53 protein-coding genes (2 of these 53 only partly in view) are annotated in these 56216 nt (G+C 62.6%); 22 read left to right on the top strand and 31 right to left on the bottom strand.

The window, feature by feature from the left end; genetic code table 11:
• Positions 1-1466, top strand: partial view of an allantoate amidohydrolase gene (locus tag FHS03_RS11875; RefSeq protein ID WP_183441171.1) — the 3' portion only. Its footprint begins 295 nt before the window's first position; the window shows 1466 of its 1761 coding nt (coding positions 296-1761); its start codon lies off the left edge, out of view; the stop codon is at positions 1464-1466.
• Between the two features lie 2 nt (positions 1467-1468).
• On the opposite strand, the gene FHS03_RS11870 is transcribed toward FHS03_RS11875, so the two are convergent.
• The 4 genes from FHS03_RS11870 to FHS03_RS11855 form a co-directional block, all read right to left on the bottom strand.
• Positions 1469-1759 carry a hypothetical protein gene (locus tag FHS03_RS11870; RefSeq protein WP_183441170.1) on the bottom strand — a complete coding sequence of 97 codons (291 nt, stop codon included), beginning with the start codon at positions 1757-1759 and terminating at the stop codon, positions 1469-1471.
• Entirely contained in the window at positions 1759-2184 is a 426-nt protein-coding gene (locus tag FHS03_RS11865) for a hypothetical protein (RefSeq protein ID WP_183441169.1), read from the bottom strand. The genes FHS03_RS11870 and FHS03_RS11865 overlap by 1 nt, the downstream gene beginning before the upstream one ends.
• Positions 2185-2280: 96 nt before the next feature.
• Positions 2281-3378 carry a TolB-like translocation protein gene (locus tag FHS03_RS11860; RefSeq protein ID WP_183441168.1) on the bottom strand — a complete coding sequence of 366 codons (1098 nt, stop codon included), beginning with the start codon at positions 3376-3378 and terminating at the stop codon, positions 2281-2283.
• Positions 3379-3448: 70 nt separating this feature from the next.
• Complete coding sequence (locus FHS03_RS11855; RefSeq protein ID WP_183441167.1) at positions 3449-4177, bottom strand: sulfite exporter TauE/SafE family protein; 729 nt, start codon at positions 4175-4177, stop codon at positions 3449-3451.
• A gap of 87 nt (positions 4178-4264) precedes the next feature.
• Here FHS03_RS11855 and FHS03_RS11850 point away from each other — a divergent pair, with 87 nt between their 5' ends.
• Positions 4265-5161, top strand: a complete 897-nt coding sequence (locus FHS03_RS11850; RefSeq protein ID WP_183441166.1) for a LysR family transcriptional regulator — start codon at positions 4265-4267, stop codon at positions 5159-5161.
• Between the two features lie 7 nt (positions 5162-5168).
• Here the strand turns inward: FHS03_RS11850 and FHS03_RS11845 are convergent, their stop codons facing one another.
• From FHS03_RS11845 to aptA, 11 genes are all read right to left on the bottom strand, one after another.
• Positions 5169-5573, bottom strand: a complete 405-nt coding sequence (locus FHS03_RS11845) for a type II toxin-antitoxin system VapC family toxin (protein ID WP_183441165.1) — start codon at positions 5571-5573, stop codon at positions 5169-5171.
• On the bottom strand, positions 5570-5824 hold the full coding sequence (locus FHS03_RS11840) for an antitoxin (protein WP_183441164.1): 255 nt from the start codon (positions 5822-5824) through the stop codon (positions 5570-5572). The genes FHS03_RS11845 and FHS03_RS11840 overlap by 4 nt, the downstream gene beginning before the upstream one ends.
• A 67-nt stretch (positions 5825-5891) precedes the next feature.
• On the bottom strand, positions 5892-7052 hold the full coding sequence (locus FHS03_RS11835; RefSeq protein ID WP_183441163.1) for a zinc-dependent alcohol dehydrogenase: 1161 nt from the start codon (positions 7050-7052) through the stop codon (positions 5892-5894).
• Positions 7053-7163: 111 nt separating this feature from the next.
• Positions 7164-8399 carry a Zn-dependent hydrolase gene (locus tag FHS03_RS11830; RefSeq protein ID WP_183441162.1) on the bottom strand — a complete coding sequence of 412 codons (1236 nt, stop codon included), beginning with the start codon at positions 8397-8399 and terminating at the stop codon, positions 7164-7166.
• A gap of 11 nt (positions 8400-8410) precedes the next feature.
• Entirely contained in the window at positions 8411-9805 is a 1395-nt protein-coding gene (gene hydA, locus FHS03_RS11825; RefSeq protein ID WP_183441161.1) for a dihydropyrimidinase, read from the bottom strand.
• Between the two features lie 17 nt (positions 9806-9822).
• Complete coding sequence (locus FHS03_RS11820) at positions 9823-11307, bottom strand: NCS1 family nucleobase:cation symporter-1 (RefSeq protein ID WP_183441160.1); 1485 nt, start codon at positions 11305-11307, stop codon at positions 9823-9825.
• Between the two features lie 16 nt (positions 11308-11323).
• The gene (gene preA / locus FHS03_RS11815; protein WP_183441159.1) at positions 11324-12619 is read right to left on the bottom strand and encodes an NAD-dependent dihydropyrimidine dehydrogenase subunit PreA; all 1296 of its coding nucleotides are present in this window, start codon (positions 12617-12619) and stop codon (positions 11324-11326) included.
• Positions 12612-13985, bottom strand: a complete 1374-nt coding sequence (locus tag FHS03_RS11810) for an NAD(P)-dependent oxidoreductase (RefSeq protein WP_183441158.1) — start codon at positions 13983-13985, stop codon at positions 12612-12614. The genes preA and FHS03_RS11810 overlap by 8 nt, the downstream gene beginning before the upstream one ends.
• 81 nt (positions 13986-14066) lie before the next feature.
• Positions 14067-15581 carry a CoA-acylating methylmalonate-semialdehyde dehydrogenase gene (locus tag FHS03_RS11805; protein WP_307729538.1) on the bottom strand — a complete coding sequence of 505 codons (1515 nt, stop codon included), beginning with the start codon at positions 15579-15581 and terminating at the stop codon, positions 14067-14069.
• A 20-nt stretch (positions 15582-15601) separates the two neighbouring features.
• The gene (gene ald / locus FHS03_RS11800; RefSeq protein WP_183441157.1) at positions 15602-16717 is read right to left on the bottom strand and encodes an alanine dehydrogenase; all 1116 of its coding nucleotides are present in this window, start codon (positions 16715-16717) and stop codon (positions 15602-15604) included.
• Positions 16718-16739: 22 nt separating this feature from the next.
• On the bottom strand, positions 16740-18056 hold the full coding sequence (gene aptA / locus FHS03_RS11795; protein WP_183441156.1) for an omega-aminotransferase AptA: 1317 nt from the start codon (positions 18054-18056) through the stop codon (positions 16740-16742).
• Positions 18057-18228: 172 nt separating this feature from the next.
• On the opposite strand from aptA, the gene FHS03_RS11790 reads away from it, so the two are divergent.
• Both FHS03_RS11790 and FHS03_RS11785 read left to right on the top strand, forming a co-directional pair.
• Positions 18229-19701, top strand: a complete 1473-nt coding sequence (locus tag FHS03_RS11790; RefSeq protein WP_183441155.1) for an aminotransferase-like domain-containing protein — start codon at positions 18229-18231, stop codon at positions 19699-19701.
• Positions 19688-20344 carry a TetR/AcrR family transcriptional regulator gene (locus FHS03_RS11785; protein WP_183441154.1) on the top strand — a complete coding sequence of 219 codons (657 nt, stop codon included), beginning with the start codon at positions 19688-19690 and terminating at the stop codon, positions 20342-20344. The genes FHS03_RS11790 and FHS03_RS11785 overlap by 14 nt, the downstream gene beginning before the upstream one ends.
• Here the strand turns inward: FHS03_RS11785 and FHS03_RS11780 are convergent.
• The 3 genes from FHS03_RS11780 to FHS03_RS11770 all read right to left on the bottom strand — a co-directional run bounded on the left by FHS03_RS11780 (position 20307) and on the right by FHS03_RS11770 (position 22358).
• Positions 20307-21236, bottom strand: a complete 930-nt coding sequence (locus tag FHS03_RS11780; RefSeq protein WP_183441153.1) for a choice-of-anchor A family protein — start codon at positions 21234-21236, stop codon at positions 20307-20309. The genes FHS03_RS11785 and FHS03_RS11780 overlap by 38 nt on opposite strands.
• A 220-nt stretch (positions 21237-21456) precedes the next feature.
• Positions 21457-21852 (bottom strand): VOC family protein, encoded by a 396-nt coding sequence (locus FHS03_RS11775; protein ID WP_183441152.1) that lies wholly within the window; start codon positions 21850-21852, stop codon positions 21457-21459.
• A gap of 92 nt (positions 21853-21944) precedes the next feature.
• Positions 21945-22358, bottom strand: coding sequence for a hypothetical protein (locus FHS03_RS11770; RefSeq protein ID WP_221208113.1), 414 nt, complete (start codon positions 22356-22358; stop codon positions 21945-21947).
• Between the two features lie 155 nt (positions 22359-22513).
• Here FHS03_RS11770 and FHS03_RS11765 point away from each other — a divergent pair, with 155 nt between their 5' ends.
• From FHS03_RS11765 to FHS03_RS11750, 4 genes are all read left to right on the top strand, one after another.
• The gene (locus tag FHS03_RS11765) at positions 22514-22792 is read left to right on the top strand and encodes a hypothetical protein (protein WP_183441151.1); all 279 of its coding nucleotides are present in this window, start codon (positions 22514-22516) and stop codon (positions 22790-22792) included.
• Positions 22793-22794: 2 nt separating this feature from the next.
• On the top strand, positions 22795-23700 hold the full coding sequence (locus FHS03_RS11760) for a sensor histidine kinase (protein ID WP_183441150.1): 906 nt from the start codon (positions 22795-22797) through the stop codon (positions 23698-23700).
• Positions 23697-24461 carry a LytR/AlgR family response regulator transcription factor gene (locus tag FHS03_RS11755; RefSeq protein WP_183441149.1) on the top strand — a complete coding sequence of 255 codons (765 nt, stop codon included), beginning with the start codon at positions 23697-23699 and terminating at the stop codon, positions 24459-24461. The genes FHS03_RS11760 and FHS03_RS11755 overlap by 4 nt, the downstream gene beginning before the upstream one ends.
• Before the next feature lie 121 nt (positions 24462-24582).
• Positions 24583-25011 (top strand): VOC family protein, encoded by a 429-nt coding sequence (locus FHS03_RS11750; protein ID WP_183441148.1) that lies wholly within the window; start codon positions 24583-24585, stop codon positions 25009-25011.
• 3 nt (positions 25012-25014) lie between these two features.
• Here FHS03_RS11750 and FHS03_RS11745 read toward each other — a convergent pair whose 3' ends face one another.
• The 7 genes from FHS03_RS11745 to xapA all read right to left on the bottom strand — a co-directional run bounded on the left by FHS03_RS11745 (position 25015) and on the right by xapA (position 33544).
• A complete protein-coding gene (locus FHS03_RS11745; RefSeq protein ID WP_183441147.1) occupies positions 25015-26229 on the bottom strand; it encodes a nucleoside deaminase in 1215 nt (404 codons plus the stop codon).
• A complete protein-coding gene (locus FHS03_RS11740; RefSeq protein WP_183441146.1) occupies positions 26226-26633 on the bottom strand; it encodes a cytidine deaminase in 408 nt (135 codons plus the stop codon). Before FHS03_RS11740 ends, FHS03_RS11745 begins: the two co-directional genes overlap by 4 nt.
• Positions 26634-26641: 8 nt before the next feature.
• On the bottom strand, positions 26642-27964 hold the full coding sequence (deoA, locus tag FHS03_RS11735) for a thymidine phosphorylase (RefSeq protein ID WP_183441145.1): 1323 nt from the start codon (positions 27962-27964) through the stop codon (positions 26642-26644).
• Positions 27965-28050: 86 nt separating this feature from the next.
• A complete protein-coding gene (locus tag FHS03_RS11730; RefSeq protein WP_371871654.1) occupies positions 28051-30435 on the bottom strand; it encodes an aldehyde dehydrogenase family protein in 2385 nt (794 codons plus the stop codon).
• 15 nt (positions 30436-30450) lie between these two features.
• Complete coding sequence (deoC, locus tag FHS03_RS11725; protein ID WP_183441144.1) at positions 30451-31413, bottom strand: deoxyribose-phosphate aldolase; 963 nt, start codon at positions 31411-31413, stop codon at positions 30451-30453.
• Positions 31410-32603 (bottom strand): phosphopentomutase, encoded by a 1194-nt coding sequence (locus FHS03_RS11720; RefSeq protein ID WP_183441143.1) that lies wholly within the window; start codon positions 32601-32603, stop codon positions 31410-31412. The genes deoC and FHS03_RS11720 overlap by 4 nt, the downstream gene beginning before the upstream one ends.
• A 95-nt stretch (positions 32604-32698) precedes the next feature.
• On the bottom strand, positions 32699-33544 hold the full coding sequence (gene xapA, locus FHS03_RS11715; protein ID WP_183441142.1) for a xanthosine phosphorylase: 846 nt from the start codon (positions 33542-33544) through the stop codon (positions 32699-32701).
• A gap of 257 nt (positions 33545-33801) precedes the next feature.
• Between xapA and FHS03_RS11710 the strand changes: the two genes are divergently transcribed.
• The 3 genes from FHS03_RS11710 to FHS03_RS11700 are packed head-to-tail and all read left to right on the top strand — an operon-like array spanning position 33802 to position 36772.
• Entirely contained in the window at positions 33802-34911 is a 1110-nt protein-coding gene (locus FHS03_RS11710) for a carbohydrate kinase (RefSeq protein ID WP_183441141.1), read from the top strand.
• Between the two features lie 13 nt (positions 34912-34924).
• On the top strand, positions 34925-35845 hold the full coding sequence (locus tag FHS03_RS11705; protein ID WP_183441140.1) for a pseudouridine-5'-phosphate glycosidase: 921 nt from the start codon (positions 34925-34927) through the stop codon (positions 35843-35845).
• Between the two features lie 21 nt (positions 35846-35866).
• Positions 35867-36772: a LysR family transcriptional regulator gene (locus FHS03_RS11700; RefSeq protein WP_183441139.1), complete on the top strand. Its 906-nt coding sequence runs from the start codon at positions 35867-35869 to the stop codon at positions 36770-36772.
• Positions 36773-36958: 186 nt separating this feature from the next.
• On the opposite strand, the gene FHS03_RS11695 is transcribed toward FHS03_RS11700, so the two are convergent.
• Positions 36959-39238 (bottom strand): TonB-dependent receptor, encoded by a 2280-nt coding sequence (locus tag FHS03_RS11695; protein WP_229426166.1) that lies wholly within the window; start codon positions 39236-39238, stop codon positions 36959-36961.
• 602 nt (positions 39239-39840) lie between these two features.
• On the opposite strand from FHS03_RS11695, the gene FHS03_RS11690 reads away from it, so the two are divergent.
• From FHS03_RS11690 to FHS03_RS11665, 6 genes are all read left to right on the top strand, one after another.
• Positions 39841-40836 (top strand): BMP family lipoprotein, encoded by a 996-nt coding sequence (locus tag FHS03_RS11690; protein WP_183441138.1) that lies wholly within the window; start codon positions 39841-39843, stop codon positions 40834-40836.
• A 78-nt stretch (positions 40837-40914) separates the two neighbouring features.
• On the top strand, positions 40915-42444 hold the full coding sequence (locus FHS03_RS11685) for an ABC transporter ATP-binding protein (RefSeq protein WP_183441137.1): 1530 nt from the start codon (positions 40915-40917) through the stop codon (positions 42442-42444).
• Entirely contained in the window at positions 42441-43523 is a 1083-nt protein-coding gene (locus tag FHS03_RS11680) for an ABC transporter permease (RefSeq protein ID WP_183441136.1), read from the top strand. Before FHS03_RS11685 ends, FHS03_RS11680 begins: the two co-directional genes overlap by 4 nt.
• A gap of 4 nt (positions 43524-43527) precedes the next feature.
• Positions 43528-44499: an ABC transporter permease gene (locus FHS03_RS11675; protein WP_183441135.1), complete on the top strand. Its 972-nt coding sequence runs from the start codon at positions 43528-43530 to the stop codon at positions 44497-44499.
• Positions 44500-44618: 119 nt separating this feature from the next.
• Positions 44619-44828 carry a FitA-like ribbon-helix-helix domain-containing protein gene (locus FHS03_RS11670; protein WP_183441134.1) on the top strand — a complete coding sequence of 70 codons (210 nt, stop codon included), beginning with the start codon at positions 44619-44621 and terminating at the stop codon, positions 44826-44828.
• 6 nt (positions 44829-44834) lie between these two features.
• Positions 44835-45311 carry a type II toxin-antitoxin system VapC family toxin gene (locus FHS03_RS11665; RefSeq protein WP_183441133.1) on the top strand — a complete coding sequence of 159 codons (477 nt, stop codon included), beginning with the start codon at positions 44835-44837 and terminating at the stop codon, positions 45309-45311.
• Between the two features lie 44 nt (positions 45312-45355).
• On the opposite strand, the gene FHS03_RS11660 is transcribed toward FHS03_RS11665, so the two are convergent.
• Positions 45356-47437, bottom strand: coding sequence for a TonB-dependent receptor domain-containing protein (locus FHS03_RS11660; RefSeq protein WP_229426165.1), 2082 nt, complete (start codon positions 47435-47437; stop codon positions 45356-45358).
• Positions 47438-47533: 96 nt separating this feature from the next.
• Here FHS03_RS11660 and FHS03_RS11655 point away from each other — a divergent pair, with 96 nt between their 5' ends.
• From FHS03_RS11655 to FHS03_RS11635, 5 genes are all read left to right on the top strand, one after another.
• Positions 47534-48295 (top strand): response regulator transcription factor, encoded by a 762-nt coding sequence (locus tag FHS03_RS11655; RefSeq protein ID WP_183441132.1) that lies wholly within the window; start codon positions 47534-47536, stop codon positions 48293-48295.
• 63 nt (positions 48296-48358) lie between these two features.
• A complete protein-coding gene (locus FHS03_RS11650) occupies positions 48359-49114 on the top strand; it encodes a DeoR/GlpR family DNA-binding transcription regulator (RefSeq protein ID WP_183441131.1) in 756 nt (251 codons plus the stop codon).
• A gap of 42 nt (positions 49115-49156) precedes the next feature.
• Positions 49157-50092, top strand: a complete 936-nt coding sequence (locus tag FHS03_RS11645) for a transporter substrate-binding domain-containing protein (protein WP_229426164.1) — start codon at positions 49157-49159, stop codon at positions 50090-50092.
• A gap of 177 nt (positions 50093-50269) precedes the next feature.
• On the top strand, positions 50270-50911 hold the full coding sequence (locus tag FHS03_RS11640) for a hypothetical protein (RefSeq protein WP_183441130.1): 642 nt from the start codon (positions 50270-50272) through the stop codon (positions 50909-50911).
• A 64-nt stretch (positions 50912-50975) separates the two neighbouring features.
• Entirely contained in the window at positions 50976-51452 is a 477-nt protein-coding gene (locus tag FHS03_RS11635; protein WP_183441129.1) for a hypothetical protein, read from the top strand.
• A 2-nt stretch (positions 51453-51454) separates the two neighbouring features.
• Here FHS03_RS11635 and FHS03_RS11630 read toward each other — a convergent pair whose 3' ends face one another.
• From FHS03_RS11630 to FHS03_RS11615, 4 genes are all read right to left on the bottom strand, one after another.
• Positions 51455-52522 (bottom strand): S1/P1 nuclease, encoded by a 1068-nt coding sequence (locus tag FHS03_RS11630; RefSeq protein ID WP_183441128.1) that lies wholly within the window; start codon positions 52520-52522, stop codon positions 51455-51457.
• On the bottom strand, positions 52519-53739 hold the full coding sequence (locus FHS03_RS11625; RefSeq protein ID WP_183441127.1) for a phospholipase D-like domain-containing protein: 1221 nt from the start codon (positions 53737-53739) through the stop codon (positions 52519-52521). Before FHS03_RS11625 ends, FHS03_RS11630 begins: the two co-directional genes overlap by 4 nt.
• Before the next feature lie 15 nt (positions 53740-53754).
• Positions 53755-55449, bottom strand: coding sequence for a bifunctional metallophosphatase/5'-nucleotidase (locus FHS03_RS11620; protein WP_183441126.1), 1695 nt, complete (start codon positions 55447-55449; stop codon positions 53755-53757).
• Positions 55450-55605: 156 nt separating this feature from the next.
• Positions 55606-56216, bottom strand: the end of a protein-coding gene (locus tag FHS03_RS11615; protein WP_183441125.1) for a TonB-dependent receptor. The gene runs 2833 nt beyond the window's last position; 611 of the gene's 3444 nt are visible here — the last part of the coding sequence; the start codon falls outside the window, past its right edge; it ends in the stop codon at positions 55606-55608.

Here is a 56216-nt window from a genome sequence, read left to right as displayed (position 1 = left end):
GCGCCGAGGAATTCGCCGCGCTGCAAAAGCTGAATGCCGACTACAACGCCAAATTCGGTTTCCCCTTCATCCTTGCAGTGAAAGGTGCGGATGGAAAGGGACTGACGCGCCAGACCGTCATCGCCACCTTCAACCGCCGCCTGAAAAACCAGCGCGCCGACGAGATGGCGGAGTGCCTGCGCCAGATTCATCGCATCGCAGAAATGCGCATCAACGACCTGCTGGGCGTGCAACTGGAATTCGGACCTACGGTAATGGCCTGGTCCGAAGTGCTGGCGCAATGGAGCGATGACGAGGACGGCCTGACCTGCGCCTACATGACCGAGGCCCACCGCAAGACCGCAGCCCAGTTGTCGGACTGGATGCGCGCGGCGGGCATGGAAGTCCAAATCGACGCCGTCGGCAATGTGGTGGGGCGCTATCTGTCCGACGCGCCCGGCGCCAAGACCCTGATCACCGGCTCCCATTACGACACGGTACGCAACGGCGGAAAATACGACGGCCGCCTCGGCATCCTGCTACCGATCTCCATCATCAACCACCTGCACAAACAAGGCGAGAAACTGCCCTTCCATGTCGAAGTCGTCGGCTTTGCGGAAGAAGAAGGCGTGCGTTTCCGCAGCACCTTCCTCGGCTCTAACGCCATCACGGGCCGCTTCGATACGAAGCTGCTCGATGCACTCGACGCCAACGACATCAGCATGCGCTCGGCGCTGGAAGCGGCAGGCCACGATATTGCCGCCATTCCCGCCATAGCGCGCAAGGCGGAAAACGTGCTGGCCTTTGTCGAAGTTCATATCGAACAAGGGCCGGTGCTGCTGGAACGCGGCCTGCCGCTGGGCGTGGTAACGGCGATTGCGGGCAGCTCGCGTTATCTGGTCGAGCTGCGCGGCCTCGCCAGCCACGCCGGGACCACACCTATGTCGATGCGCAAGGATGCGGCAGCGGCGGCGGCGGAAATCGTGCTGCTGGTCGAGCAGCGCTGCGGACAGGCCGAAGCACTGGTCGGCACTGTCGGCCAGTTGCAAGTGCCGGGCGGTTCGGTGAATGTGATTCCGGGCGCCTGCAAATTATCGCTGGACATTCGTGCCGCCGACGACAGCGTGCGCCAGGCCGCCGTCCAGGATGTCCTCGACGGCATCGCCGCCATCTGCGCGCGTCGCCAGATCGAATTCAGCCTGGAGAAAATGGTGGAAGCCTCCGCAGCGCCCTGCGCGCCATGGTTGATGCAGCAGTTCGGCGACGCCGTGCAACGCAGCGGCTTGCAGCGCTTCGACCTGCTCTCCGGCGCGGGCCACGATGCCATGGCGATGACCGCGCTCACCGATGTTGCCATGCTGTTCACGCGCTGCGGCAACGGCGGCATCAGCCACAACCCGCTGGAAACCATGACAGCCGACGATGCCGACCTGGCGGCGCAGGTACTGCTCGATTTCCTGCGCCGCTTCCAGGCCAAGCCACGCTGACCTTATTCGAACAAAGGCCAGCCGATTACCTTCAGTGGGTGATACCTGGAACCAGCATGCAAAGGCTCCCACTCGGCCAGGCTTGCCGCCGCCACTTCGGGTTCCACCTGGCCCGCTGTATGCACCGCCGCCCGGATCTGCTTGGTGTCATACACCAGATTGACGCTGGCCAGCGCGCCTGCAGCGCCGGAGTTGAAGCTGAACTGCCCTGGTCGATGAGCATATTGCCACACTTTCAGATGGCTCCATTCGCTATCGCGCGCATCGAGCTTAAAGTCGAAATTCGCATCCATCACACGCAATAGATATTGATGTTCGTCCCCAGCACGCCCACATTGCTGTTCGCCAGTGCATGCACCGTGCCGCCGGAGTTATAGACATTGGCCGAGGAATTGTCGGTGACGATCACGGTTGCGCCAGGTGCCTGCACGACATTGAGCTTGCCTGATCCCTGGTTGGTATTGCCCATCCATATGCCGTTACTGCTGGCGCCGTAGACCGTGATGCCGCTGCCGAAGGCGCCGAAGTTGTTATTGTTGCCGCCCCGGATAACGCCATCGTACTGGTAAATATTGGCCCGCGTATCGTCCAGCAGCGTGACTGTGCCGCCATTCGCATGCACAATGTTGATGTCATAGTCCGATGCGGAGGAGGAGTTGCCACCGATGTTCAGGGCCGCGCCGCCGCCAGCCGTGACCGACAGGCCCGCTCCATGCAAGGTGGCGCTGGCGCCGGCCTCGCAACAATATTTAACTGCAAGTTATCAACAAAATGTTCTGGATAGCTTGGAGCGGGAGCCAGCCGCGGCTTCGCTTCAACGCAACCGGATGGGAAGGGCTATGCCGTCGCGCCAGGATGGAAAATCAAATGCACGCCACTGCCCGCTGGTAGTATCCAGCTGGCCGATTGCGCGCCCATTCATTCCAAGCTCGCTGGCAAACATATAGATAAAAAAAATCTTGCTGCCGTCCGGCGCCGCCGTCGCCGAGAGTGTCGCTGTTGCGGGCAGGTTGGCCGGCCACGGCCATTGCGCCGTGCCGCCATCGGGTGCGCGACGCACGGCACTGATGCCTGGTAGTTCGGCGGTCAGGAACCAGTTTCCCTTGGCATCGGCGGTGGCGTGCGAGGCACGCGGCAGGGCTGCCAGTTGCGGGTGAATCGCTCCGCGCTGGCCGCGCGCGATCCGGTACACCTGGCTGGTGCCATAGCGTTTTTCGTAGGCTTGGCGCGATTCGAAACTCTCGGACGCGGTGCTGAATTCGGCGTCCTTGCTGGGATAAGAAGCATTGAACAGCAACGTGCCGCCATCCAGATACTGCGTCTGGCCCACGCCAAAGAAGCCGTACTCGCCGGCAAACGGATGCTCTTCCCGCCCGTTCAAATTCGCTTCCCGCAATTCATGCTGGTGGACGACCGTTTTGCTACCCTGCGGCCGCGGTGCACCGCGCCAGAAAGCCAGCTTGCTATTGTCTGGAGAAATCACTGGCGTCAGCTTATACCCCCGCGCCAGAGGCAGAACATGGAAATCACTGCCATCCGCCTCCATCACCGCGATCTCGATAGCCTCATAGGCTTGCGCCAACGCGTCCTCATCAAGCGTGGCTCCCATAGCAGTTTGCGGCATGCGCGTCATGACGATGTAGTGGCCGCTCGGCGCATAGGCGGCATGGCGGTAGTAGTAGCCCCCCGGCAGTTGGTAGCGCCCCAAAACGCCGCTGGCAACGTCGTAATGCAGAATGAAGCAGTCATCCTTATCCGGTGCTGTGCGGGCACATTCGCTCACCAGCCATTCCTGTCCATTGGGGTGGATGCTAATACGTTCAAACTGGCGTCCTGCGGCCGGATCGGCAGCGGCGGCTTGACCAACGGCCAAGCACGAGAAAACGAGGACGCTATCCAGTCGAATTTTCATGCGCTTGCTCCTTAGTGGGAATGGCATTTTTTACATCAAATTACCACAATAGCGGAGCACAGGCGCTGGACTACGCGCGCCCCAGGCAAAGATAGACGCCAAGCAACAGCAGCCCGACCATCAGACAGCGGCGGAAAGCCTCTTGCGGCATGCGGTTGCGCAACTTCTGGCCAAGCAGCATGCCGGCCATGGCGGGCAGTTGCGCCAGGAAGGACGCTCCCGCTACCGCCGGCTCCCAGGCGCCGCGCGCCGCCAGCGCCACGGCCAGCGCCAGGGTGGATACGGTGAAGGCCAGACCCATGGCCTGCACCAGTTCATCCCTACCCATCTTCAGCGACTGTAAATACGGTACTGCTGGCAGCACGAAAACACCTGCCGCCGCAGTGAATACGCCGGTCAGCGCGCCGGCCAGCGGCGACATCCACTCTTCCTTTTCACGCGCCACCTGCCAGCGCAGGGAGGATAGACCCACGGCGGCATAGGCCGTCAACGCCAGTCCCAGCATGATGGTGGCTGCCGCATTCTGCCGCATCACCACACTGCCGATCAGGGTGCCGCCGCAAATCCCCACCGTCATCGGCCATAGGCGCTGCCACATCGCATATAGCGGCGGGCCGGAAAGCAGTTGCCAGAGATTCGTCAAAAGCGAAGGCACAACCAGCAGTCCCGCCGCTTCGATCGGCGTCATGACAAGGCTGAGCAGAGCCATAGCCACGGTGGGAAGGCCCATGCCAGTTACGCCTTTTACAGCGCCGGCAAGGGTAAATACAGCAAGCACGAAGACGATATTGTTTTCCATGCTTGCCAGTCTGCCATCGCCTGCGGATGGTGAAAATGTGGAATATACTGTCTCAGCCTTCGTCAAATCCGAAGGCTGGAGACCATCGTGCGCTTTGACCTGACCGACCTGAAACTCTTCCTGCGCGTGGCCGAAAGCGGCAGCATTACCGCTGGCGCCGAAACAGTGCACCTGGCACTGGCCTCGGCCAGTGCGCGCATCCGCGGCATGGAGGAGATGCTAGGCGTGCCTCTGCTCAAGCGCAACCGGCGCGGCGTGGAGCCGACCGATGCGGGGCGCACCTTACTGCACCATGCGCGCGCCATCACGCAGCAGATGGAAAAGATGCGCGCCGATATGGGCGAGTATGCGAGCGGCTTGAAAGGCCATATTCACCTGCTGTGCAATACCTCGGCCCTGACCGAATTCCTGCCCGACATCCTGGCCGAGTTCATGGCCAGCCATCCGCAAGTCAACGTCGATCTGGAAGAGCGGCCCAGCCATGAGATCGTGCAAGCGATCCGCGATCAGCTGGGCGATATCGGCATCGTCACCGATGCGGTGGATAGCAGCGGCCTGGAAACGCGCCTGTTCCGCGAAGACCGGCTGGTGCTGGCGCTCTCGCCGCTGCATCCGCTGGCGCGCAGCCTGAAACGACGCAGCGTGGTGCCTTTTGCCGAAGTGCTGGAGAACGACTTTATCGGACTGGCCGGCGACAGCGCGCTGCAACAGTACATCAGCGAACATGCCTCGCGCCTCGGTCAGCGTCTGCACTACCGCGTGCTGGTGCGCAGCTTCGACGCCATCTGCCGCATGGTGGCCAGCGGCGCGGGCATTGCCGTCGTACCCGAATCGGCTGTGCTGCGCTCGCGCGACGCCAGCACCATCCGCCACATTCACCTGAGCGACGCCTGGTCGCGCCGCAAGCTGCTGCTCTGCATGCGCCGCTACGCCAACCTCCCAGGCTACGCCCGCGAGCTGGCCGATGCATTGGTGAACAGCTAGCCAGATCTCAGCAAGTCCAGTCTTCGACCGCAGGAAACCCGGGCAGTAGGCCAAAGGTGCGGTCACGGGTGACGAGAGCGAGGCCTGCAGCCCTGGAATGCGCGGCAATCAGCATATCCATCGTTCCCAGAGAAAGACCGGCCCGCTCGCGAATTACCCGAAGCTCTGCGTAAGCTGCCGCTTCCTGTCTGGTCCATGGCAGGACAGTTACCCGCTTAAGGAAAGCATGGACGCGCAGCGACAGCCCCGCTGGAGCGCCTCGCTTTTCCAGACCATATAGCAGTTCGGCCTCGGTAATAACTGAAATCGCAATATCCTGGGGCGGGATGCCTGCCAACTTCTGCGTCAGCTGAAGCAAGTCACCTTTGATAATGTGACTGGCGATATTGGTATCCAACAGATAACGCGTCATTTTTCCGCAAACGGATCGCGTTCATCCAAACTTTGACGGCGCTCTTCCTCGCATAGAAAATCAGCCGGAACCTCAGTGCTCCGATAGAGGGCGAATAATCCATCCCAAGTATTGGGTTTGCTGGACAGGATAACGTCACCGGATTTTGGGTCGCGACGAATATACACTTCGCTTCCTTCAAAACGATATTCAGCTGGCAGGCGCACTGCCTGGCTGCGCCCAGTCATAAAGATTTTGGCGATGTCCATCATTTGCGTCAGAAGGGTGGCTCTTGAAGTCAATATAGGCCATCATCAGTACATATCAAGGTAGATATCATCAGGGTCGCAGTACCACCTTGCGGCACGCTTCTTCCTTCCTATCGAACAGGTAGTAAGCACGCTCGGCTTCGTTCAGCGGTAGGCGGTGGGTGATGATCGCTTCAGGGTGCAGCTTGCCTTCGCCGATAAACTGGAGCAGTTCGGGCATGAAACGCTGGACGTGGGTCTGGCCGGTTTTGAAGCCGAGACCTTTTTCGAAGACGTCGCCGAACAGGAAGCCATGAATGAAGCCGGAATACACGCCGGGCACGCTGATGATGCCGCCGCGGCGGCAGGCGGCGATGCATTGGCGCAGCGCCTGGCCGCTGCTGCCTTCCAGCTTCATGGCCGTCATCACCGTTTCCAGGGCGCTGCCCTTGGCTTCGAAGCCGACTGCATCGATCACCGCATCCACGCCGCGCCCTGCGGTGCTTTCGAGGATGGCTTCAGCGGCATCGGTGTCATCGAAATTAATAGGGATGACGTCATATTGGCTGCGCGCGAAATCGAGCCGATAGGCGTGGTGATCGACCATGAAAATGCGCTCCACGCCACGCATGCGGGCGCAGGCCGCCGCCATCAGTCCGACCGGGCCGGCGCCGAAAATGGCCAGGCTATCGCCGTCGCCGACTTCGGCGTTCAGCACGGCCTGATAGCCGGTGGGCAGGATATCGCTGAGGAAGAGCACCTGCTCGTCCGGCAGCACATCGGGAATCTTGATCGGGCCGACGTTCGCTTTCGGCACGCGCACATATTCGGCCTGGCCGCCTGGCATGCCGCCATACAGATGGGTGTAGCCGAACAAGGCCGCGCCGGAACGCAGACTTTTCTTGTTCATGATGGCGCCACGGTCGGGATTCGTGGTTTCGCAACTGGCGTAAAGCTTTTGATCGCAAAAGAAGCAGTTACCGCAGGCGATAACAAATGGTATGACAACGCGGTCGCCCTTGCGCACGCTGGTCACGCCGGGACCGGCCTCCGCCACCACGCCCATGAATTCGTGACCGAGAATATCGCCGGCCTTCAAGCCGGGCACCTTGCCCCGGTACAGGTGCAGGTCCGAGCCGCAGATGGCGGTCGCGGTGATCTGCAGAATGATGTCGTCCTCTTCCAGCAGAAGAGGATCTGGAACGGTCTCGACGCTCACTTCACGGGCCGAGTGGTAAACGAGTGCGCGCATGGCTACCTCCTGGTGGGATGGAAAGTCCAGTCTAGGCAGCCCATGCGCGCACGGCGATAGGCCGTGGCGCTGGTGTGGCGTAGGACTCGGCCCACGCGCGGTTATGCTGAGTCAGACGACGCGGGCGCGCTCCAGCATGGCGTGTAACAGTACATTGCAGCCAGCCTCCAGATGCTCGGCCTTGGCGTCTTCGATTTCGTTGTGGCTGATGCCATCCTTGCAGGGGACGAAAATCATGCCGGCCGGCGCCACGCGCGCGGCGTAAATGGCGTCATGGCCGGCGCCGGACACCACATCCATGGTCGAGTAGCCGAGTTTTTCGGTGGCCTTGCGCACCGCGCCCACGCAGTCGGGGTGGAAGGGACAGGGAGGGAAGTAGGACACACGCTCGATCTTGATGTCCAGCCCCGTTTCACCGGCGGTGCGGTCGACGAAGGCCAGCATTTCCTCGTGCATGGTGTTGAGCAGCTCATCGCTGACATTGCGCAGGTCGATGCTGAACTTGACCTGCCCGGGAATCACATTGCGGCTATTGGGAAAGACTTGCATCATGCCGACCGTGCCGCGTCCATAGGGCGGATAACGGTTGGCGATAGCGACCACTTCCTGGATGATGCGGGTCGATACCTGCATCGCGTCGCGCCGCAGATGCATGGGCGTGGGGCCGGCATGCGCTTCCATGCCCGTCACCGTGCAGTCGTACCAGGAGAGGCCCATCACCGCAGGCACCACGCCAATCACCTTGTCGGCATCTTCCAGCACCGGGCCTTGTTCGATATGCGCCTCAAAATAAGCACCGATAGGATGCTGGCCCGGCACCTGCTCGCCCTTGTAGCCGATGCGCTCCAGTTCCTCGCCTACGGTCTTGCCTTCAGTGTCCTTGGCGGCATATGCATGTTCCAGCGTAAACGCGCCGCAGAAGACGCCGGAACCCATCATTACCGGCACGAAGCGCGAGCCTTCCTCATTGGTCCAGAAGGCGACTTCGATCGGCGCCTCGGTGCGAATGCCGCGATCGTTCAGCGTGCGCACCACTTCCAGCCCGGCCAGCACGCCGTAGTTGCCGTCGAATTTGCCGCCGGTGGGCTGGGTGTCGATATGGCTGCCGGTCATAATGGGCGGCAGCGCGTTGTTGACGCCATCGCGGCGCATGAAGACATTGCCGATCTGGTCCACCGTAATGCTCAGGCCCGCATCTCTGGCCCAGCCGGTGACCAGATCGCGGCCCTGCTTATCCAGATCGGTCAGGGTCAGGCGTTTGACGCCACCTTTCTCGGTGGTGCCGATTTTGGCCAGCTCCATCAGCGAGTCCCACAGTCGCCCGCCATTGATTTTCAGCTCGTTCATGCCTGCTCCTTTCAGCGCGCCGATACCGGCGTGAATGCGGGTCGGTCGACGTGGCGGCCCGCGCCCTCTTTCGCCATCAGTTCACCTTTGTGGAAGGCCAGCTTGCCCGCAGCCAGCGTGGCGCTCGGGATGCCGCGCACGGTGCGGCCTTCGAAGACATTGAAGCCGCCTTTAGCAAACTGGGTCTTGGCCGAGATGGTGCGGCTGGCTTCCGGATCCCACACCACGATGTCGGCGTCGGAACCGACGGCGATCACGCCCTTGCGCGGGTAGATATTGAAAATCTGCGCCGCATTGGCCGAGGTGACGCGCACGAACTCCGATGGCGTCAGGCGGCCGCTGTTCACGCCCGCATCCCAGATCACGGCCATGCGGTCTTCCACCCCACCGCAGCCGTTCGGTATCTTGCTGAAATCGTTGCGGCCCGCCGCCTTCTGCTCGGCGCAGAAGGTGCAGTGGTCAGTCGCCGTCGTATGCAGATTGCCGCCTTGCAGACCGTGCCACAAGGCCGTCTGGTGTTCCTTGCCGCGGAAGGGAGGACTCATCACATGGCCCGCCGCGAAATCGAAATCGGGGTTCTGGTACACGCTGTCGTCGATGATCAGATGCCCTGCCAGCGCCTCGCCATACACGCGCTGGCCGCCGGCGCGGGCGCGGGTGATCGCGTCCAGCGATTCCTTGCACGAGACGTGGACGATATACAGCGGCGTATTGAGTACATTGGCAATCGCAATCGCGCGGTTGGCCGCTTCCGCTTCCACGGCTGGCGGACGCGACAAAGGATGCGAACTGGGGCCGGTCAGCCCCTGCTTGAGCAAATCCTGCTGCAGCTGATAGACCAGTTCCCCGTTCTCCGCATGCACGGTGGGAATCGCGCCCAGCTCCAGCGAGCGGCGGAAGCTTTTCACCAGGGTTTCGTCATCGGCCATGATGGCGTTCTTGTAGGCCATGAAGTGCTTGAAGCTGTTCACGCCATGATTGCGCACCAGGGTGCCCATTTCCTCGTGCACGCTGTCGGCCCACCATGTGATCGCAACGTGGAAGCTGTAGTCGCCCGCCGCCTTCTGCGCCCAGCCGCGCCAGGTGCGATAAGCCTCCAGCAGCGATTGCTGCGGACTCGGAATCACAAAATCGATGATCGTGGTGGTGCCGCCCGCTAGCCCCGCCGCCGTACCGGTAAAGAAGTCATCGGCCGTCACCGTGCCCATGAAAGGCAGATTCATATGCGTGTGCGGATCGATCCCGCCCGGCATCACGTACTGGCCGCCGGCGTCGATCACGGTGGCCGACGCCGGCGCGTCCAGGTTGGTGCCGACGGCGACGATCTTGTCGCCATAGCAGAGCACATCGGCGCGGAAGGCGCGGTCCGCATTCACCACTGTGCCGCCGCGAATAATGGTCGTCATTTGTTCGTCTCCGCTTTTCACGATTGGGCTGCTGCATTCAAGGATGGCACGGCTTTCCCCTTCATCATCACGCCATACACCAGGGCCGAAATGGCGATGCCGACAAACCAGGCATAGGTATAAATCGTTTTGAAGCCATCGGCCACGCCGGGGAAGGAAGCCGGGAAGGCCGCGTTCAAGAAGCCGGGAATATTCGGCAGCACGCCCAGCACGAAAGCCACCAGGGCCGCGCTGTTCCAACCGTTGCCATAGGAATAGCGGCCATTCTCGCGGTACAGGTCTTCCACATGCAGCTCGGTCTTGCGCACGAAGTAGTAGTCGATAATCAGCACGCCGGCGATGGGGCCGAGCAAGGCCGAATAGCCGATCAGCCAGGTGAAGATATAGCCTTGCGTGGATTCGAGCAGCTTCCACGGCATCATCACGATGGCGATGGACGCGGTCAGGTAGCCGCCCGCCCGGTACGAGATCAGGCGCGGCGCCAGGGCGGAAAAGTCGTAGGCCGGCCCCACCAGATTGGCAGCCAGGTTGACGCTGACGGTATCGATCAACAGGATGATGAGCGCGATCAGCACGGCGGCGCCGGTCATGCGGCTGGCTAAGTCGACCGGATCCCAGATCGCTTTGCCGTACAGGACAATGGTGGCCGAAGTGACGATGACGGCCAGCGCCGCCAATAAGCCCATGGGTACGGGCAGGCCTACCGACTGGCCGACCAGCTGATCGCGCTGGCTGTGCGCGAAGCGGGTGAAGTCGGGAATATTCAAGGCCAGCGTGGCCCAGAAACCGACCATGGCCGTCAGCGAAGGCCAGAAGGTGGGCCAGAACTGTCCCGCCTTTTTGCCACCTTCCACGAATTGCGATGGCTGGTCCAGCAGCGGCCCGAAGCCGCCCGCCTTTTCATAGACCCAGTACAGCAGCACGAAGCAGATCAGGATTTTCAGCGGTGCGGTATAGGTTTCCAGTTTGCGGATGGCGTCCATGCCGTGCACGATGTACCAGAACTGGATGGCCCAGAACGCAAGAAAGCAAAGCAGCTGCGCGCCGTTGATCCCCAGTCCCCCAATCTTGGCGCCACCGATCTCGCCGCCCATCAGCACACCGAGCAAGGTGTAGATCATCTGGCCGCCGAACCAGGTCTGGATGCCATACCAGCCGCAGGCCACGATGGCGCGCATCAGCGCTGGCAGACGGGCGCCGGTGGTGCCGAAGGAAGCGCGTGCCAGCACCGCATACGGAATACCGTACTTGGTACCGGCGTGGCCGATGGCCAGCATGGGCAGCAGCACAATGGCATTGGCGAGGAAGACCGTCAGCACCGCCTGATAAGCCGACATGCCGCCTTCGATCAGGCTGGCCGACAAGGTGTAGGCCGGTATGCACATGACCATGCCCACCCACAGCGCCGCAAAGTGATACCAGCGCCACGTTCGCTGCGCGGCGCTGGTGGGGGCAAGGTCTTCATTCCACAACTGGGTGCTGCCAGACAGGTCATTGCTCACCGGGTTCCCCTTATTTTTATACTGCGGTGCTTTCCTCTTTCACTTCCGCGCGCGGATTGCGCGGGTCCTGCGTCCAGTTCATATAGGGTTTGCCGGTGACCTGGGGCACCATGGTGATGCAGTTCTGCACGGGGCAGGTGATTTCGCACAGATTGCAACCTACGCATTCCTGGTCGATCACCTCGTAGCGGCGCGCGCCGCTGGCCTGGTCGATAATCTGGGCGATGGCCTGATGCGAAGTGTCCTCGCAGGCCACATGACATCGGCCGCATTGAATACATTCGTTCTGGTCGATGTGGGCGATCACCTGATAATTCATATCCAGGTATTTCCAGTCCGTGGTGTTCGGCACCGCCTTGCCGGAAAAATCGGCCAGCGTGCGGTAGCCCTTGCTGTCCATCCAGCGCGACAGGCCATCCTTCATTTCCTCGACAATGCGGAAGCCATGCAGCATGGCCGCCGTGCAGACCTGCACGCAACCCGCGCCAAGGGCAATGAACTCGGCCGCGTCGCGCCAGTTGGCGATGCCGCCGATGCCGGAAATCGGCAAGCCCCTCGTTTCCGGATCGCGCGCAATCTCGGCCACCATATTCAGCGCAATCGGCTTGACCGCCGCGCCGCAATAGCCGCCGTGGGTGCTGGCCGTGCCGACGATGGGCAGCGCTACCATGCGGTCAAGGTCGATCGAGGTGATGGAGTTGATGGTATTGATCAGCGAAACCGCGTCCGCCCCGCCTTCTTTCGCGGCGCGTGCCGGTTTGCGGATGTCGGTGATATTCGGCGTCAGCTTGACGATGACGGGCAGTTTCGAATGCTTCTTGCACCATGCCGTCACCATCTGCACATACTCCGGCACCTGGCCGACGGCGGCGCCCATGCCGCGTTCCGGCATACCGTGCGGGCAACCGAAATTCAGCTCGATGCCATCCGCACCGGTGGCCTCCACCTTGGGCAGGATGTCGGCCCAGTAATGCTCCTCGCAAGGCAGCATCAGCGAGACGACGATGGCGCGATCCGGCCAGGCCTTCTTCACTTCCGCGATCTCCTGCAGGTTCTGCTCCAGGCTGCGGTCGGTAATCAGCTCGATATTATTGAAGCCGATAACTTCGCGGTTCTTGCCATAGATAGCGGAATAGCGCGAGGACACGTTTACGGCGGGCGGGTCTTCGCCCAGCGTCTTCCACACCACGCCGCCCCACCCGGCTTCGAAGGCGCGTATGACGTTGTAGGCTTTGTCGGTTGGCGGCGCGGAGGCGAGCCAGAAGGGATTCGGCGATTTGATGCCGCAGAATTCAATGCTCAGATCAGCCATTTTCAGCCTCCCGCTTCGCTTGGATATCGTTATGGATGGCGTGCGCGGCCAGCTTGCCATGCTGGACTGCCTGCACCGTCAGATCCTGCCCTGGCGCCACGCAATCGCCGCCCGCGTAAATCCCCGGCAGCACGGTGCGGAACTGGGCGTCGACATGAATCTTGTCGCCATCGCGCTGCAGCAGTTGCGCCAACGGATCGTTCAGGACGTCCTCTTCCAGCTTCTGGCCGATGGCCTTGAACACGGCGTCGGCGGCGATTTCGAAGGTGATGCCGGTGCTGATCAGCCGATTGGCCTGCAATAAGGTTTTCTCGAAACGCATGCCGCGCACGCGGCCCTGCTCGTCCAGCAGCACTTGCTGCGGCTGCGCCCAGGTCAGCATGCGCACCTGGTTGGCCTTCGCGATTTCCTGCTCGTGATGGGTGGCGCTCATGGCGTCGAAGCCACGCCGGTAAACTAGCGTCACCTCCTCTGCGCCGAGGCGCTGAATCTGCACCGCCATATCGATGGCCGTATTGCCCGCGCCGATGACGATGGCGCGCTGCGGCACCGGCAGGGAACTCAAGTCTTCGGCCTGGCGCAAGGCGGCGATGTAATCGACGGCGGCCAGCAGGCCGGGAGCGTCCTCGCCGGTCAAGCCAAGCTGGCGGCTGGCCCCCAGGCCCAGGCCGAGGAAGACTGCGTCGTATTCGGCGTGCAGGTCTTTCAGGTGCACGTTCTCGCCCAGCTTCTGGCCGCAGCGGATTTCGATGCCGCCTATGCCGATCAGGAATTCGACTTCCTTCTGCGCGAAGTTATCGGTCAGCTTGTATTTGGCGATGCCGTATTCGTTCAAGCCGCCCGCCTTGTCCAGCGCCTCGTAAATCACCACGTCGTTGCCCAGCATGGACAGACGGTGGGCGCAGGACAGTCCAGCCGGTCCCGCCCCCACCACGGCAATGCGCTTGCCGGTGGCGGCGGCGCGGCGGAAGGGGTGGCCCTCGAAACGCATATGGTCCAGTGCAAAACGCTGCAGCAGCGCGATCTTGACCGGCTGCCCTTCGGCGTCGTGGTTGCGCACGCAGACGTCTTCGCACAGTATCTCGGTGGGACAGACGCGGGCGCAGCTGCCGCCCAGGATATTCTGTTTGAGGATGCCGGCCGCCGCGCCATTCACATTGCGGTCGTTGATATTGCGGATAAAGCTGGCGACATCGATCTCGGAAGGACAGATGCGCGAACAGGGCGCATCGTAGCAGTAGAGGCAGCGCGCGCTTTCTATCGCTGCCTGGCGCACAGTGAGTGCCGGCGCCAGATCGGTGAAATGCCCGGCCAGTTCTTCCTTGCTGGACTGGGCATGCCGCATATGTTTGAGTGAATCGATCATCTTTCCATCCCGTTTGGTAGGTCGAACTGCTCGAATCTGCCGCGCTGCTGCCTGCTACATATTGTTTACTGACCGCGCCCCCTACTTCATCTGAGGGAATGCAAATTCCGCGCCAGCGCTTGCCGTATTCGGCCAGCGCTGCATCACGGCCTTGTGGCGCGTGTAGAAACGCACGCCTTCGGGGCCGTAAGCGTGGTGGTCGCCGAACAGGCTGCGCTTCCAGCCGCCGAAGCTGTTGAAAGCCATCGGCACCGGCAGCGGAACGTTCACGCCCACCATGCCGACCTGGATCTGGCGCACGAATTCGCGCGCCACACCGCCGTCGCGCGTGAACACTGCCACGCCGTTGCCATACTCGTTCTTGTTGATCAGCTCCACCGCATGGACAATGTCGGCCATGCGCACCACGCACAGCACGGGTCCGAAAATCTCTTCCTTATAAATCGTCATATCCGGCGTCACATGGTCGAACAGCGTGCCGCCGACGAAGAAGCCATTCGGGCGATCCACCACCTTGTAGTCTCGGCCATCGACCACCAGCTTGGCGCCCTGCTCCACGCCCTCGCCGATCAGCCGTTCCACGCGCTGCTTGGCGGCGGCCGTGACCAGCGGACCCATTTCGGCGTCGCGCTCCATGCCATCGCGCACTTTCAGTGCGGCGGTGCGCTTTTCCAGTGCGGCCACCAGTTTGTCGCCCGCATCGCCCACGGCCACCACCACGGAAATCGCCATGCAACGCTCACCGGCCGAACCATAGGCTGCGCCCATCAGCGCATCGACCGCCATGTCCATATCGGCGTCGGGCATGACCACCATATGGTTCTTGGCGCCGCCCAGCGCCTGCACGCGCTTGCCGGCCGCACTGCCGCGCGAGTAAATGTATTCGGCAATCGGGGTAGAGCCGACGAAGCTCACGGCCTGCACTTCGGGATGGTCGAGCAGCGCATCGACCGCCACCTTATCGCCCTGCACCACATTGAATACGCCGTCCGGCAAGCCCGCCTCTTTCAGCAGGCGCGCATGCAGCAGCGAGGGCGATGGATCGCGTTCGGATGGTTTCAGCACGAAGGTATTGCCGCAGGCGATGGCGATCGGGAACATCCACATCGGCACCATCACCGGGAAGTTGAACGGCGTGATGCCCGCCACCACGCCCAGCGGCTGGCGCATGGACCAGGCATCGATGCCGCGCGCAATCTGGTCGGTGAATTCGCCCTTCAGCATCTGCGGGATGCCGACGGCGAATTCCACCATCTCGATACCGCGCCCCACCTCACCCTGCGCGTCGGAAAAAGTCTTGCCATGTTCGCGCGTCAGCATGGCCGCGAATTCGTCGGTATGCTGCTGGCACAGTTGCAGATACTTGAACAGCACCCGCGCCCGCGTCAGCGGCGGCGTGGCCGACCAGGATGGGAAAGCGGCGGCGGCGGCCTGCACCGCCGCATCCACCTCCTCCGTGGTGGCCAGCGCCACGCGTGCGACCGGTTCGCCCAGGGCGGGATTGAAAACGTCGCCGTAGCGACCGCCCAAGGTGTCGACCTTGCTGCCGTTGATGAAGTGGGTAATGGTGTCCAACCGGGTATCGAGATTGCTCATTGTCTGCTCTACTTGATTAATCAGGCCAACAGATTGTCGGCCGGTACATAGGGATAACCCAGGCCATGGGCCACAGCTTCATACGTGACCTTGCCCTGGCATACATTCAATCCATTTTTCAAATGGGGATTGGCCTTCATCGCCTTGCTCCAGCCCTTGTCGGCCAGCGCCAGCGCATGGCCGATGGTGGCGTTGTTCAGCGCGAAGGTGGAGGTGCGCGCCACCGCGCCTGGCATATTCGCCACGCAGTAGTGCACCACCTGGCCGACCAGGAAAGTCGGCTGTTCATGCGTGGTAGCGCGCGAGGTTTCGAAGCAACCGCCCTGGTCGATGGCCACGTCCACCACCACCGCGCCCGCCTTCATGCGCGAGATCAGGTCGTGGCTCACCAGCTTGGGCGCGGCCGCGCCGGGCACCAGCACGCCGCCGATCACCAGGTCGGCATCGAGCACCGCTTCCTCGATGGTATGGGCGTTGGAGAACATGGTCTGCACGCGGTTGCCGAAGATCAGGTCGAGCTGGCGCAAACGGTCCACATTCTTGTCCAGAATCGTGACGCGGGCGCCCATGCCCACCGCCATCTGCAAGGCATTGGTGCCGACCACGCCCGCGCCGATGATGACCACATGGCCCGGCGCCACGCCCGGCACGCCACCCAGCAGCAAGCCCATGCCGCCCTTGGATTTCTCCAGATGGGCAGCGCCGGCCTGGATCGCCATGCGCCCCGCCACCTCGCTCATCGGCGCCAGCAATGGCAAGCCGCCGTTCGCCCCGGTGATGGTTTCGTAAGCGACGCAGACGGCGCCCGACTGCACCAGGGCGCGCGTCTGTTCCGGGTCCGGTGCCAGATGCAGGTAGGTGTAGAGGATCTGGTTCTCGCGCAGCATGGCGCATTCTTCCGGCTGCGGTTCCTTCACCTTCACGATCATCTCGGCGCGCTTGAAAATCTCCTGCGCCGTATCGACGATGGTGGCACCCGATCCTTCATACATGGAATCGGCGAGGCCAATCGCCACGCCGGCATTGCGTTGTACCAGCACCTGATGTCCGCGCAGTACAAGTTCCTTCACGCTGGCCGGGGTAAGGCCAACGCGCGATTCCTGATTCTTGATCTCCTTCGGTACGCCTACCAGCATGGCTGTCTCCTCTTTTATGGTTTTAGTCTAGTCCACGTAACACCTTTTCCAGCTTGCCAAACAATTCGTCGATATGCTGCTTCTCCAACGTCAACGGCGGCGACAGCGCGATGATGTCGCCGGTCACGCGCGTCAGCACGCCGTCGGCAAACATCTTCTTGAATGCATCGTAGGCGCGCGCGCCCGGTTTGCCCGCGACCGGTTCCAGCTCGATGCCCGCCACCAGGCCGATGCTGCGCAGGTCGATCACATGCGGCAGCCCCTTGAGCGAATGGATCGCATCCTCCCAATACGGTTGCATGCTCTTTGCGTGGTCGAGGATTTTCTGTTCCTCGAACACTTCCAGCGTCGCCAGCGCAGCGGCGCAGGCCAGCGGATGGCCGGAATAGGTATAGCCGTGGAATAGCTCGATGCCGGCCGGAGCCTGCATGAAGGTGTCGTGGATGAACTGCTTGGAGAACACCGCCCCCATCGGCACCGTGCCATTGGTCAGGCCTTTGGCGGTGGTCATCATGTCCGGCTCGATGTCGAAGTAGTCGGCGGCGAAAGGCGTGGTGAGTCGGCCAAAGCCGGTGATCACTTCATCGAAGATCAGCAGGATGCCGTGCTTGGTGCACAGCTCGCGCAGCCGTTTCAGATAGCCCTTGGGCGGAATCAGCACGCCGGTGGAACCGGCCACCGGCTCCACGATCACGGCGGCGATCGTCGACGCGTCATGCAGGGCGACGATGCGTTCCAGCTCATCGGCCAGGTGGGCGCCGTATTCCGGTTCGCCGCGCGTGAAGGCATTCTTTTCCAGATTATGCGTATGCGGCAGATGGTCGACGCCCGGCAGCAGCGGCCCGTAATGCTTGCGGTTACCGCCGATGCCGCCCACCGACATGCCGCCAAAGCCCACGCCGTGGTAGGCGCGTTCGCGGCCGATCAGGCGGGTGCGCGTGCCTTCGCCGCGCGCGCGGTGGTAGGCCAGCGCGATCTTCAGCGCCGTGTCCACGGCTTCCGAACCGGAGTTGGTGTAGAAAACGTGGCCGAAGCGGCCATTGGTATAGGCCATCAGCTTGTCGGCCAAGTCGAAGGCCGAAGGGTGGCCCATCTGGAAAGTGGGCGCGAAATCGAGCTGGCCCACCATCTCGCGCACGGCGGCGACGATCTTGGGCTGGGCGTGGCCGCAAGGCACGCACCACAGGCCGGCCGTGCCGTCGAGGATGGCGCGGCCTTCCACGTCCTTGTAATACATGCCTTCGGCGGACACCAGCAAACGCGGGCTGGCCTTGAAATCACGGTTGTTCGTGAAGGGCATCCAGAAGGACGCGAGCGACTCTGGTCTGGTCTGATTCATGCATATCTCCTGTTTGTCGCCTCGTAAAAATTCTTTACCAGTTGGCAAAATGATGATGCAATAATAGACAGCAGTTCAACTATGGCACATATACACAATTCGCAAAACCATCCAACCGTACAGGTCACAAAAACACTACACTTTTGTGCAGTGAAGCATATGGAGACAAAAGATGGATGAAAGCGCGAGCGCAGCGCGGCAGACCGATGGCCCACAATGGCCGCTGCTGTCCATAGAGCGCTCGAAGAAAGGCAGCCTGGTGGAGCAGATCGTCGCCGCCGTGTCGGAGATGGTGGCGCGGCGCGAGCTGCGCGCCGGCACCAAGATGCCCTCGGTGCGCCAGTTCGCCAAGTGTAATGGCATCAGCACGTTCACCGTGGTGGAATCCTACGACCGCCTGGTGACGCTGGGTCTGCTCTCCTCGCGGCGCGGCTCCGGCTACTTCGTGACGCGCCAGGACGCGCCCGCCCTGCCCACCACGCCCGCGCCCTTCCACCCCGGCCCCGCCGCCGTCGACGCGCTCACGCCGGAACTGTATTCCGGCATGTCGGACGCGCTGCCCATCGGCGCCGGCTGGCTGCCGCCCGAATGGTATGGCGAGGACACCATCCTCGACGCCGTGCGCCAGGCCATCCGCATTCCCGCCAACCGCCTGCGCGGCTACGGCCATCCGCTCGGCTTTCCCGGTCTGCGCCAATACCTGGCCAGCACCCTGAGCGAAGAACTGTTCGCGCTGGAGCCGGAGCAGATCTTGCTCACGCACGGCGCCACGCATGCCTTCGACCTGATCCTGCGCACCCTGACCAAGCCGGGCGACACGGTGCTGGTGGAAGATCCCGGCTACAGCAATCTGCTCTCGCTGATCCGCCACCACGGCTGCCAGGTGATCGGCATTCCGCGCGGCGCCAACGGCCTCGATCTGGACTTCCTGGCCGAACAGGCGCGCGCCACGCAGCCCAAGCTCATGTTCGTCAACACCGTGCTGCAAAATCCGCTCGGCACCTCGCTCAGCCAGGCCCAGGCCCACCGCCTGCTCGCGCTGGCCGAGCAGTTCGACTTCTGGCTGGTGGAAGACGATATCTACCGCGAGCTGACGCCGCGCGGCGAAGCCTCGCTGGCGGCGATGGACGGCTTGCGCCGCGTGATCCGCATCGGCAGCTTCTCCAAGACCCTGTCGCCGGTGCTGCGCGTCGGCACCATCTGCGCCTCGCAATCGCTGCTGCCGGAATTGGTGCGCATCAAGATGCTGACCGGCCTCACCACATCCGAGGTGAACGAGCGCGCCGTGTACCACGCGATCACGGCGCGGCCCTACAAGCGCATGGTGGAAAAACTGATAGGCCAGCTGGAGGAAGGCCGCGAGCGCAGCATCGAATCGCTGGCCGAAGCGGGCATGAAGCCGGTGGCGCGGCCGCGCGGCGGCATGTTCGTCAGCGCCGGCTGGGACGAGGCGCCCACGCCGGAATGGAACGGCAAGCTGATTGCCGACCTGGCGCTGAAGGCCGGCATCCTGCTTGCGCCGAGCGACTTCTTCATGCTGGGCGACAGCGAAAGCATCTGGTTCCGCTTCAACGTGGCCTACGCCGACCACCCTGCCCTGCGCAACTTCCTGCTCGCGCTAAGGAAAGAACATGGCCGCCGATAGACCCAATCGCCGCCTGCAGAACCGCGACCGGCTGGAAGCGGAAATCGCCGCCGAAGCGGTGCGCGTCTTCGCCGAATGCGGCTACGAAGGCGCCTCGGTGGCGGCGATTGCCGACAACGCCGGCCTGTCCAAGCAGAACCTGATGTACTACTTCCCCACCAAGCAGGCGCTCTACCAGCGCGTGCTGGACGATGTGCTGGACGACTGGCTGGAACGCATGGAGCGCCTGGCCGATCCCGACCAGCAGCCGCAGGACGTGCTGCGCGCCTACATCCAGGCCAAGCTGAAATTTTCGCGCGAGCAGCCCTGGGCTTCACGCGTGTATGCGATGGAAGTGATCGGCGGCGCCCAGATGTACGGCAAGCAGATCCAGGAACGCGTCGTGCCGCTGCTGCGGCGCGATATCGAAGTCTTCGAGAGATGGAGTGTGGAGGGCAGAATCGGCGCGGTGAACGCCACCCACCTGCTGTTCGCCATCTGGGCAATGACGCAATCCTATGCGGATTTTTCAGCCCAGATGGCCCTTGTGCTGAACCGCAAACAGCTCAGCCGCAAGGATTACGAGGATGCCGAACAGACCATCGTGCAGATGGTTCTGGCGGCGGTCAGCCTGCCTGTTGCGAACGACGGCGGCGCGCGATAAAACCCACCACGCCCAGGCCGGCCAGCAGCATGGCGTAGGTCTGCGCTTCCGGCACCGGCGCAATGCCGTAGCCGGTCACATTGGCGGCGCTGAAGTAGTGGTTGGCGTTGACCTGCACATTCGACAGCCAGTTGCCGACGATGACATTGCCGTTGATCTGGCCACCATTACCGGTCACGGTCGCCAATGGCGCCAGGATGCTGCCGTACACGCCCACGTTCTGGATATTCAGCTTCTGCGATTCGTAGAAGTTGTAGACCACGTTGTAGTCCTTGAAGCCATCCAGGCCCACGCCGTTCTGGTTGAAACCGATGGCGTTCTTGCCGCTGACGTTGAAGACCAGGGTCGAACCCTTGGTCAGATTGCTGAATTTGAAGTTGTTCACGCTCGACAGGTCGCTGCCGGTCAGGTTGAACACTTCCACTGATTTGCCGGTGCCTTTCAGGGTCATGCCGCCATACTGGATATTGCTGCTGCCGGTCGCCGCCACTTTCGATAGCGAGGACGAGGTGTTCTTCACGCTGCTGCTCAGCTTATTGAAGTCCACCGGATTGCTGCTGCTCTTGGTCGCGCTTTGCAGGCCCACCGAGGTCATGGCGCTGGCGCCGGCCACGTAGTAGTTGCCGTGCTTGATCGAACCGGAGGTGTAGTTCAGCGAGCCGCCCACTACCAGCGAATAGCTGCCGTAAGCGTCCTTGTTCTTGTCGTTGACCGAATAGTTCGACGCCGTCATGCTGCCCGCCACCAGGACCGCGCCTTCGACGTCGGAACCCTGGGCGCTGAAGCTGCCAAGGCTGAACAGGTTGGCATTATTGATGCCGAGATCGAGAACGCCAGCGTGGGCGGAACCCACGGCGGCCAGGGACAGGAACAATGCTGCTGGTTTCAACATATAGGCCTTTCAGATATCTTTTTAACAAGTGACTGCAATTCAAGCCACGCCGGGAAGGAACGACGGATTCGCCGTTGAAAGAGGGCGTGGGCTCGGGCCTCTTGCAAAACAATTATCATAAGCAACAATTGTTACTCTCAGGATATCACAAAAGTCCGCGACAGGTTCGCCCGCATCGTTGAACGGTCGATTTTTCCCGCGTGGCCGCCACACACACAGCTCAAGCCTGGGGCGCGACCCAGACCAGGTTCCAAAGGTGGCCATCGATATCCTCGAAACCCTGGTCATACATGAAGCCGTGGTCCTCGGGCGGATGCGGCGTGCGGCCGCCGGCGGCAACGGCCTTGGCGATCAGGCTGTCGACCTCTTCCCGGCTCTCGCAACTCAGGCAGATGATGACCTCGTTGGCCTCCTTCGCCTGCGCCAGGGGCTTGTCGATCAGCGACTTGAAGAAGCTTTCCGTCAACAGCATGGCATGGATGCCGTCGACGATGTTCATGAATACCGAGTGCTCGCCGCTGAATTGCGGATTGAAGCTGAAGCCGAGCGCGGCAAAAAAGGCCTTGGATTTATCCAGATCCTTGACCGCCAGGTTGAAGATAATCTCTTTTTTCATGGCATCTCCATGCTAAAGGTGAATGGGCAACGGGGTGCTTCAACCTCACGACGGGCGACGATGCCTGAATTCGACATGCATGCGAGAAAAAATCACTCCCACTCAAGCCAGGCGGGCGCCTCGCCAAGGTTCACATAAAAGTACGTAATGGCCTGGTAGCACTGCTCAACCTCTATGCACCAGGATAATGGATACTCATCCACCTGCCCGTTCGCCAGCCTGAATTTGCACACCTCGTCGCCTTGGTACTTGCCAACCGAACGCACCGAATCGTCTTCATTCTTCTGATACATCAGCCACGCATGCCGCGCGTTCCGCAGCATGCACAGCATGGGGCCGGACTCGATCGATATCCACAATTCAAATTCCGGCACGGCGTCAAAGCCGCTTAACGCTTCCTTCAGTTGTTCAAGAGATGTGATCGAAACGGTGCTGCCGTTGAAGAAAATTTCTGTCATTGCAAATTTTGTCGAAAAGAGGCTATGCGTGGAATTATAGGCGATCATAATTGCATTACAATCAACAATCCAGTGGACTTCCCGTCCCACTCATCGCCCGCCGCAACCAGTCATCCTCAAAAAGCCGCCATTCATCGGATAGCCATACCGACGCGGGATGGCGCTTGATACAGTAGCGCCATCAACATTCTGTGGAGCACATTATGAAAACGATTAACAAGACCTTCGGCGAATCCATGCGCGAAATCGGCGATGCCTTCAGTGGCTTCGCCCGCCACTGCCAGCGCGCGCTGGCGCGCATGTCCTGGCCTAGCCTGCTGGGCATGTGCATCGTGATGGCTCTGCTGATCACCATCCTGCCGCTGGCCCTGATGCTGTTCGCCTGCTTCCTGCTGCTCAAGCTGCTGGTCGGAAAAAATCCGCCGCCGACGCGCCACTTCCCGCGTCAGCCCCAGCAGCAGCCGCATGAGGGGAGCAACTAAACATGGCTTTGCAGCGCGCCAAAGGAGCACTCAGCTTCGTCCGGGAAGTGGGAGAAACCGCCAGCACCCTGTGGTGGGATTTCTTCGACTGGCTGGCCCAGGTTCCCCTGCGCCAGCTGGTCGTGACCTGGGTGCTGGCTTTTCTGCTGGCGTGCACACCGGTGCTGCATCCGGAACAGGCGGCCGCCTTCGTGCTGATTTCCTGCGGCTTGAAGGTGCTGGCGGGCGGCAAGCGCAAGGCGGAAATCGAGGCGCGCGCCGCTTCGGCCCAGGCCGGTACGGAAAGCATGGAGCGGCGCCTGGTCGAAGCCCAGATGGCCGCCCTGCAAGCCCAGGTCGAACCGCATTTCCTGTTCAATACCCTGGCCCTGATCGGCCAGCTGATCGAGACCGACCCGCCACAGGCCGCCAAAATCCACACCCACCTGATCGAATACCTGCGTTCCACCTTGCCGCAGATGAAGGCGCGCGGCAACGGCACGCTGCAAAAGCAGATCGTGCTGTCGCGTTCCTATTTGGCCATCATGCAGGCGCGCATGAAGGCGCGGCTGGCCGTGTCCATCGACGTGCCGCCTGAGCTGGAAAGCGCCACCTTCCCGCCCATGATGCTGCAGATCCTGATCGAGAATTCGATCAAGCATGGACTGGAGCCGAAGATCGAAGGCGGCCGCATCGATATCCGCGCCAGCGTCAACGGCAATATGCTGCAAGTCGACGTGCAGGATGACGGCGTCGGCTTCAATCTGCATGCGGCCGACGGCGTGGGCCTGACCAATGTGCGCGAACGCCTGCGCCTGGTGTACGGTAACCGCGCCGAGCTGGTGATCGAAACCCCGCTCGAAGGCGGCTGCCGCGCCTCGATCCGCGTGCCCTTCGCCCCCGATATTTTTGCCGAGTCCAAACCATGAGCCATCCCCGCGCCACCGCCCTGATTGCCGACGATGAAGAACCCATGCGCGACCTGCTGCGCAGCCGCCTGCGCGAAGCCTGGCCCGAGCTGGAGATCGTGGCCGAGGCAGGCAACGGCATCGAAGCCATTGCGCTGGCCGGCCAGCACCAGCCCGACATCGTCTTCCTCGATATCCGCATGCCCGGCCTGTCCGGCATCGAAGCGGCGCGCATGCTGTTCAACCGCTGCCATATCGTCTTCATCACCGCTTACGACCAGTACGCGATCGAAGCCTTCGAACAGGGCGCGCTCGACTACCTGCTGAAACCGGCCGGCGGCGAGCGCCTGAAAACCACCTGCGCGCGCCTGCAGGCTAGGCTGGGACAGCAGCCGAATGATATCGAACGCCAGCTCAGCCAGCTGCTGCAGAAAAATCAGCCCGCCAAGGCGGCCGACTACCTGCACTGGATCCAGGCCCAGGTCGGCAACAGCCTGCGCATGATCAGCACGCGCGAAATCCTGTTCTTCCGCGCCGACGAAAAGTACACACGGGTGCAGACGGCGCAGGGCGAAGTCCTGATCCGCAAGACGCTGAAAGAACTGGAAGAGGAACTCGATCCCGATGAATTCTGGCGCATCCACCGCTCAACCCTGGTGCGCGTGGACGCCATCAGCGAAGTCACCCGCGACTTGCGCGGGCGGCAGATGGTGCGCGTGAAGAACTTCCCGGAGGAACTCGAAGTCAGCCGCGGCAACACCCATTTATTCCAGCAAATGTAGCGCTTTGCCGCGTTGCGTGCGCGCCGCTTGCCCCCTCCTCCCCACTGGGCTATATTGCCTGAACCCCGCCCGCCATACCCCCGCAATGCCGCCGCCAACCACATTGATCTGGGAGAGAAGCATGTCGAACATTCCGAAAGAAACGCGCGCCACCATCTTGCCCTGCATGCGCTACCGCGACGCGCCCGGCGCCATCGACTGGCTATGCAGCACCTTGGGTTTTGAAGCCGCGCTGGTCGTGCCGAACGAAGATGGCTCCATCGCCCATGCCCAGCTTTCCTACGGCAATGGCATGGTGATGCTCGGTTCCATTTTCGACACCGAATACGGCAGGCTGATGAAACAGCCCGGCGAGATCGGCATGGCGGTCACCCAGAGCGCTTACCTGGTGGTCAACAATGCCGACGAAGTCTATGAACGCGCCCTGAGGGCGGGTGCGCCGATTCTGATGGAATTAAAGGACGAGGACTACGGCGGCCGCGGCTTCACCCTGCGCGACCCCGAAGGCCATGTGTGGAGTATCGGAACCTACGATCCCTGGAAGCAGTAAGGGTCAGGACAGCGCCGCCACCAGCGCCGCATCCGCCACCTGCTGCGGCCGGATGCGGATCAGATTGCGGTACAGCGGCGGCAGACGGCCGCACAGCGCATGCAATTCTTCCTCCGGCATGCCCGGCAGGACATATTGGAATTGCGCCGGATTCGACTCCGGCAGCGCGCCCTCCATGGTCGAACCGTAAGCGCCCAGGTTCATGAAACTGAGCGCGCTTTCGTCCGGCCCAAGCGCAAAGACAAAAGTGCCATCCTTGGGGTGGCCCAGATACTGGCGCACCTCGGTCTGGGTCGCCGCGTCGGCCCCTTCCATCAACTTGTAGCGCAACTGGGCGTAGGCGCGCGTTGCCTCCATGAAGGCGGTGCGGATGCCGGAAGCGTTCTGCCGGCCGTGCGTGCACAGCAGCAGATTGCCGAAAGCGTCGAGCAGGGCCACGGCATCACCCTTGCCGCCCTGCGCTTTGTCGCGCGCCATCGCCTGCTGCAGATACGGCGCCAGGCCGGCATCCGGCCGCTGCGGCGTGCCGCGATAGGTCAGCGCGTCGGGACAGGCGCGCTTCAAGGCGCGCACGATGGCATGGTCGGCCGGCAGCGTGGCCGGGTCTTTCAGCGCGCTGCCGGGCGGATCGATATTGAACAAGTCCATCACCCCGGCCGACGTGGCCTCGAATACCAGCGAGCACAGGGCCTGGGTCGGCTCGGCGATGGTCTTGCCGATGAAAAAAGGCTTGGGCGCGGCGCCCGCGCCGCGCCGCGCATAGGACGAGCTGCCCAGCACAGCGGGATAGGAAAACGTCGCTTCCGCCTGCCGCTGCAAGGGCTGCGGCAGCGAGGGGAAGAAGGCGCTGCCGTTGTAATTGATGCCGGCCTTGGTGTCCGGCGCGGCCGCCACCATACTGAAACCGGCTGCAAGAATCGCGCCGGTGCACATGGCGCAAGGGTCGAGCGAGGTGACGATGGTGATCTCGTGCGGCGGCGGCAGCTCCCTGCCCTTGGCGCGCTCGGCGTAATACCAGTCGATCAACTGGCGCTCGCCGTGCGCGGTCGGGTCGAAAATCAGGCCATGGCGGATGACGTTGTTATGCAGCGACTTCAGCACGGTGCCGAACTGGTCGAGCATGACGCCCCCGACACCGAAAGTGCCTTGGGTTTTCGCTGCAATGGCTTCGGACGCCGCAACGGCGACCGCAGCCTGAACGTCGATGGTCTTTTTCACTTTTTCTTCAGGTCGGCGCCGCCGAAAGCGTTCGGCAGCTGGGCCGCCGCCGTGGTTTCGAACACATCGCCCTTCAGGTTGCTGAGCACCACCGGCAGCTCGTTGCCGCCCAGTTCCAGGATCACCTGGCGGCAGGCGCCGCAAGGAGCGATCGGACCATCGGTCTCGCCGACCACGGCCAGCTTGTCGAAATCGCCCTGCTTGTAGCCTTGGGCGAAAGCGCTGAAGAAGGCGGTGCGCTCGGCGCAGTTGCACAGGCCATAGGAGGCGTTTTCCACATTACAGCCGTGGAAGATCCTGCCGTCGCTGCACAACAGGGCCGCGCCCACCTTGAAGTTGGAGTAAGGAGTGTAAGCCTTCAGGCGCGCGGCCTTGGCTTCTTCGATCAGTGTCTCGTTATTCATGTTTTGCCTCAAGGACGGATGGTGCGGTAGACGATAGGGTTGACGGCCGGCGCGGCGTCGGCGATCTCGTACGCTGCCTGCACTTCGCGCACTGCCTGTTCGGCGGCGGCTTGAGTGCGGGCGTGCACGGTGGCCATGGGCTGGCCGGCTTGCAGCGGCTGGCCCAGTTCCACCAGGTCGGTCAGGCCGACGGCAAAGTCGATGGCGTCGCTCGGACGGCGGCGGCCGCCGCCCAGCGCAACCACGGCCAGGCCCAGGCCACGGCAGTCGGTCTTGGCGGCGAAGCCGGCGCGCGGCGCGGGCACCGGCAGGATGATCGGCGCTTTTTCCAGGTGCTTGTCCATGTTTTCCAGCAGGTCGGCCGGGCCGCCCAGGGCCGTCACCATGCGCGCGAAACGCTCGGCGGCGGCACCGGAATCGAGAGCCGCCTGCAGCTTGGCGCGCGCGTCGGCTTCATTGGCGGCCAGCTTGCCCATCACCAGCATCTCGGCGCACAGGGCCATGGTGACTTCGTGCAGGCGGGCCGGGCGGAATTTGCCGGTCAGGTAGTCGATCGCGCCGCGCACTTCAACGGCGTTGCCGGCCCATGGCGACAGCGATTCGTTCATATCGGTCAGCAGGGCCGAGGTCAGGGTGCCGGCGCCATTGCCGACCTTGACGATGCTCTCCGCCAGTTCCACCGATTTTTCATAGCTCGGCATGAAGGCGCCGCTGCCCGCTTTCACGTCCATGGCCAGCACGTCCAGGCCCGCCGCCAGCTTCTTCGACAGGATGGAGCCGGTGATCATGGCCACCGATTCCACGGTCGCGGTAACGTCGCGGATCGAGTAGAAGCGCTTGTCGGACGGCGCCAGCGATGCGGTCTGGCCGATGATGGCCACGCCCACGTCCTGCACCACTTTGCGGAACAGGGTGTTGTCCGGCACCGTGCAATAGCCGGGGATGGAATCGAATTTATCCAGGGTGCCGCCGGTGTGGCCCAGGCCACGGCCGGAGATCATCGGCACGAAGCCGCCGCAAGCCGCGATCATCGGGCCAAGCATCAGGGACACCACGTCGCCCACGCCGCCGGTGGAGTGCTTGTCCATCACGGGACCTGGCAGGTTCAGCGATTTCCAGTCCAGCACTTCGCCGGAGTCGCGCATGGCCAGGGTGAAAGCCACGCGTTCATCCATGCTCATATCGTTGAAGAAGACCGCCATCGCCAGCGCGGCGATCTGCCCTTCGCTGACGCTGCCGTCGGTAATGCCGCGCACGAAAAATTGAATCTCTTCAGCGCTCATTACGCCGCCATCGCGCTTCTTGCGGATAATTTCCTGGGTCAGAAACATATTTACTCTCTTGTGTTGAAAGGTACTTGGGCCGCAGCCCGGTTTCCCGGACTGCGGCCCCTTGGATCAGCGTATTTGCTTAAGACTTATACGCCGTATGGAATCCAGATATTTTTCACTTGCGACGCATGCGCCAGCACGGCACGGCCACCCGCTTGCGCGGTGCTGTACCAGTCGCGGCCTTTGGCGCCGCCGGTCCAGGTGCGCTTCAGCGAAGCGGCCGACAGGCGTTCCACTTCGGCGCAGCCTTCGGCCGAACCGTCGTGGCGCCATACCGCGTCGATATCGGCGTGCGTAGCCAGGGTGCGCGCCAGCTCGTCGGCGCTGCCGGTGACGATGTTCACCACGCCGCCCGGCAGGTCCGACGTATCGAACACCTGGTACAGATCGGTGGCCGACAGCGGATGCGCTTCCGACGGCACGACCACCACGCGGTTGCCCACGGCGATGGCGGGAGCGACCAGGGAGATCAGGCCGAGCAGCGGATTCTCGTTCGGGCAGACCACGCCGATCACGCCAATGGCTTCGTTCAGAGCCACGGTGATGCCATGCATAGGCGGCTGATGCGCCAGACCGTCATATTTATCGGCCCAAGCGGCCCAGTAGAACAGGCGCTCGATCGAAGCCTGCACTTCCTTCTCGGGATTCTTGGCGCCGGTCATGGCGCCGATGCGGGCCGCGAATTCCTCGCCGCGCGCGGCCAGGTTTTCGGCGATGTAGTACAGCACCTGGGCGCGGTTATGCGCGGTGGCCTTGGTCCAGCCGGCGGCTTTGTGCGCGGCTTCCACGGCGTTGCGGATGTCCTTGCGGTTGCCCTCGCCCACTTCGGCGATGAACTTGCCGTCGGCGCCATGCACGGCGCGGCTGTAGGCGCCGTCAGGGCGGGCCTGCTTGCCGCCGATGTACAGCTTGGCGGTGCGGTCGATGGCGAATGGATCGGCGGAAGCGGCAGGAGCGGCTTTGGCCTTGGACTTCTCCACCACCGGCGCGGCGGGGCGCGCGTCTTCCGACACCGGCACCAGGTATTCGTACATGCCTTCGCGGCCGCCCTCGCGGCCATAGCCGGATTCGCGGTAGCCGCCGAAGCCGCAAGCGGCGTCGAACTGGTTGGCGGTATTGATCCACACCACGCCGGCCTTGATCTGCGGCGCCACGTCCAGCGCCAGCGAGATGTTCTCGGTCCACACGCAGGAAGCCAGGCCGTACACGGTGTTGTTCGCCAGTTGCACCGCTTCGGCCGGGGTGCGGAAGCTCATCGCCACCAGCACCGGGCCAAAGATTTCGGCTTGCGACACGGCGGCGGCGGTCGAGGCGCCGGTGATCAGGGTCGGCGGGAACCAGGAACCGTCGGCCGGGATTTCGCAGCCGGCCGGCTGGTACACGGTGCAGCCTTCGGCGCGGGCCGAGTCCACCAGGCCGGCGATGCGCTGGCGCTGTACCGGATCGACCAGGGCGCCGATGTCCATCGATTTATCCAGCGGCGAGCCCAGGCGCAGATTGTCCATGCGGGCGCGCAGCTTGGCCAGGAAGCGCTGTTCCACCGATTCCTGCACCAGCAGGCGCGAACCGGCGCAGCAGACCTGGCCCTGGTTGAACCAGATCGAATCGACCAGACCTTCGACGGCGGCGTCCAGGTCGGCGTCTTCGAACACGATGAAGGGCGATTTGCCGCCCAGTTCCAGCGACAGTTTCTTGCCGCTGCCGGCGGTGGCTTCGCGGATCAGGCGGCCCACTTCGGTGGAGCCGGTGAAGGCCAGCTTGTCGATGCCTTCATGCTTGACGATGGCTTCGCCCACGCGGCCGTCGCCGGTGACGATGTTGACCACGCCGGCCGGCACGCCAGCCTGCACGCAGATTTCGGCGAACAGCATGGCGGTCAGCGAGGTGAATTCGGCCGGTTTGAAGACCACGGTGTTGCCGGCGGCCAGTGCGGGGGCGATCTTCCACGCCAGCATCAGCAGCGGGAAGTTCCATGGCACGATCTGGCCGACGACGCCCACCGGACGGTGGCCGGCGAATTCCTCATCCTGCAATTGCGCCCAGCCGGCGTGGTAGTAGAAGTGGCGCGCCACCAGCGGCAGGTCGGCGTCGCGGGTTTCGCGGATGGTCTTGCCGTTGTCCAGGGTTTCCAGCACGGCGAACAGGCGCGCATGCTTTTGCATCAGGCGCGCGATGGCGTACAGGATGCGCGCGCGGCCATGGCCGCCCAGGCCTTGCCAGCCCGGCTGGGCGCGGCGCGCGGCCTGCACGGCGCGTTCCACGTCGTCGGTGGTGGCTTGGGTCAGCTCGGCCAGCTGCTTGCCGTCGGCCGGGTTGGTGGAGGCGAACAGTTCGCCCGGCTCGCTCCAGGTATTGTCGATGAACAGGCCGAATGTGCGGGAACGCTGTTCCAGCCAGGCTTGCGCTTCTTTCGTGCCTTCGGGTGCTGGGCCGTAGTCCATGGTCTTGAGAATCTCGTTAATAGTTGGCATGACGAATCCGTATTCTTAGGGTTGCGCGTGGCGATGGGCGGCCGAGTAATTGCCGGTGACGTAGTGTTCGAGCTGGCGCTCGATATCGGTCAGCAGGCTCGATGCGCCGATGCGGAACAGATGCGGTTCCAGCCATTCATTGCCCAGCTCTTCCTTCATCACGGTCAGGTATTGCAGCGCCGATTTGGCGGTGCTCACGCCACCGGCCGGCTTGTAGCCGACCATGAAGCCGGTCTGCTCGTAGTATTCGCGGATGGCGCGCACCATCACCAGCGACACCGGAATGGTGGCGTTCACGCCCTCCTTGCCGGTCGAGGTCTTGATGAAATCGGCGCCGGCCATCATGCAGACCCACGATGCCTTCGCCACGTTTTCCAGGGTCACCAGATCGCCGGTCGCCAGGATCGCCTTCACATGCGCTTCGCCGCAAGCCTTGCGGTAAGCCAGCATCTCGTCGTACAGGGCTTGCCAGTTGCCGGTCAGGACGTGCTGGCGGGTAATCACGATGTCGATCTCGGAGGCGCCGGCGGCCACGCTCAATTCGATCTCGCGCAACTTGGTTTCCATGCTGCTCAAGCCGGCCGGGAAGGCGGTGGAGACAGCGGCGATCGGCAGGCGGCCTTGCAGCACCGGCACCGCGTGCTGGATCATCTCGTGATAGACGCAGACCGCGCCCGTGGTCAGATTCAGATCCTGCACGCCCAGCGCTTCCACCAGGTCGGCGCGCAGCGGACGCATGGCCTTGCGGCACAGGCGTTCGACGCGGCCCGGCGTGTCGTCGCCGGCCAGGGTGGTGAGGTCGATCACGCTGATGGCTTTCAGCAGCCAGGCGGCCTGGTATTCCTTCTTGACGCTGCGGCGGTTGGCCAGGCTGGCGGCGCGGCGGTCGGCGGCGGCCTTGTTGACGTGGATGTGGTTCAGCCAGCCGAGATCGAGGCCGACTGCCTCGTTACGCTTGAAGTCGGGGGAGATGCTCATAAGAGGTTGGTTCCGTTTGCAAGTGGTTTCACGCCGAGGTGGTGGGCGATAGTCTGGCCGATGTCGGAGAAGGTCTCGGAGATGCCGAGCGAGCGTTCCTTGACGCCGGGGCCGAAGAAGATCATCGGGATATGTTCGCGGGTATGGTCGGAGCCGGGCGAGGTCGGATCGCAGCCATGGTCGGCGGTGATCACGCACAGATCGCCCGCTTTCAGCTTGGCGATGAATTCCGGCAGGCGCGCATCCATTTCATGCAGAGCGTTCGAGTAGCCCGCCACGTCGCGGCGATGGCCGAAAGCCTGGTCGAAGTCGACGAAGTTGACGAAGGTCAGGGACTTGTCGCCCGCCTCGTCCTGCACTTTCAGCAGCGCGTCGAACAGGGCCATATTGTCCGGGCCTTTGACCACGCGGCTCACGCCTTGCGCAGCGTAGATATCGCTGATCTTGCCGAGGGCGATCACCTCGCCGCCCGCGTCCTTGACGTGGTCGAGCAGGGTCGGCGCCGGCGGCGGCACGGCGTAGTCGTGGCGGTTGGAGGTGCGCTTGTAATTGCTGTCGGCGCCGACGAAGGGACGCGCGATCACGCGGCCGATGTTGTAAGGCTTGACCAGCTCATAGGCCTTCTCGCACATCTCGTACAGGCGCTCCAGGCCGAAGTGTTCTTCGTGGGCGGCGATCTGCAGGACCGAGTCGGCCGAGGTGTAGAGAATCGGCTTGCCGGAAGCGACATGCTCGTCGCCCAGGCGGTTGATGATTTCGGTGCCGGAGGCGTGGCAGTTGCCGAGGAAGCCCGGCACGCCGGTCAGCGTCTGCAACTGGTCGGTCAGTTCGGCCGGGAAGGATGGCACGGTCTTGGGGAAGTAGCCCCAGTCGAACAGCACCGGCACGCCGGCGATTTCCCAGTGACCGCTTTGCGTGTCCTTGCCGGTGGATTGTTCGCGCGCCGCGCCGTAAGCGCCGGTAAAGCTGTCGCGCTGGTCGAAGCCGGCGGCCCATTCGCCGCAGGCGGTGTGGGCGGCGGCAGCCAGGCCCAGTTTTTCCATGGTCGGCAGTTGCATCGGCTGGCCGATCTTGGCGGCCCAGGCGGCGATATGGCCAAAGGTATTGGTTGCGCTGTCGCCGTATTTGTCGGCGTCCGGCGTCGCGCCGAGGCCGAAGGAGTCAAGCAAGAGGATAAAGGCGCGTGACATGATAAGTCTCGATGAGGAAGAAATTCTTGGGTACAGGCCGCACCGGCCTGCTCTGCACTGCCGGGGCGGTCCGCACCGCCCCACCGGACGGACGCTTAGGCTTTGGGGGCCGGCGTTTTCGCGACGTTTTCGAGGAAGGCCAGAATCAGCTTGATCAGGCTTTCGGCGCCGATGGCGGCGTATTTCAGCGTCTGCTCGTGCGACAGCGGGAAAGGCGACAGGCCTTCGGCCAGGTTGGTGATGACCGACACGCCCACCACTTTCAAGCCGCAGTGACGGGCCGGCACCACTTCCGGCACCACCGACATGCCGACCACGTCGGCGCCCAGGCGGCCGAAGGCGCGGATCTCGGCCGGGGTTTCGAAGTTCGGGCCTGGATAGGCGATGTACACGCCTTCATGCAGGGTGATGCTCTTGTCGGCGGCGGTGGCTTGCAGCAGCTTGCGCAGCTCGGCGTCGTAGGCATTGGCCATGCTGAAGAAGCGCGGGCCGAAACGCTCGTCGTTCGGGCCGATCATCGGGGTGCCCGGCAGGAAGTTGATATGGTCGTTCAGCACCACCAGGGAACCGGCATCGACTTCGGTGCGCAGGGAACCGGCGGCATTGGTCACGAACAGCATTTCCACGCCCAGCAGCTTCAGGGTGCGCACGGCGGACGTCATCACGCCCATGCCGTAGCCTTCGTAGAAGTGGCCGCGGCCTTTCAGGCATACCACCTGCACGCCGGACAGGGTGCCCATCACCAGTTGGCCAGCGTGGCCGTGCACGGTGCTGATCGGGAAACCCGGCAGCTCGTCGAAACCGATGGCGACGGCATCCTGCATCTGCTCGGCCAGCACGCCCAGGCCGGAACCCAGCACCAGCGCCACGCGCGGCTGGAAGTTGGCGGGCATGCGCGAACGGACAATAGCGGCGGCCTGGAATGGGGAATTATTCAACATGGTTTCCTCGTCTTGGTATAGGTGAATTCGGTGATGCAGCGCGGGCCGCGATGGTCCGGTACGAGCGTACTGTCTAGGGGCGTTTCGATGACAGGCGTAACTATGCATCATCCTCTATATGTACGGCCAATACCATTTTTCTTCCCAATTTATACGTGATTTATATAAATGGGCGGCTATTATAGTTGATGATGGGCTTGCAGTCAGGTCAGACAAATGTTTATACTAACGGACAAATGTTTTAACGCAGGCTGAACGTGAGCGAATTACCGAAAAAAGAACAGCTGTATGAGCTGATCCGCGCCAACCCCTTCATCTCCCAGCAGGAGCTGGCCGATCAGATGGGCTTGTCGCGCTCGGCCGTGGCCGGCCATATCGCCAGCCTGATCCGCGAACGGCGCCTGCTGGGGCGCGCCTATGTGCTGCCGGACGAGCGCCCCATCTTATGTATAGGCGCGGCCAACCTGGACCGCAAGCTGCGCACCCTGGCGCCGCTGCAGATGGGCACCTCGAATCCGGCCGGCGCCAGCGAAACCTGCGGCGGCGTGGCGCGCAATATCGCCGAGAACCTGGCGCGCCTGGGCGCCCCCACCGCCCTGCTCACCGCCCTGGGCGGCGACGCCGCCAGCCAGGCGCTGCAAGCGCATGCCGAGGCGGCCGGCATCGATATGAGCGGCAGCCTGAAACTGCATGGCATGGCCAGCGGCACGTATACCGCCGTGCTGGACGCGGGCGGCGAAATGGTGCTGGCCCTGGCCGATATGGCCCTGTATGAACAATTGTCGCCCGCCTTCCTGGCCAGCCGCGCGCCGCAGCGCAGCGCCGCCGCCCTGGTCGCGGCCGACCTCAACCTGCCGCTCGACAGCGTGGCCCTGCTGCTGGCCGAAGCGCGCAGCGGCGGCGTGCCGCTGGTGATCGTGGCCGTGTCGCAGCCGAAGATGGCACGCCTGCCGCTCGACCTGCGCGGCCTGCAACTGCTGATCTTGAACCGCGGCGAGCTGGAAACCCGCGCCGGCCGCGCCCTGCCCACCGAGGCCGACGTGCGCGCCGCCTGCCTGGAGCTGCAGTCGCAGGGCGTGCAGGACATCATCGTCACCTGCGGCGCGGCCGGCGTCTACCACACCATCCCGGGCGACCTGCACTGGATGCCGGCGCATGAGGTGGACGTGGTCGACGTCACCGGCGCCGGCGACGCCTTCGCCGCCGCCGTCTGCTGGTCGCTGGCGCAAGGCGACGCCGACCTGACCCAGGCTTGCGCGCGCGGCCTGCAGGCGGCCGCCCTCACCCTGCAAAGCCCGCATACCGTTTCACCCGCGCTGTCGGCTGACGCCATTGCCAGCGCGGTTCATCACGCCGGACAGGAATAAGAAAGGAATCACCATGCACCAATATCTGCTGTTTTCGCCCGAAGTCGCCAACGCCCGCGCCGCCGGCAAAGCCATCGTGGCGCTGGAGTCGACCATCATCTCGCACGGCATGCCCTATCCGCAGAACGTGCAGATGGCGAACGATGTGGAACAGATCATCCGCGACGCGGGCGCCGTGCCGGCCACCATCGCCATCATCGACGGCAAAATCTGCATCGGCCTGACGCCGGAGCAGCTGGAGCTGCTGGGCAAGTCGCCGGATGCGCTGAAAGTCAGCCGCCGCGACCTGCCCTATGTGCTGTCGCAGAACAAGCTGGGCGCCACCACCGTGGCGGCGACCATGATCTGCGCCCAGCTGGCCGGCATTTCCGTCTTCGTCACCGGCGGCATCGGCGGCGTGCACCGCGGCGCCGAAACCAGCTTCGACATCTCGGCCGACCTGCAGGAACTGGCGCAAACCAATGTGGCGGTGGTATGCGCCGGCGTGAAATCGATTCTCGACATCGGCCTGACGCTGGAATACCTGGAAACCCTGGGCGTGCCTGTGATCAGTGTCGGCCAGCCGGGCTTCCCCGCCTTCTTCACGCGCGAGAGCGGCTTCAATGCCGACTTCCAGATCGACACGGCGGCGGAACAGGCTTCCTTCGTCCACACCAAATGGCGCCTGGGCCTGAAGGGCGGCGTCATCGTCAGCAATCCGGTGCCGGAAGCGGACGCCATGCCGAAAGCGGAAATCGACGCCATCACCGTGCAAGCCTTGCAGGAAGCCGACGAGAACGGCGTCACCGGCAAGAAGGTCACGCCCTTCCTGCTGGCGCGCATCAAGACCCTGACCCAGGGCCGCAGCCTGGCCACCAATATCGCGCTGGTGAAGAACAATGCCCGCGTCGGCGCCGAGCTGGCGCGCGCCATGCTGGAGCACCCTGCCGCGTAACCCAAGGAAAAGCCGTCCGCCATGTCCATCGATCTGAAGCAGTTGAAGTACTTCCTCGCCGTCGCCGAAGAAAAGAGTTTCAGCCGTGCCGCCGAAAGGCTGCACATCTCGCAGCCGCCGCTAAGCCAGCAGATCATGAAGCTGGAAGCGGAGCTGGGCGTGAAACTGTTCGCGCGCACCACCCGCACCTTCGAGCTGACGGTGGCGGGCAAGGCGCTGATGGTGGAAGCGGCGGACGTGCTGGCCAAGATGCGCATGACCATCGACACCGTGCGCCAGATCGACCGCGGCGAGGTGGGACGGCTGCGCGTGGGCATCGTCGGCTCCGCGATGTGGGGGCCGATTCCCAGCCTGCTCGAAGAATTCCAGAGCAAGTATCCACAAGTGACCTGGACCCTGCACGAGCTGGGACCGACCGTGCAGTATGAGGCCTTGCGCGCCAAGCAGATCGACATCGGCTTCTGGCGCGAACCCAAGCTCGACGAGGACGGCCTGCGCAACGACAATCTGCGGCAAGAGTTGTGCTTCCGCGAAAACGTCTGCGTGGCGGTGAACGAACACCATCCGCTGGCCAAGCAGGAAGCCATCGAACTGAGCGACATCGCCAACGAGCCGATGCTGACCCTGGCGCTGGATAAATCGGCCTTCCCGCGCTACCTGATCCAATGCTGCGTGAAAGCCGGCTTCCACCCCGAGATCTTCCAGGAAGCGACCGAACCGCAGACCCTGCTCGCCATGGTCGGCGCCGGCCTCGGCGTCACCCTGATGCCCGAAACCACCAGCCGCATCGGCTGGCCCGGCGTAGTCTTCCTGCCGATCCGCAGCAATCCGCCCTCGGCCAATCTCTACATCGCCTACCCCGCCCTCGACGACGCCCCCGTGGTGCGCGCCTTTCTCAACATCCTGCGTCCGCCCTCGCGCGACTGAGTTTGCGCTAAATCAAACAATGTCACACTTTGGTGTCAGGCACCACGGTGTGACATTTCTTGAGCAAAATCAAAGAATGTCCGGGTCTAGTGCCTGACACCAGGGTGGGACATTTTTTGATATAGCTCAAACGAAAAAAAACCCGCGGACAGGGCGGCCGCGGGCTTAAGCCTGATCGGACGAGGATCAGAAGTTGGCTTTGAATTGCACGCCGTAGGTGCGTGGTTCGTTGACGATGCCGGTCAGGTTGACGAAGTCGATGGCGCCCAGCGCTTGTACGCGGTTGGTGATGTTGCGGCCATAAGCGGCCAGTTCGTATTTGCCGTCGCCGAATTTGTAGCCGACGCGCAGGCCGCCTTCGAGCAGGGACTTGGCCTTGTATTCCTTGGCTTCGTACAGGAAGAAGTTGTAGCTGGTGCGGTAGGCCCAGTCGGTGAAGGCGTAGAACTCGCCATTGCCTACCGGGACGGCGTAACGCAGCGTGAAGTTGTGCTGCCATTTCGGCGCGCGCGGCAGCGGGTTGCCGTCGATCAGGGCGGTGCCGGCGAATGGTCCGGTCGGATTGGTCACGGTGCAGCCGGTCGCCGGGTTGTTCTGCACATTGCCGCAGCTGCGCACGAACAGGTTGGGATCCTTGATCTTGGTGTCGTTGTAGCTGCTGCCGAAGGTGGTGCTGAGGCCGTCGCCGAGATTGGCCTGGAAGTCGAGTTCGACGCCGCGGCCGATGGCTTTTTCGGCGTTGATCAGGCGGTTCATATTGACGATGCCGCTGCCGGCGGTCAGTTGCTTGTCCTTGACGCGGTATTGGAACACGGTGGCGCTCAAGCGCGCGCGGCGGTTGAACAGGTCTTGTTTGACGCCGGCTTCATAGGACAGCACTTTCTCGGCGCCGGCCTGGGTCGGCACGTCCGTCAGCGAGTCCAGGCGGCCCTGCATCGATGGCGCGCGGTAGCCGGTAGCGATGCGGCCGAACAGATTGGTGTCTTTGTCGAGCGTGTAGGTGCCGCTCAGATCCCAGCTGAAATTGGTGGAGTCGCTGTGCAGCGGATGCACGCTGGAGAGATTGCCGTGAATGCGGCTGGCGACGAAATCCTTTTTGTCGTTGGTGTAGCGTACGCCGCCGCGCAGCTTGAATTGCTCGTTGACGGTGTAGTTCAGGGTGCCGAAGGCGGCCCAGGATTTGGAGTTCTGGGTCTGGGTCGCGTAGTTCGGATTCTGCGGATTGCCCGCCGCCAGCGAATTGAAGCTGATGCTGTCGATCTGGATGTCTTCCTTGAAGTAGAAGACGCCGGCGATCCATTGCAGCGGTCCCTTGTAATTCGATTCGGCACGGAACTCTTGCGAGATCTGCTTGTGATTCGGAATCAGGTCGGCCGTTTCGACCGAGAAGGGCACGAAGCCCGGACCCGATGGCGGGTTGGACGCGGTGCCATAGCCGCCGTCGACGTCGGCGCGGCTGTAGAAGTCCAGTTTCTCGTAGCCGGTGATGGAGTGCAGGGTCACGCCTTCCAGATCCCAGCGCAGGCGCATATTGGCGCCCTTGTTCTTCAGGTGCTGTTCGTTGATGCCGTCGCTTGGGTAGGATTTGAAGTCGAAGCCGTCCACCAGCTCATTCGTGCCCTTTTTCAGGATATTCGAGCGGAACAGGGTGGCGGTGCCGTCCATCTTGCGTGCATGGACGTTGAACAGGGCGCTGAAGTCCTTGCTCGGCTTGACCAGCACCTGGAAGCGGCCGGCATTGTCCTTATAGCCTTCGAAGTCCTGGGTGCCGGTCGGACGCGGATTGTGCACGCGGTCGTCGCGGCGCTGGGTCTGGCCGGAGAAACGCAGGGCCACGGTGTCGCTGACCGGCACGTTGTAGGCGCCTTCCAGGTTCTTCACGCCATCCTTGCCGAAGCCCAGGTTGGCATAGCCCTCGGTGCGGAACACCGGCTTGGCCGAGTCGAACTTGATCACGCCGGCCGGGGAGTTGCGGCCGAACAGGGTGCCTTGCGGGCCGCGCAGCACTTCCACCTGGTCCACGTCGAAGACCGGGAAGCCTTTCAGCATCGGGTTTTCCTGCACGATATCGTCCATCACCAGGCCGACCGGCTGCGAGGCGTTCAGGTCGAAGTCGGTATTGCCCAGACCACGGATATAGAAGCGCGGGAAGGTGCGGCCATAATCGGATTCCACGCTGACGCTGGGTGAGCGGCCGGACAGGAAGCGGATATCCTGGCCGCCGGAGGTCAGCACGTCGAGCTTCTCGCCCTTCAGGGTGGCGATGGACATCGGCACATCCTTGATGTTCTCGGCGCGGCGCTGGGCGGTGACGATCACGGTTTCCAGCTGGCCGGCCTGCTTGGCGGCGGCCGGCGCCGGCGTTTCTTCCGCCGCTGGCTGGGCGTCATCGGCGCGCGCCGCGTGCAGCGGGAAGGCGGCGGCCAGCGCCAAGGCCATCAGGGTGTACTTCGTGTTCGTCTTCATCAACCAGCTCCTTATTAGGTAAAAATTCTGCCTGCCTCCAGCTAAACCTTTGCAAAACACAAAGAAATCGGGCAATAAGCGGCGATGCTAGCACGATTATTTTTGACGGAAAATCACTAAACACACCGTGCAATCTATTTGTTTTTAATATAAATAGGCAAGCAAAAACGTATTTGTCATACTTATATCGCTTATTGCATAGTTAAGGATCGGCCTTGCGGAAAGCTAGTTCCCACCACGGCGGGAGGCCACTGGGGGTTGGGCTTTCGGCGGTCTTAAGCTAGTAGCAATTTGCCATTGGTTTTGCGGCGCCTGCACAAAAAAGCAACAAGAAAATTTTGCATAAAGATATGCGCAAACCGTTGCAAGAACACTACATCTTGCCGAAAGATACATTACCAAGAATTAAGCCGCGTTGCGTTGCAACACGAAAAAGGAGGGGTGGCCGGTGAGCTGCCATTTGCATAAGGTTTTGCCGGCGCCAAGCGCGTTTTTGCCGAGCGAAGCCTCTAATTAATAGGGTTTTCGCAGCCGATCGCGGACCAAAACTTCATGCTTCGTCCACAAAAAATATACAATATCGAACCTCCAGGAGCCAACCAATGAAAATTAAACAACTCGCAGTGGCGATTAGCGCCCTGCTGCTGGCCGCCAGCGCAAGCGCGGCGGACCCGAAACTGGGCATCGTTTACGACGCCGGCGGCAAGTTCGATAAATCGTTCAACCAATCCGCTTTCGAAGGCGCTTCGCGCTTCAAGAAGGATACCGGCATCAACTTCATCGAAGTGCAGGTCAACAGCGACACGCAGGCCGAGCAGGTATTGCGCGGCCTGGCCCGCAAGAACCTCGACCTGATCGCCTCGATCGGCTTCGCCCAGACCCAGGCCCTGCAGAAAGTGGCCAAGGAATTCCCGAAAGTGCGCTTCGTGCTGATCGACGGCGTGGCCCAGGGCGCGAACGTGAACTCGGTGACCTTCAAGGAAGAAGAAGGCTCGTATCTGGTCGGCGTGGCCGCCGCCCAGGCATCGAAGTCGAAGAAGCTGGGCTTCATCGGCGGTATCGACATTCCCCTGATCCGCACCTTCGCCTGCGGCTATGCGCAGGGCGCGAAAGCCACCGACAAGAAAGTGGAAATCTTCCAGAACATGGTAGGCACCACCTCGGCCGCGTGGAACGACCCGGCCAAGGGCGGCGAGCTGGCCCGCTCCCAGTTCGAGCGCGGCGTGGACGTGGTGTTCGCCGTGGCCGGCGGTTCCGGCATGGGCACGCTGCAGACGGCCAAGGAAAAAGGCAAGCTGGCCATCGGCGTGGACTCCAACCAGAACCACCTGTACCCAGGCACCATGCTGACCTCCATGGTCAAGCGCGTGGACAACGCCGTCTACGACAGCTTCATGCAGATGAAGAACGGCACCTGGAAAGCCGGCGTGACCGCCAAGGGCATCAAGGAAGGCGGCGTCGATTGGGCGCTGGATGAACACAACCGCAAGCTGATCACCCCTGAGATCGAGAAGAAGGTCATGGGCGCGCGCAAGGATATTATTGATGGCAAGATCAAGGTCATCGATATCCGGGCCACGAACAGCTGCCCAGCCTAATTACCTGCTTCATTAGAGAACGCGCCGGCGGGGGTTCCCGTCTGGCGCGTTTTTCAGTAAATAACCCCTGAAAATCCTATGCAGCCAGCAGTAGAATTCCGCAACATCTCCAAGCATTTCGGAGCTGTGAAGGCGAATACGGACGTCAACTTTTCCATAGCCAAGGGCGCGATCCATGGCCTGGTGGGCGAGAACGGCGCCGGCAAATCGACTTTGATGAGCATCCTGTACGGGTATTACCGCGCCGATGGCGGTGAGATCCTGCTCGATGGCAAAGTCCAGCACATCCGCAACAGCCAGGAGGCGATCCGCCTGGGCATCGGCATGGTGCACCAGCACTTCATGCTGGTCGAGAACATGACCGTGCTCGATAACGTGATGCTCGGCACCGAAGGCGGCTTCAAGCTGGCCGCCCACCGCGCCGCAACCGAAGCGAAATTGCGCGAGATTTGCGAACGCTACCGCCTGGACGTCGATCCGCTGGCCACCATCCACGACCTGTCCGTGGGCGCCCAGCAGCGCGTGGAGATTCTCAAGCAGATCTACCGCAGCGCCAATATTCTGATCCTGGACGAGCCGACCGCCGTGCTGACCGCGCAGGAGACCGAGTCGCTGTTCGAAATCCTGCGCCTGTTCAAGGAACAGGGCAAGACCATCATCCTGATCACGCACAAGCTGCAAGAGATTCTCGACATCACCGACACCGTCACCGTGATGCGCGCCGGCCAGGTGGTGGGCGCCGTGGAAACGGCCCGCACCACCAAAGAGGAGCTGGCGAACATGATGGTGGGCCGCCCGATCGAAAACAATCTGCCGCGCGCGCCCTACAATCCCGGCGCGCCGGTACTGGAAGTGCGCAATCTGCAGCTGGAGGATGAGCAGCAGGTCAAGCTGCTGGCCGATATCGGCTTCACGCTGCGCGCCGGCGAGATCGTCGCCATCGCGGGCGTGTCGGGCAATGGCCAGAGCGAGTTGATGGAAATCCTGGCCGGCATGCGCCTGCCCACTTCCGGCCAGCTCGACTTCGAAGGCAAGGCGCTGCCCTTCGCCGGCCGCCACGACGTCGACGGTCTGCCGCTGAAATTCCGCGACCTGGGCATCGCCCACGTGCCGGAAGACCGCCTGCGCGACGGCGTGGTGAAGAACTTCTCCGTCATGCAGAACACCGTGCTCGGTTACCAGGACAAGCTGACCAAGGGCTTCGGCCTGCTCGACTTCAAGCACATCACCGAGCGCTGCACCGCCCTGCTCAAGGAATTCGACGTGCGTCCACCCAATCCCGACCTGCGCATCGGCCTGCTCTCGGGCGGCAACCAGCAGAAGGTGGTGATCGCGCGCGAAGTCCTGGCCAAGCCCAAGCTGATGTTGGTGGGCCAGCCCACGCGCGGCGTGGACATCGGCACCATCGAATCCATCCACAGCCAGCTGCTGGCCCTGCGCGACGCGGGCGTGGCCATCCTGCTGGTCTCCGTGGAGCTGGAAGAAGTGCGCGCCCTGGCCGACCGCATCCTTGTGATGTGCGGCGGCCGCATCACCGGCGAACTGAAAATCGACGAATTCGACACCACCCGCATCGGCCTGCTGATGGGGGGTATGCATAAATCATGAACACCAACGACCTGCCACGCTGGGCAACCGGCTTTGTCCTGCCCATTCTGAATCTGCTGTCGGCCTTGCTGGTCGCGGCCCTGGTGATCCACCTGCTGGGCGAAGACCCGCTGGAATCGCTGCACATCCTGATCAACAGCGCCGTCATCAATCCGGAAGGCTTGAGCTATACGCTGTTCTACGCCTCCACCTTCGTCTTCACCGGCCTGGCCGTGTCGCTGGCGATGCAGGCGGGCCTGTTCAATATCGGCGCCGAAGGCCAGATGTATTTCGGCGGCCTCGGTCTGACGGTGACCATGCTGGCCTTCGACAGCTCGATGCCGGCCATCGTGTTGATCCCGCTCGGCATGCTCGGCGCCGCCCTGTTCGGCGCGCTGTGGTCCTTCCTGCCCGGCTATCTGCAGGCGAAACGCGGCAGCCATATCGTGGTGACGACCATCATGTTCAACTTCATCGCGGCTTCGCTGATGAACTTCATCATCGTCAAATACATGATTCCGCCGGGCGAGCAGAATACCGCCAGCCGCGCCTTCGCCGCCGCCGCCGAAATGCCGCGCCTGAACACCTGGTTCCCGGCGCTGGGCGACACTCCGCTCAACGTCAGCTTCCTGCTGGCGATCGCCGCCCTCGCCATCTACGGCGTGATGGTGTGGCGTTCGGCCTGGGGCTACAAGCTGCGCGCCACGGGCCTGAACAAGCACGCCGCCCACTACGCGGGCGTGAAGATCAGCGGCATGATCATCACCGTGATGCTGATTTCCGGCGCGCTGGCCGGCCTGGGCTCGGTCAACTCCATCATGGGTTCGACCCATTACCTGAGCTTGAACTTCGTCGGCGGCGCCGGCTTCGTCGGCATCGCGATCGCGCTGATGGGCCGCCAGCATCCGGTCGGCATCTTCCTGTCGGCCGTGCTGTTCGGCGCCCTGATCCAGGGCGGCTTCGACCTCTCGCTGGAAAAACCGAATATCCCGACCGAGACCTTCATCTTTATCCAGGGCCTGATCATTCTGTTCTGCGGCGCGATGGAAAACTTCTACGCGCCGGTCATCATCAAGCTGCTGAAAGCGCGCAAGGGCTAATACCATGACTTTCGAAGATCTTCATTTAGGCAGTATCGTTGTCTCCACCGTGCGCAATGCGCCGGTGCTGATTTTCGCCGCCATGGCCGGCCTGTTCGCGGAACGCTCGGGCGTGATCGACATCGGCCTGGAAGGCAAGATCCTGGCTTCGGCCTTCGTCTCGGCCGCCGTCGCCTTCGCCACGCAGAACCCTTGGTACGGCATGCTGGCCGGCATCGCCGTGTCGGTGGCGCTGGCCACGCTGCAAGGCTATGTCAGCATTTCGCAGAAGGGCAACCAGCTGGTGGCGGGCATCGCCGTGAACATCGCCATGAGCGGCCTGACCTTCGTCGTCGCACAATACTTCTTCCAGCAGGGCGGCCGCACGCCGGACCTGGGCGAAGCGCGCCTGTTCGACGTGGTGCTGCCGGGCAGCGCGGCCGTGGCCGACGTGCCGGTGCTGGGCTGGATCTATACCAAGCTGATTGGCGGCCATTCGGTGCTGGTCTACGTGGCGTTCGCCCTGGTGCCGCTGGTGCACTGGCTGCTGTACCACACCCGCTTCGGCCTGCGCCTGCGCGCCTGCGGCGAGAACCCGCACGCGGCCGACGCGGCCGGCGTCAGCGTGGCGCGCACCCGCTATATGGCGATGGCGCTGGCGGGCGTGCTGTGTTCCTTCTCCGGCGCCTACCTGGCGATTGTGCAGAGCGGCTTCTTCTTGCGCGATATGTCGGCCGGCGCGGGCTATCTGGCGCTGACGGCCATGGTGTTCGGCAACTGGCGTCCGGTGTACACCTTCTTCGGCTGCCTGATGTTCGGCTTCTTCGGCGCGGTGCAGATCCAGATCGAAGGCGTGGACCTGCCGGTCATCGGCCGCATCCCCGGCTCGCTGATCCAGATGGTGCCGTATGTGGTGACGGTGATCGTGCTGGCCGGCCTGATGGCCAAGTCGGTGGCGCCGAAAGCGCTCGGCACCCCGTTCGTCAAGTCGCGCTAAAACGCGACGGCCAAAAAAAAACCCCGCTACGGCGGGGTTTCTTTTTGGTAATAGATTGAACTGGGCACGGAACACGTATAATGATTGCTATCATAGCTATCATCTTAGTGGAGGCAATCATGTCTCAACTGCTTGTCCGGGATCTCGACGATGAGATCGTTGCCGAGTTGAAGCGCCAAGCTGCGGCCAACGGCCGGAGTGCCGAAGCTGAACACCGCGAGATCCTGCGCAGTCAACTTCTGCCATCCGCCCCCAGGAAACGCGCTTTCAAGGACGTACTGGCGTCGATGCCCTACTTCGGCGACGACGAGCTGTTCGACGTCCGCTAGCCATCCATGTACCTGCTCGACACCAACGTCATCTCGGAGTTCCGCAAGGGTGAACGTTCCCACCCCGGCGTACAACGCTTCTTTGCCCGTGTACAGGACAACCTGATCTTCCTGCCAGCCCAAGTGATCGGCGAGATCCAGGCCGGCATTGCCAGACTGCGCCGCAGCGGCAGCGAAGCGGACAAGTCCAGGGCCGATGCTTACACCGATTGGCTCGATGGCCTCGTGGCCCAGCATGCAAACCGCATCATCGGCTTCGACTCCGACGCCGCCCGCATCTGGGGCGCGCTGCTATCGAACGAGAAGAAAGATCCGCACACCATCGACAAGCAGATCGCCGCGCTGGCCCTGATGCACGACCTGACGGTGGTGACGCGGGACAAGGGCGAAGCCTTTACGCGCATCCCCGGTCTGAAGGTCTACAACCCGTTCAATGACGACGATCCCAACGGCAACGACAACAGTTATGCCTTAGCCGCATAAGTTCGCGCCATCGGACCTATGTTCCGATGGCGCGTTCCCAACACTTAGAAGCGGCTGGTCAGGCCGAGGAAGAAGCGGCGGCTTGGGACGTAGTAGTTGGTCTTGCCGTCGGCGCGCGGACCTTCTTCGGTCAGGTTGTTGATGCCGGCGCGCAGGGTCAACGCGGGGTTGATGGCGTAGTTGGCCGTGAGGTCAGTGACGGTATAGGCCTTGGCGAAGGTGACGCCGAAGGATTCGCCGCCATGCAGCTGCTTGCCGGTGTACTGCGCCGACAGTTCCAGATACAGCGGTTTGTTGACCTGCCAGCCCAGGGCCGAGAAGACCGACAGCTTGGGCGTTGCCAGCAGCGTGGCGCCCGTGGTCAGGTTCTTCGATTCCATCATATACGTCAGGTTGTTACGCCAGGTCAGCGAGGATGCCAGCGGCAGGTTGGCGCTCGCTTCGATGCCGCGCGTGCGCGCCTTCTGGATGTTCTTCATGCGGGTCCACCAATAGCCGTGGAAGAAGCCCAGCGCGTCGTATTCGATCTTGTCCTTGAAGTTGGTATGGAAGTAGGTCATGCCCAGATCCCAGCCGGCGCGCTGGAAGTTCACGCCCAGTTCGGCGTTGGTGCTGGTTTCCGGCTTCAGGTCGGCATTGCCGGCCATATAGCAGCCGCCGCTGCGCGAATTCCAGCCCAGCGGCGCCAGGCTGCCGCAACCGCCGCCGCGCGACTGGGTGGCCGCGCCGGGCGTGCTTTCCTTCAGCGTCGGCGCGCGGAAGCCTTGCGACACGCCGCCCTTGATAGTCCATTCGCTGGCGGGACGGTAGACGACGTAGGCGCGCGGGCTGGTGTGGTTGCCGAACTTGGCGTCGTGGTCGAGGCGCGCACCGAGCGTCAGCGTGAAGGCGTCGTTCAGGAAGACCTGGTCCTCGGCAAACAGGGCGCTGGTATTGCGCGACAGGCTGGAGCCGACCACCGCATGGCCCAGGTAGTCGATCGGGATGGTGCCGATGGTCTGGTTGTTGAACAGGGTGTCGCGCTTCCATTGTCCGCCCAGCGTCAGCAGATGGTCGATGTTCGCCAGTTTCAGCGGCTGGTTGACGCGGCCGTCGAGGATGGTGCTGCCGGCGCGCGAGGAGGCCGCGCCGTCGTTATTGTCGTAGCGGTTGTGATAGAGGTTGAACTTGGCCTCGGTCTTGCCCCAGCGGCCTTCATAGCCCATGCCCGCGCTCTTGCGGACCAGCTTGGTGGCGCCCCAGGACGAGATCAGGGGACGGTTGGGCGCCGTCTGCGTGCCGGACTGGGTGGCGCGCTGGGTGCCATACGAACCGTCGAAGCTGAGCAGGTGGCCCGGCGCCAGCGTCCAGTTCAACGCGGCGTTGAAATTCTCGTCGCGGCTGCCGCCCACGCCATTCGGCGCTTCGCGGCCGGCAGGCACGAAGCCGCCGGTGGTTTCATCGGGCTTCTGGCGCGTGACACTGCCGCCCAGGCGCAGACCGACGCCCTGGGCCAGCGGGCCGGCCACGTTCAGCATCATCTGCGTGGCGTCGCCCCGGTCGGAATCTTGGGGACGGGTCAGGTTGGCCGAGGCCGAGCCGCTCCACTTCTGCGGAATCTTGCGCGTGATGATGTTGATCACGCCGCCCATCGCGTCCGAACCATACAGCGAAGACATCGGGCCGCGCACCACTTCGATGCGCTCGATCATTTCCGGCGACAGCCAGTTCAAGTCCTGGCGCCCCAGGTCGGGACGGTAATTGGTGTCGGCGGAATTGCCCTGGCGCTTGCCGTCGATCAGGATCAGGGTGTAGTTCTCCGGCAGGCCGCGCAGCTTGACCTTGGACTGTTCGCCGTTCGGCGCCAGGCCGCCGCTCACGCCCGGAATGCGGCGCAGCAGCGTGCCCAGGTCATACACGGGCTGGCGTTCGATCTCTTCGCGGGTGATGACGCTGATGCTGGCGGGAGCGTCCTGCACGTTCAGCGCCACCGCGCTGGCCGTTACCACCACGGTCGGCATGGCGGCATCGCTGGCCTCGGGCGCGGGAGCGGCATAGGCGTTGCTAATGAGTAAAGTCAGGAGGGAAAGGCTTAAAGCGGCGGGTAAGGCGGCAGATAAGGCGGGTGGTGCGTACATCTGTTTCATAAATCCCCTAGCTACATTAAATAAGAATCATTGTCATTAAGGATGATAGGGGCAGGCACTCCGCGAGTCTGCTCACAATTCGTCAAGGAAGTGAAAATGTTTTGTAAAGATAAAGACCTCGGCAGCGCCGCGCGGACGCGCCGCCAGGGCCACCATAGTCCGGCGCCGCAGCGTCCCGCCTCGCTGCTGCTGGTCGAGGAAGACATGGAATTCAGCCGGATGCTGTCCCTCTACCTGCGCGGGCAGGGCTTTCAGGTGGCGACGGAAATGGACGGCGCGGACGGCATCGGCGCCGCCCTGGCCCGGGAATACGACGCCATCATCCTCGGCGCCACCCTGCCCTCGGTGGACGGAATCGCGGTGCTGCGCCAGATCCGGCGCTACCGCGACGTGCCGGTGATTATGCTAACGGCCGAAGGCGGCCGCGCCGAGCGCATCGCCGGCCTGGAATTGGGCGCCGACGATTACCTCGACAAGCCCTGCGATCCGCGCGAGCTGGCGGCGCGCCTGCGCGCCGTGCTGCGGCGGCAGACGCGCGCCGGCGGCATGGCGTCCGCGCTGGCGATGGGAGGGCTGGTGCTGTATCCGCAGTTCCGCAAGGCTTACCAGAACGAAGAAGCCCTGCCCCTGACGGCGGCCGAATTCAATGTGCTGCAACTGTTGCTGCAGGCCGGGGGAACGGTCTTGAGCAAGGACGAGCTGACCCGGCATGCGCTGGGCCGGCGGCGCGAATCCTACGACCGCAGCGTCGATGTCCACATCAGCAAAATCCGGCACAAGCTGCAAGCTGGGAGCGGCCATGCGGTGGAAATCGAAACGGTGCGAGGCGTGGGCTACTGCTTGCGGACGGCTCCGTAAAGTGTTTGCGTATTTCTTGAATATCACGCACTATCGTGCAATATCAAGAAAACTCGTGCAAACATGTTGACCCGACAACGTAAAGAGCTGCTGCTGCAAATCTTGAAACAGGATGGCCAGATCGTCGCCAAAACCCTGAGCGAGCGCCTGAACCTGTCCGAGGACACGATACGGCGCGACCTGCGCGAACTGGCCAAGGAAGGCTTGCTGGAGCGCGTGCATGGCGGCGCCCTGCCCGCCTCGCCGGCCATGGGCAATTTTGCCCAGCGCCAGCAGATTTCAGCCGACGCCAAACCCGCCATCGGCCGCGCCGCCGCCGCCATGGTGCGTCCCGGCCAGGTGGTCTTCATCGACGGCGGCACCACGGCCGTTCAGCTGGCGCGCCACCTGCCGCGCGACTTGCGCGCCATGGTGGTCACGCACAGCCCCTCCATCGCGGTGGAGCTGGCCGAACACCCCAGCATCGACGTGCTGATGATCGGCGGCCGCCTGTTCAAGCATTCCATCGTGGCAGTGGGCGCCGCCACCATGGAGGCCATCAGCCAGATCCGCGCCGACATCTTCTTCATGGGCGTGTGCAGCCTGCATCCGGAGGCCGGCATCACCACCGGCGACTACGAGGAAGGCTGCGTCAAGCGCGCCATCAGCGCCGCTTCGCTGCGCACCGTGGTATTGGCCTCGCAGGAAAAGCTGGACACGGCCGCACCCTTCCAGATCGCTCCTTTGTCGCAAGTGAGCGACATCGTGGTCAATGCCGGCGTAGAGGAGCGCCTGATTGCCCCCTATCGCGCCATGGGAATCAAGCTCACATTGGCGTAAGATAAGCCCAAGCACCCGTCCGGGACGATAAAGAGGTGGGAAATGGGTTTGGCAGAGGATGACCGCAGGGCGGCGCTGCGCGCGATGTTGGCCTGCATGGGCGCACTGGTGCTGCCGGCAGCCACCGCGCTGACGGCGCAACCGCCAACACCCTTGCGCGTGGTTTATCCGCGCCGCCTGCCCGTCATCGATTCCTTCTTCGAATACGACTGGGCGGTATTGCGCACGGCGCTGGCGCGCACCGTCTCGCGCTACGGTCCTTTCGAACTGAAGCCTTCGGCCGAAGCCATGTCCTCACGCCGCGTGACGCTGGAACTGGCCACGCCCAAGGGCGTCATCGACATCTTCGTGCGCGCCACCTCGCCCGATCTGGAAAAGCAGTTCCAGCCCATCCGCATCCCGGTCGACAAAGGCTTGATCGGCATGCGCGTGCTGCTGGTGCGCAAAGAGGACTTGCCGCGCTTCGCCGCCGTACGCACGCTGCAGGACTTGCGCAAATTCCGCGTCGGCCAGGGCAAGGGCTGGGCCGACAACGATATCCTGACGGCCGCCGGCATTCCGGTGGTGGAAGGCACCTATTACGAGGGGCTGTTCGCCATGCTGACGGCGCGCCGTTTCGACTTCTTTTCGCGTTCGGCCGATGAGGTGATGCGGGAATACGAGGAGCGCCACGCCAGCGTGCCCGAAATGGCGCTGGAACCGACGCTGCTGCTGCACTACCCGCTGCCGCGCTACTTCTTCGTGCGGCGCGACGCGGCCGGCGACAAGCTGGGCCAACGCGTCAAGGCCGGCCTGGAGATGATGATCCAGGACGGCAGCCTGAACGCCTTGTTCCGCCAGCACAAAAGCCCGCTGCTGGAGAAGCTGGCCTTGCACAAGCGCCGCGTGATCGAGCTGCCCAATCCCAGCCTTTCGCCCGAGACACCATTGCAGCGTTCCGAGTTATGGCTCGCCCCTTCCAATGGCGCTTGGCGCTGACAGATGCAATCATTGCATTTATTTTCTTAAATGCAATATAATTAAATAAGCAATTCCCGGCCAGCCATCGTCAGCCATTCAAACTGCTCGATGATTTTGCAGTGGCGGCCGCTCATTTCCTGTCCGTACTGTCTCTGTTATCGCAGCAGACTCCTTCAATCGATCTACGGACTCAAGATGTCAGACCAAATCATGCCTCCCATTACAGTGATCGGCAGTAATGACGAACACTATGATCCCTTTCCGCTATTCCGCCCCTTCCCCAATATGGGGCCGCCCCCTCCCGGGCAATTTTCGCATGACAGCTACTGCACGGTGCACCAATCACTGGCGCCCGACATTATCCCGAAAGATCTTTCACTGGAATTTTTGCGCGACACGGCGATACACATTGCCAACAAAATCATTCATACGCCCGGCTCGCAGAACCATGAAATTGGCACATTCATCATCAAAATGGCCAATGGCAGCCTGCGCACCAGCGAACTGGTCAAGGGCGAGCTTCATAACGTCAACTTCGCCTCCGGTCCGCTGAATGCCGGTGAAGTGATTGTCGCCATGATCCATTCCCACACTCCGATTGCGGGCGTGGAAACCGGTATCCCTTCCAGTTCGGGCAATCACGCCGGTGGCGGACCAGGCGACACCGTTGTCGCGAGAAATCTGCTCAACTCTTCGGCTGTCGATCCGGGCATGCTTAACTATATCGTCGATATAGCGAGCGGCAACACCTATGAATATACTGCGGCCGGTCCTGATGTAAGACCGCTCGGGGCAAACATCACCAAGGATACCGTTCCTGGCCGCTGCCCCCGCTAATCCACACATAGATGAAGATAAGGGAAATCGATAGTATTGACCTTATCTTCAGCGAGGAAAAAGTATGTTTATCGCAAAAAAAATCGCTCTACCTATCGTGCTTGCCACGGCCGTCAGCGCACAGGCCCAGACCTCGGTCACGGTAAGCACCAGCCGCCCGGCGGAGGCCGGCTTCCGCGCCGACCTCCATCAAGCGCACTGCAATGAAATCAATTACGAACTGGCGTTTTACCGGCATCAGCGCAACGCTTTTTTTTCCTCGAGCATCAACAGCGCCGGAAAAATCGACATTTCGAATACTAAATTTGCGCAAACCCTGCTCAAGCAGCCGCTACTGGGCCACCTCGGTCTTTCCTGTTCCAGGCAAGGTCTCAACATAACCTTTATCGGCGTCGATTTCACGACGAATACACAGCCCAAGGGCGTGACCTATAAATTGACCATTTTGAATAACGGAAGCTTCATTGAAGACCAAGGCTTGGTAGAAGTTCCGTTGGATTATGTCGGAGCAGTTTTAGGGCGCAACGCGGAATTCAAATAGGTTTAAGGCCAGATCGCCTGCAGCACGGCGGCCAGGTGGTAGCCGCCCTTGATCAGCTGCTCGCGCGCGATGGCAGATGAAGGCACCGGATAGTTGTCCGGCACGGCCAGCGACCACACGGTATAGCTCTCGCCGCTGCGGCTGGTCTGCTTGCTCGACACGCCCACCTTCACGTCGGCATAGGACAGCTTGGACACGGCCAGCGCATCGTCGGCCCATTGATAAGGCCAGGTGACGGGATCGCCGCTGTTTGCCGCCACCGCCGGCTTGCTGGCGATGGCCCACTGCGCGAACTGCTCCGGCGTGCGCGTGCTGACGCGGCGCATGGCATAGTCCACCACCGTGGTATCCCAGTAAGAGTGCAAGGGCTTGGTCGGCGATTTCGCCACGCCGTTGGCGGGTTTAGCGTCAGCGCCCTCTTTCGGCGCCGCCGGCGGAATCAGCTTCTCGCTATTGGCCAGCAGGGTGGCATCATCCAGCAGCAGATTATTGCCGCCGCGCGAATCGAAGACAGCCAACGAGTCGATATCGGACGGCTTTTGCGGCACGACGAAGCCGCCCTCCTTGCCGACAAAGGCCGCGCCCACATGCAACGGCTGGTGAATGTCGCCCGCCAAATGGGTCAGCAGCAGCAAGGCTTGGCGCTTGCTGAAGCGGTGCGGGTTATTCGCCGCCGTGTCCTTGCCTTGCAGGACCAGGATGGCCTGCTTCAGCGTCTGCACCACGTCCTCTTCCGCCGTGCCGACGCCATGGTCATGGTATTTCGGCAGCTGGAAAGGCACGTCGGTGTAGTGGTACTCGCTGTGCTTGGGATTGGCCGTGGTGTACGCCACCATCTCCGGCGTTTGCGGGCCGCAGTACGTGCCTTTCACGCAATCGGCCCAACTGGCGACGCCGGCCAGGCTTTCGCCTTGCTGCAGCAGGGCCGCCACCTGTTTCTCGGCATTGGAACCCTGGATCAGGCGGTCGGCGATGGCGCCCACGATGCGGTGGCCGTCATTGCCCCAGGCCAGGGCGTTGTTGGCGGCGCAGGCGGCGCCCAGCGCCAGGATGCAGGCCAGCTTCTTCATTCTTCGCGTCCCTTGGTCGGCTTCGGATAGTTCTTGTTCACGTCCAGCGGCTGGGCGTAGGAAGAGTTCCATATCTGCTCATGCACGGCGGCCACGCGCTGGGCCATCTGCTCGTTGCGCATCACCACTTCCAGATTGCGCGACAGGTCGAAGTAGCCGCCGGCCCAGTTGCTGGTGCCGACCCAGGCCAGCTTGCCGTCGATGCTCATGGTCTTGCTGTGGATGACGCGGGCAAAAGGAATGAAGCCGGTCGATGCCTTGGGAATGGTGACGACGCGGATTTCCACATTCGGCAGCATGGCCAGGCTTTTCAGATAGGCCAGCGCCGGCGCTTCGGTATTCCAGTGCGAGACCATCAGCTTGATCTTCACGCCACGGTTGGCGGCCGCGCGCACCGCGTTGTCGACCACGGCGTAGTAGGGACGCGTGCCTTTCGGGCCGTAGCTCAACGGCGCATAGTCCAGCAGCTGCACGCGCACCTCGCTTTGCGCTTCGGCCAGCAAGGCCGGCAGCGCGGCTTCGGAATCGGCTACGCCGGCAGGATTGAAAGCGGCCGGGCTGGCCAGCAGGAAGCTGCCCTGCTCCAGCTTGGGCGCTGCCAGGCTTTTCGCCTGCAGCGGCACCACCGTCCGGCCTTGCGCCAGCGTGGCCTGGGCATTCCAGTCCTGCTCGAAGATGGCGTGGATCTGGCCGACAATTTTCTCGTCGGTGATGCGCAAGCCGGTTTCGTGGATATGGGTGAAGGCGCGCCAGTCGAAGTTCTGGCTGCCGACGAAGGCCGTCTTGCGGTCCACCACCAGGTATTTGGCGTGGATGATGCCGTTACCGGTCAGTTTGCTGAAGTCGAGCACGCGCAGTTCGAGGTTTGGAATCGCTTTGAGCTGGGTCAGCGTGTCCGGCTCGGACAGGCCGACGCCCTTCTGGTCAATCAGGAAGCGGATCTTGACGCCGCGCTGGCCAGCGGCGGCCAGGCGTTCGATCACTTTGTTGAAGGGCGCGCCCGGCACGCTGGCGGCGTAGAATTGGCCGATCACGATTTCGGACTTGGCGTTGTCGAACAGCTCGGACCAGACCGTGATCGGGTCGCGCAGGTCGGCGTTTTTCAGCGTGGTTTCAACGGGTGCGGTCTGCACCAGCTCAAAACCTGGAATGGTGAAATCGGCCTGCGCACTGCCGAAAGCGGTGGCGAGCAAGGCGGAAACGAGGATGCGGCGCATGTTTACTCCTGGTGATTACTTGAGGCGCTGAATGCGCGGTTCTTGGGCGGTGGCGGAACCGGCCGGCTTGCGGTCCTGTTCGCACTTGATCAGATAGGCGGTCAGCGAATCGATGTCGCGCACGGCGGTGTTGGCGCGGTTCGTGCCTTTGGCGAATTCGGGGAAGGCGTCGCCGCCGGCGGCGATGAAGGCATTGGCGGCCACGCGATAGCTGGCGCCGTCTTCCAGCGGCACACCGTGCAGCATGACGCTGCCGGCCACCACGCGGCTGCCTTCCGGCTGTTTCGGGTCCCATTGATAGGTAAAGCCTTCGGACAGCTGCAACAAGCCGCGCGACTGTGCCTTGTCGCCCACCCACTGCTGCTCCAACAGGGTCTTTATCTGGGCGCCGGTCATATTCATCACGGTCAGCGTATTCCCGAAGGGCTGCACGGCCTGGGCATGGCCGACGGTGGCAAAACCGGCCGCATTGCTTTCCAGGTTGGCGCGCACGCCGCCGACATTCATGAAAGCGATCTGCGCGCCAAAGGGGCGACCGGACAGCAAGGTGGCGTCGGCCACCAGATTGCCCAGCGCGGATTCGTCGCCGTCATGGCGCTCGCGGCTGATGATGGCCGCGCCGAGGCGGGCCACGGGACGCGCCAGCTCCTGTTCGCTGCGCTGCTTGACCTTCTTCAGATAGGCGTCGACTTCCGGCACGGAGCGATACCAGTTCGGCTGCATCACCACATTGCGGGCGCTGACGCTGCGCACGGTGTTGGCGGCCTTGTCCACGGTGAGCTTGATGCGCGACAGCATATGCCCGCCCATCTCGGCCTGCGTCACCAGCTTGCCGTCGACGCGGCACAGATAGCCCTTGTGCGAGTGGCCGCTGACCACCAGGCGGATGGCGGGGTCAAGGCGCTTGACCACGTCCACGATTTCGCCTTGCAGGTCGCTGCAATCCTGCTTGTCGAAGGCCGATTCGGTACGGCCGCCCTGATGCACCAGCACCACGAACACCCCCACGCCCTGCGCCCTCAGCTCGGGCAGCACGCGGTTGATGGACTGGGCTTCGTCTTCGAAGCTCAGGCCGGCGATGCCGGACGCCAGCACCACGGACGGCGTGTCTTTCAGCACGGCGCCGATCAGGGCCACTTTCACGCCATGCGCTTCCACGATCTCATAGGCGGGCAGGAGGGGCTTCTTGGTCACCACGTCGATCACATTGGCAGCCAGGTAATTGAACTTGGCGCCTTCGTAGGTCGCCGAGAACTTGCAGGCCTTGTCAGGACGCGGCGAGTTGCAGCCGCCCTTCTGCTGGCGCAGCAGTTCGATGCGGCCGGCGTCGAATTCATGGTTGCCCACCGAGGTCGCCTTCAAGCCCAGCATGTTCAGCGCGCCGATGGTCGGCTCGTCGGCCCACATCGACGAGATGGCTGGACTGGCGCCGATCATATCGCCCGCGCCCACCAGCAGCAGCTCGCGGTCTTCCTTGCGCCATTCCCGCAGCGCGGCGGCGATGGTGTCGATGCCGCCCGCCTTGACCGTGGTCTGCCTGCCAAAGAGGCCGCCGTTATAGGTGAACTTGCCCGCTTCCAGGTGGCCGTGCAAATCGTTGAGCGCGACCAGATTGATATCGACAAGATGATTCGAGGGGCGCTGGCTGGCGCAGCCGGCCAGCATGGCAATAGCCGCGGCGAGAGCGAGGGTGCGAAGTGCTGGTTTCATGAGAGGGATGCCGGAGACAATCGATTATTGTACAGGCCAATGGCGCGCTGCTGTGCGGTCGCCATGGGGGCGAAACTTTACGTTACAGGCCGCGCAAACGAAAAAACGGCCGGTGTCGCCACCGGCCGTTTCATCTAGAACTAAACCTGTTCAGGTTTAGAACTCATACTTCAGCGTAGCCTGGATGGCCCACTGGGATTCGCCTTTGGACTGGCGCACTTCCAGATCTTCCACCTTGTCGCGCAGGCGGTAGATGTAGCGGCCTTGGGAATCCAGACCAGCGAAGTCCACGAAGCTACGTGCTTGCGCGCCGCCGCCCTGGAACAGCACCTCGTTGATGCGGCCCCACTTCTTGTTCAACAGGTTGCCCACGTTGAAGATGTCGAAGGTGAACGAAGCCTTGTGACCCTTGATGAAGCTTGGGATCTCCTGGCTGATGCGCATATCGAAGCTGTTGGTCCAGTTGGAGAAGCTGTTGTTACGCGAAACCACGCCGCCTTTGCTGTTGCGCAGGCCGCGGTTGCCTTCAACGATGGACCAGAAGCGGTCTTCGTTCGCATGGCTGGTCGCGGTGTCACCCAGGAAGACCACTTCGCCCGAACCTGGTTTCGACGGGATGTACATCAGGTCGTTACCGGCAACGCTGTCGCCGTTCAGGTCGTTGTTGTAGGTCCAGCTGTATGGCTTGCCGCTGCGGCCTTCATAGAACAGGCCGAAGGTGGTGCGGTAGGTACCGAAGAAGGCCTTGCGGAAGCTGACCGACGCGT

The organism is Pseudoduganella violacea, from assembly GCF_014191875.1.
GTDB lineage: Bacteria > Pseudomonadota > Gammaproteobacteria > Burkholderiales > Burkholderiaceae_D > Rugamonas > Rugamonas violacea_A.
This window is presented reverse-complemented; position numbering and strand designations above follow the sequence as displayed.

Excerpts from the sequence above, each read along its gene's own strand:
- FHS03_RS11855 (WP_183441167.1), bottom strand. The coding sequence starts at position 4,177 with ATGGAAAACAATATCGTCTTCGTGCTTGCTGTATTTACCCTTGCCGGC.
- FHS03_RS11675 (WP_183441135.1), top strand. The coding sequence starts at position 43,528 with ATGACTTTCGAAGATCTTCATTTAGGCAGTATCGTTGTCTCCACCGTG.
- FHS03_RS11695 (WP_229426166.1), bottom strand. The coding sequence starts at position 39,238 with ATGAAGACGAACACGAAGTACACCCTGATGGCCTTGGCGCTGGCCGCC.
- aptA (WP_183441156.1), bottom strand. The coding sequence starts at position 18,056 with ATGAATCAGACCAGACCAGAGTCGCTCGCGTCCTTCTGGATGCCCTTC.
- deoA (WP_183441145.1), bottom strand. The coding sequence starts at position 27,964 with ATGTTTCTGACCCAGGAAATTATCCGCAAGAAGCGCGATGGCGGCGTA.
- xapA (WP_183441142.1), bottom strand. The coding sequence starts at position 33,544 with ATGTTGAATAATTCCCCATTCCAGGCCGCCGCTATTGTCCGTTCGCGC.
- FHS03_RS11690 (WP_183441138.1), top strand. The coding sequence starts at position 39,841 with ATGAAAATTAAACAACTCGCAGTGGCGATTAGCGCCCTGCTGCTGGCC.
- FHS03_RS11840 (WP_183441164.1), bottom strand. The coding sequence starts at position 5,824 with ATGATGGACATCGCCAAAATCTTTATGACTGGGCGCAGCCAGGCAGTG.
- FHS03_RS11650 (WP_183441131.1), top strand. The coding sequence starts at position 48,359 with ATGTTGACCCGACAACGTAAAGAGCTGCTGCTGCAAATCTTGAAACAG.
- FHS03_RS11845 (WP_183441165.1), bottom strand. The coding sequence starts at position 5,573 with ATGACGCGTTATCTGTTGGATACCAATATCGCCAGTCACATTATCAAA.
- FHS03_RS11625 (WP_183441127.1), bottom strand. The coding sequence starts at position 53,739 with ATGCGCCGCATCCTCGTTTCCGCCTTGCTCGCCACCGCTTTCGGCAGT.
- FHS03_RS11680 (WP_183441136.1), top strand. The coding sequence starts at position 42,441 with ATGAACACCAACGACCTGCCACGCTGGGCAACCGGCTTTGTCCTGCCC.
- preA (WP_183441159.1), bottom strand. The coding sequence starts at position 12,619 with ATGGCTGATCTGAGCATTGAATTCTGCGGCATCAAATCGCCGAATCCC.
- FHS03_RS11835 (WP_183441163.1), bottom strand. The coding sequence starts at position 7,052 with ATGCGCGCACTCGTTTACCACTCGGCCCGTGAAGTGAGCGTCGAGACC.
- FHS03_RS11830 (WP_183441162.1), bottom strand. The coding sequence starts at position 8,399 with ATGAACGAGCTGAAAATCAATGGCGGGCGACTGTGGGACTCGCTGATG.
- FHS03_RS11785 (WP_183441154.1), top strand. The coding sequence starts at position 19,688 with ATGGCCGCCGATAGACCCAATCGCCGCCTGCAGAACCGCGACCGGCTG.
- FHS03_RS11870 (WP_183441170.1), bottom strand. The coding sequence starts at position 1,759 with ATGGATGCGAATTTCGACTTTAAGCTCGATGCGCGCGATAGCGAATGG.
- FHS03_RS11620 (WP_183441126.1), bottom strand. The coding sequence starts at position 55,449 with ATGAAACCAGCACTTCGCACCCTCGCTCTCGCCGCGGCTATTGCCATG.
- FHS03_RS11760 (WP_183441150.1), top strand. The coding sequence starts at position 22,795 with ATGGCTTTGCAGCGCGCCAAAGGAGCACTCAGCTTCGTCCGGGAAGTG.
- FHS03_RS11790 (WP_183441155.1), top strand. The coding sequence starts at position 18,229 with ATGGATGAAAGCGCGAGCGCAGCGCGGCAGACCGATGGCCCACAATGG.
- FHS03_RS11775 (WP_183441152.1), bottom strand. The coding sequence starts at position 21,852 with ATGAAAAAAGAGATTATCTTCAACCTGGCGGTCAAGGATCTGGATAAA.
- FHS03_RS11660 (WP_229426165.1), bottom strand. The coding sequence starts at position 47,437 with ATGAAACAGATGTACGCACCACCCGCCTTATCTGCCGCCTTACCCGCC.
- FHS03_RS11805 (WP_307729538.1), bottom strand. The coding sequence starts at position 15,581 with ATGAGCAATCTCGATACCCGGTTGGACACCATTACCCACTTCATCAAC.
- FHS03_RS11720 (WP_183441143.1), bottom strand. The coding sequence starts at position 32,603 with ATGTCACGCGCCTTTATCCTCTTGCTTGACTCCTTCGGCCTCGGCGCG.
- FHS03_RS11770 (WP_221208113.1), bottom strand. The coding sequence starts at position 22,358 with ATGATCGCCTATAATTCCACGCATAGCCTCTTTTCGACAAAATTTGCA.
- FHS03_RS11655 (WP_183441132.1), top strand. The coding sequence starts at position 47,534 with ATGTTTTGTAAAGATAAAGACCTCGGCAGCGCCGCGCGGACGCGCCGC.
- FHS03_RS11635 (WP_183441129.1), top strand. The coding sequence starts at position 50,976 with ATGTTTATCGCAAAAAAAATCGCTCTACCTATCGTGCTTGCCACGGCC.
- FHS03_RS11665 (WP_183441133.1), top strand. The coding sequence starts at position 44,835 with ATGTACCTGCTCGACACCAACGTCATCTCGGAGTTCCGCAAGGGTGAA.
- FHS03_RS11765 (WP_183441151.1), top strand. The coding sequence starts at position 22,514 with ATGAAAACGATTAACAAGACCTTCGGCGAATCCATGCGCGAAATCGGC.
- FHS03_RS11750 (WP_183441148.1), top strand. The coding sequence starts at position 24,583 with ATGTCGAACATTCCGAAAGAAACGCGCGCCACCATCTTGCCCTGCATG.
- FHS03_RS11640 (WP_183441130.1), top strand. The coding sequence starts at position 50,270 with ATGTCAGACCAAATCATGCCTCCCATTACAGTGATCGGCAGTAATGAC.
- FHS03_RS11705 (WP_183441140.1), top strand. The coding sequence starts at position 34,925 with ATGCACCAATATCTGCTGTTTTCGCCCGAAGTCGCCAACGCCCGCGCC.
- FHS03_RS11780 (WP_183441153.1), bottom strand. The coding sequence starts at position 21,236 with ATGTTGAAACCAGCAGCATTGTTCCTGTCCCTGGCCGCCGTGGGTTCC.
- FHS03_RS11730 (WP_371871654.1), bottom strand. The coding sequence starts at position 30,435 with ATGCCAACTATTAACGAGATTCTCAAGACCATGGACTACGGCCCAGCA.
- hydA (WP_183441161.1), bottom strand. The coding sequence starts at position 9,805 with ATGACGACCATTATTCGCGGCGGCACAGTGGTGAATGCGGACCGCGCC.
- FHS03_RS11645 (WP_229426164.1), top strand. The coding sequence starts at position 49,157 with ATGGGTTTGGCAGAGGATGACCGCAGGGCGGCGCTGCGCGCGATGTTG.
- FHS03_RS11810 (WP_183441158.1), bottom strand. The coding sequence starts at position 13,985 with ATGATCGATTCACTCAAACATATGCGGCATGCCCAGTCCAGCAAGGAA.
- FHS03_RS11630 (WP_183441128.1), bottom strand. The coding sequence starts at position 52,522 with ATGAAGAAGCTGGCCTGCATCCTGGCGCTGGGCGCCGCCTGCGCCGCC.
- FHS03_RS11860 (WP_183441168.1), bottom strand. The coding sequence starts at position 3,378 with ATGAAAATTCGACTGGATAGCGTCCTCGTTTTCTCGTGCTTGGCCGTT.
- ald (WP_183441157.1), bottom strand. The coding sequence starts at position 16,717 with ATGCTGGTAGGCGTACCGAAGGAGATCAAGAATCAGGAATCGCGCGTT.
- FHS03_RS11670 (WP_183441134.1), top strand. The coding sequence starts at position 44,619 with ATGTCTCAACTGCTTGTCCGGGATCTCGACGATGAGATCGTTGCCGAG.
- FHS03_RS11685 (WP_183441137.1), top strand. The coding sequence starts at position 40,915 with ATGCAGCCAGCAGTAGAATTCCGCAACATCTCCAAGCATTTCGGAGCT.
- FHS03_RS11700 (WP_183441139.1), top strand. The coding sequence starts at position 35,867 with ATGTCCATCGATCTGAAGCAGTTGAAGTACTTCCTCGCCGTCGCCGAA.
- deoC (WP_183441144.1), bottom strand. The coding sequence starts at position 31,413 with ATGAGCATCTCCCCCGACTTCAAGCGTAACGAGGCAGTCGGCCTCGAT.
- FHS03_RS11740 (WP_183441146.1), bottom strand. The coding sequence starts at position 26,633 with ATGAATAACGAGACACTGATCGAAGAAGCCAAGGCCGCGCGCCTGAAG.
- FHS03_RS11755 (WP_183441149.1), top strand. The coding sequence starts at position 23,697 with ATGAGCCATCCCCGCGCCACCGCCCTGATTGCCGACGATGAAGAACCC.